Annotated in this window: 54 protein-coding genes, 2 tRNA genes and 1 riboswitch (2 of these 57 running past the window's edge); of the genes, 31 read left to right on the top strand and 25 right to left on the bottom strand. The window is 71.4% G+C overall.

Translation table 11 applies throughout. From position 1 onward, the window contains the following. The 3 genes in view from B6R96_RS12600 to B6R96_RS12590 are tightly spaced (at most 20 nt apart) and all read left to right on the top strand, a layout consistent with a single transcriptional unit that may run on beyond the window. Positions 1–951, top strand: partial view of a TerD family protein gene (locus tag B6R96_RS12600; protein WP_081522502.1) — the 3' portion only. 723 nt of this gene lie to the left of the window's left edge; the window shows 951 of its 1,674 coding nt (coding positions 724–1,674); the start codon falls outside the window, past its left edge; the stop codon is at positions 949–951. A 20-nt stretch (positions 952–971) separates the two neighbouring features. Then, positions 972–1,652 carry an AIM24 family protein gene (locus B6R96_RS12595; protein ID WP_030011152.1) on the top strand — a complete coding sequence of 227 codons (681 nt, stop codon included), beginning with the start codon at positions 972–974 and terminating at the stop codon, positions 1,650–1,652. Positions 1,653–1,669: 17 nt separating this feature from the next. After that, the gene (locus tag B6R96_RS12590; protein ID WP_081522501.1) at positions 1,670–2,425 is read left to right on the top strand and encodes an AIM24 family protein; all 756 of its coding nucleotides are present in this window, start codon (positions 1,670–1,672) and stop codon (positions 2,423–2,425) included. Positions 2,426–2,518: 93 nt separating this feature from the next. Here B6R96_RS12590 and B6R96_RS12585 read toward each other — a convergent pair whose 3' ends face one another. Beyond that, entirely contained in the window at positions 2,519–3,049 is a 531-nt protein-coding gene (locus tag B6R96_RS12585) for an NUDIX hydrolase (RefSeq protein ID WP_081522500.1), read from the bottom strand. Beyond that, positions 3,046–4,452, bottom strand: coding sequence for a zinc-dependent metalloprotease (locus B6R96_RS12580; RefSeq protein ID WP_030385934.1), 1,407 nt, complete (start codon positions 4,450–4,452; stop codon positions 3,046–3,048). Before B6R96_RS12580 ends, B6R96_RS12585 begins: the two co-directional genes overlap by 4 nt. 297 nt (positions 4,453–4,749) lie before the next feature. Here B6R96_RS12580 and B6R96_RS12575 point away from each other — a divergent pair, with 297 nt between their 5' ends. The 4 genes from B6R96_RS12575 (at position 4,750) to B6R96_RS12560 (ending at position 8,100) form a co-directional block, all read left to right on the top strand. Then, positions 4,750–5,811, top strand: coding sequence for an SDR family oxidoreductase (locus B6R96_RS12575; protein WP_051779201.1), 1,062 nt, complete (start codon positions 4,750–4,752; stop codon positions 5,809–5,811). Positions 5,812–5,996: 185 nt separating this feature from the next. Continuing rightward, entirely contained in the window at positions 5,997–6,458 is a 462-nt protein-coding gene (locus B6R96_RS12570) for a molybdenum cofactor biosynthesis protein MoaE (protein ID WP_030385936.1), read from the top strand. A 145-nt stretch (positions 6,459–6,603) separates the two neighbouring features. Continuing rightward, positions 6,604–6,819 carry a hypothetical protein gene (locus B6R96_RS12565; RefSeq protein ID WP_030385937.1) on the top strand — a complete coding sequence of 72 codons (216 nt, stop codon included), beginning with the start codon at positions 6,604–6,606 and terminating at the stop codon, positions 6,817–6,819. Positions 6,820–7,014: 195 nt separating this feature from the next. Beyond that, on the top strand, positions 7,015–8,100 hold the full coding sequence (locus B6R96_RS12560) for a YlbL family protein (protein WP_030385938.1): 1,086 nt from the start codon (positions 7,015–7,017) through the stop codon (positions 8,098–8,100). Positions 8,101–8,155: 55 nt separating this feature from the next. Here the strand turns inward: B6R96_RS12560 and B6R96_RS12555 are convergent, their stop codons facing one another. Beyond that, complete coding sequence (locus B6R96_RS12555; protein WP_030385939.1) at positions 8,156–8,725, bottom strand: PPA1309 family protein; 570 nt, start codon at positions 8,723–8,725, stop codon at positions 8,156–8,158. 130 nt (positions 8,726–8,855) lie between these two features. Between B6R96_RS12555 and B6R96_RS12550 the strand changes: the two genes are divergently transcribed. From B6R96_RS12550 to B6R96_RS12540, 3 genes are all read left to right on the top strand, one after another. Next, positions 8,856–11,735 carry a UPF0182 family membrane protein gene (locus B6R96_RS12550; RefSeq protein ID WP_053167857.1) on the top strand — a complete coding sequence of 960 codons (2,880 nt, stop codon included), beginning with the start codon at positions 8,856–8,858 and terminating at the stop codon, positions 11,733–11,735. Positions 11,736–11,784: 49 nt separating this feature from the next. Beyond that, positions 11,785–11,858, top strand: a tRNA-Met gene (locus B6R96_RS12545). A gap of 192 nt (positions 11,859–12,050) precedes the next feature. Continuing rightward, positions 12,051–13,907 (top strand): tetratricopeptide repeat protein, encoded by a 1,857-nt coding sequence (locus tag B6R96_RS12540; protein ID WP_063782717.1) that lies wholly within the window; start codon positions 12,051–12,053, stop codon positions 13,905–13,907. A 21-nt stretch (positions 13,908–13,928) separates the two neighbouring features. Here B6R96_RS12540 and B6R96_RS12535 read toward each other — a convergent pair whose 3' ends face one another. Then, the gene (locus B6R96_RS12535) at positions 13,929–15,005 is read right to left on the bottom strand and encodes an FAD-dependent oxidoreductase (RefSeq protein ID WP_081522499.1); all 1,077 of its coding nucleotides are present in this window, start codon (positions 15,003–15,005) and stop codon (positions 13,929–13,931) included. A 107-nt stretch (positions 15,006–15,112) separates the two neighbouring features. Here B6R96_RS12535 and B6R96_RS12530 point away from each other — a divergent pair, with 107 nt between their 5' ends. Continuing rightward, positions 15,113–15,775, top strand: a complete 663-nt coding sequence (locus B6R96_RS12530) for a TetR/AcrR family transcriptional regulator (protein ID WP_081525079.1) — start codon at positions 15,113–15,115, stop codon at positions 15,773–15,775. Positions 15,776–15,822: 47 nt separating this feature from the next. Beyond that, positions 15,823–15,896: transfer RNA gene (locus B6R96_RS12525), tRNA-Met, on the top strand. A gap of 129 nt (positions 15,897–16,025) precedes the next feature. Here the strand turns inward: B6R96_RS12525 and B6R96_RS12520 are convergent. Further along, positions 16,026–16,442 (bottom strand): Fur family transcriptional regulator, encoded by a 417-nt coding sequence (locus B6R96_RS12520; RefSeq protein ID WP_030385944.1) that lies wholly within the window; start codon positions 16,440–16,442, stop codon positions 16,026–16,028. A gap of 130 nt (positions 16,443–16,572) precedes the next feature. On the opposite strand from B6R96_RS12520, the gene B6R96_RS12515 reads away from it, so the two are divergent. After that, entirely contained in the window at positions 16,573–18,042 is a 1,470-nt protein-coding gene (locus B6R96_RS12515; RefSeq protein WP_030385945.1) for a catalase, read from the top strand. A gap of 70 nt (positions 18,043–18,112) precedes the next feature. Here B6R96_RS12515 and B6R96_RS12510 read toward each other — a convergent pair whose 3' ends face one another. After that, on the bottom strand, positions 18,113–18,505 hold the full coding sequence (locus B6R96_RS12510) for a CBS domain-containing protein (RefSeq protein WP_030385946.1): 393 nt from the start codon (positions 18,503–18,505) through the stop codon (positions 18,113–18,115). 182 nt (positions 18,506–18,687) lie between these two features. Then, positions 18,688–19,491: a histidinol-phosphatase gene (hisN, locus tag B6R96_RS12505; protein ID WP_030385947.1), complete on the bottom strand. Its 804-nt coding sequence runs from the start codon at positions 19,489–19,491 to the stop codon at positions 18,688–18,690. A 125-nt stretch (positions 19,492–19,616) separates the two neighbouring features. On the opposite strand from hisN, the gene B6R96_RS12500 reads away from it, so the two are divergent. Next, complete coding sequence (locus B6R96_RS12500) at positions 19,617–20,159, top strand: TetR/AcrR family transcriptional regulator (protein ID WP_053703073.1); 543 nt, start codon at positions 19,617–19,619, stop codon at positions 20,157–20,159. Here B6R96_RS12500 and B6R96_RS12495 read toward each other — a convergent pair. The 4 genes from B6R96_RS12495 to B6R96_RS12480 form a co-directional block, all read right to left on the bottom strand. After that, on the bottom strand, positions 20,125–20,448 hold the full coding sequence (locus B6R96_RS12495) for a DMT family transporter (protein WP_030011402.1): 324 nt from the start codon (positions 20,446–20,448) through the stop codon (positions 20,125–20,127). The genes B6R96_RS12500 and B6R96_RS12495 overlap by 35 nt on opposite strands. A gap of 103 nt (positions 20,449–20,551) precedes the next feature. Further along, positions 20,552–21,562, bottom strand: coding sequence for a ribosome small subunit-dependent GTPase A (rsgA, locus tag B6R96_RS12490; protein ID WP_053703074.1), 1,011 nt, complete (start codon positions 21,560–21,562; stop codon positions 20,552–20,554). An 8-nt stretch (positions 21,563–21,570) separates the two neighbouring features. Further along, the gene (gene aroA, locus B6R96_RS12485) at positions 21,571–22,944 is read right to left on the bottom strand and encodes a 3-phosphoshikimate 1-carboxyvinyltransferase (protein WP_030385950.1); all 1,374 of its coding nucleotides are present in this window, start codon (positions 22,942–22,944) and stop codon (positions 21,571–21,573) included. A gap of 64 nt (positions 22,945–23,008) precedes the next feature. Further along, positions 23,009–23,722, bottom strand: coding sequence for a M50 family metallopeptidase (locus B6R96_RS12480; protein WP_030385951.1), 714 nt, complete (start codon positions 23,720–23,722; stop codon positions 23,009–23,011). Between the two features lie 53 nt (positions 23,723–23,775). Here B6R96_RS12480 and B6R96_RS12475 point away from each other — a divergent pair, with 53 nt between their 5' ends. The 8 genes from B6R96_RS12475 to def all read left to right on the top strand — a co-directional run bounded on the left by B6R96_RS12475 (position 23,776) and on the right by def (position 31,289). Continuing rightward, positions 23,776–24,594, top strand: coding sequence for an SOS response-associated peptidase (locus B6R96_RS12475; protein ID WP_030385952.1), 819 nt, complete (start codon positions 23,776–23,778; stop codon positions 24,592–24,594). A gap of 38 nt (positions 24,595–24,632) precedes the next feature. Next, positions 24,633–25,283: an alpha/beta hydrolase family protein gene (locus B6R96_RS12470; RefSeq protein WP_107475505.1), complete on the top strand. Its 651-nt coding sequence runs from the start codon at positions 24,633–24,635 to the stop codon at positions 25,281–25,283. Positions 25,284–25,571: 288 nt separating this feature from the next. After that, a complete protein-coding gene (locus B6R96_RS12465; protein ID WP_030385954.1) occupies positions 25,572–26,216 on the top strand; it encodes a sigma-70 family RNA polymerase sigma factor in 645 nt (214 codons plus the stop codon). Next, positions 26,213–26,518: a mycothiol system anti-sigma-R factor gene (gene rsrA / locus B6R96_RS12460; RefSeq protein WP_030012982.1), complete on the top strand. Its 306-nt coding sequence runs from the start codon at positions 26,213–26,215 to the stop codon at positions 26,516–26,518. Before B6R96_RS12465 ends, rsrA begins: the two co-directional genes overlap by 4 nt. 226 nt (positions 26,519–26,744) lie before the next feature. Continuing rightward, positions 26,745–28,223, top strand: coding sequence for an HD-GYP domain-containing protein (locus B6R96_RS12455; protein WP_081522497.1), 1,479 nt, complete (start codon positions 26,745–26,747; stop codon positions 28,221–28,223). Beyond that, on the top strand, positions 28,220–29,479 hold the full coding sequence (locus tag B6R96_RS12450) for an HD-GYP domain-containing protein (RefSeq protein WP_081522496.1): 1,260 nt from the start codon (positions 28,220–28,222) through the stop codon (positions 29,477–29,479). Before B6R96_RS12455 ends, B6R96_RS12450 begins: the two co-directional genes overlap by 4 nt. Before the next feature lie 105 nt (positions 29,480–29,584). Then, a complete protein-coding gene (locus B6R96_RS12445) occupies positions 29,585–30,571 on the top strand; it encodes a tetratricopeptide repeat protein (protein ID WP_030385957.1) in 987 nt (328 codons plus the stop codon). Between the two features lie 82 nt (positions 30,572–30,653). After that, positions 30,654–31,289, top strand: a complete 636-nt coding sequence (gene def / locus B6R96_RS12440; protein ID WP_030385958.1) for a peptide deformylase — start codon at positions 30,654–30,656, stop codon at positions 31,287–31,289. 12 nt (positions 31,290–31,301) lie between these two features. Here def and B6R96_RS12435 read toward each other — a convergent pair whose 3' ends face one another. Beyond that, positions 31,302–32,267, bottom strand: coding sequence for a helix-turn-helix domain-containing protein (locus tag B6R96_RS12435; RefSeq protein WP_030385959.1), 966 nt, complete (start codon positions 32,265–32,267; stop codon positions 31,302–31,304). Positions 32,268–32,348: 81 nt separating this feature from the next. Here B6R96_RS12435 and B6R96_RS12430 point away from each other — a divergent pair, with 81 nt between their 5' ends. Continuing rightward, a complete protein-coding gene (locus tag B6R96_RS12430; RefSeq protein ID WP_051779187.1) occupies positions 32,349–32,561 on the top strand; it encodes a hypothetical protein in 213 nt (70 codons plus the stop codon). 87 nt (positions 32,562–32,648) lie between these two features. Here the strand turns inward: B6R96_RS12430 and B6R96_RS12425 are convergent, their stop codons facing one another. The 6 genes from B6R96_RS12425 to B6R96_RS12400 all read right to left on the bottom strand — a co-directional run bounded on the left by B6R96_RS12425 (position 32,649) and on the right by B6R96_RS12400 (position 40,299). Continuing rightward, positions 32,649–33,665, bottom strand: a complete 1,017-nt coding sequence (locus tag B6R96_RS12425; protein ID WP_030385960.1) for a ribonucleotide-diphosphate reductase subunit beta — start codon at positions 33,663–33,665, stop codon at positions 32,649–32,651. Then, complete coding sequence (locus tag B6R96_RS12420) at positions 33,665–36,043, bottom strand: ribonucleoside-diphosphate reductase subunit alpha (RefSeq protein ID WP_030385961.1); 2,379 nt, start codon at positions 36,041–36,043, stop codon at positions 33,665–33,667. Before B6R96_RS12420 ends, B6R96_RS12425 begins: the two co-directional genes overlap by 1 nt. 143 nt (positions 36,044–36,186) lie before the next feature. Next, a riboswitch (cobalamin riboswitch) is annotated at positions 36,187–36,308 on the bottom strand. 51 nt (positions 36,309–36,359) lie between these two features. Then, positions 36,360–36,857: a GNAT family N-acetyltransferase gene (locus B6R96_RS12415; protein ID WP_053703961.1), complete on the bottom strand. Its 498-nt coding sequence runs from the start codon at positions 36,855–36,857 to the stop codon at positions 36,360–36,362. Between the two features lie 100 nt (positions 36,858–36,957). After that, complete coding sequence (locus B6R96_RS12410; RefSeq protein ID WP_030385963.1) at positions 36,958–37,155, bottom strand: CstA-like transporter-associated (seleno)protein; 198 nt, start codon at positions 37,153–37,155, stop codon at positions 36,958–36,960. Next, positions 37,152–39,371 carry a carbon starvation CstA family protein gene (locus B6R96_RS12405; RefSeq protein ID WP_237291404.1) on the bottom strand — a complete coding sequence of 740 codons (2,220 nt, stop codon included), beginning with the start codon at positions 39,369–39,371 and terminating at the stop codon, positions 37,152–37,154. The genes B6R96_RS12410 and B6R96_RS12405 overlap by 4 nt, the downstream gene beginning before the upstream one ends. A 163-nt stretch (positions 39,372–39,534) precedes the next feature. Next, positions 39,535–40,299, bottom strand: coding sequence for a GntR family transcriptional regulator (locus B6R96_RS12400; RefSeq protein WP_030016685.1), 765 nt, complete (start codon positions 40,297–40,299; stop codon positions 39,535–39,537). Between the two features lie 289 nt (positions 40,300–40,588). On the opposite strand from B6R96_RS12400, the gene B6R96_RS12395 reads away from it, so the two are divergent. From B6R96_RS12395 to B6R96_RS12380, 4 genes are all read left to right on the top strand, one after another. Beyond that, positions 40,589–41,869: an extracellular solute-binding protein gene (locus tag B6R96_RS12395; RefSeq protein WP_052873822.1), complete on the top strand. Its 1,281-nt coding sequence runs from the start codon at positions 40,589–40,591 to the stop codon at positions 41,867–41,869. A 74-nt stretch (positions 41,870–41,943) separates the two neighbouring features. Next, positions 41,944–42,939: a carbohydrate ABC transporter permease gene (locus B6R96_RS12390; RefSeq protein ID WP_030385966.1), complete on the top strand. Its 996-nt coding sequence runs from the start codon at positions 41,944–41,946 to the stop codon at positions 42,937–42,939. Next, the gene (locus B6R96_RS12385) at positions 42,936–43,835 is read left to right on the top strand and encodes a carbohydrate ABC transporter permease (protein WP_237291403.1); all 900 of its coding nucleotides are present in this window, start codon (positions 42,936–42,938) and stop codon (positions 43,833–43,835) included. Before B6R96_RS12390 ends, B6R96_RS12385 begins: the two co-directional genes overlap by 4 nt. A gap of 7 nt (positions 43,836–43,842) precedes the next feature. Continuing rightward, a complete protein-coding gene (locus B6R96_RS12380; protein ID WP_030385968.1) occupies positions 43,843–45,324 on the top strand; it encodes a glycoside hydrolase family 3 protein in 1,482 nt (493 codons plus the stop codon). A gap of 94 nt (positions 45,325–45,418) precedes the next feature. Here B6R96_RS12380 and nagB read toward each other — a convergent pair whose 3' ends face one another. Continuing rightward, positions 45,419–46,204, bottom strand: a complete 786-nt coding sequence (nagB, locus tag B6R96_RS12375; protein ID WP_030385969.1) for a glucosamine-6-phosphate deaminase — start codon at positions 46,202–46,204, stop codon at positions 45,419–45,421. Between the two features lie 166 nt (positions 46,205–46,370). Next, the gene (locus tag B6R96_RS12370) at positions 46,371–47,132 is read right to left on the bottom strand and encodes an SDR family oxidoreductase (RefSeq protein ID WP_081522495.1); all 762 of its coding nucleotides are present in this window, start codon (positions 47,130–47,132) and stop codon (positions 46,371–46,373) included. An 84-nt stretch (positions 47,133–47,216) separates the two neighbouring features. On the opposite strand from B6R96_RS12370, the gene B6R96_RS12365 reads away from it, so the two are divergent. Together B6R96_RS12365 and B6R96_RS12360 are read left to right on the top strand one after the other, a co-directional pair. After that, the gene (locus B6R96_RS12365; protein WP_081522494.1) at positions 47,217–47,816 is read left to right on the top strand and encodes a TetR/AcrR family transcriptional regulator; all 600 of its coding nucleotides are present in this window, start codon (positions 47,217–47,219) and stop codon (positions 47,814–47,816) included. 418 nt (positions 47,817–48,234) lie between these two features. Beyond that, positions 48,235–49,704 (top strand): sensor histidine kinase, encoded by a 1,470-nt coding sequence (locus B6R96_RS12360; protein ID WP_030385972.1) that lies wholly within the window; start codon positions 48,235–48,237, stop codon positions 49,702–49,704. 148 nt (positions 49,705–49,852) lie between these two features. Here the strand turns inward: B6R96_RS12360 and B6R96_RS12355 are convergent, their stop codons facing one another. Further along, complete coding sequence (locus B6R96_RS12355) at positions 49,853–50,110, bottom strand: WhiB family transcriptional regulator (RefSeq protein ID WP_003953983.1); 258 nt, start codon at positions 50,108–50,110, stop codon at positions 49,853–49,855. Positions 50,111–50,434: 324 nt separating this feature from the next. Beyond that, positions 50,435–51,400 (bottom strand): diacylglycerol/lipid kinase family protein, encoded by a 966-nt coding sequence (locus B6R96_RS12350; protein WP_081522493.1) that lies wholly within the window; start codon positions 51,398–51,400, stop codon positions 50,435–50,437. 85 nt (positions 51,401–51,485) lie between these two features. On the opposite strand from B6R96_RS12350, the gene B6R96_RS12345 reads away from it, so the two are divergent. Beyond that, positions 51,486–51,947 carry a hypothetical protein gene (locus B6R96_RS12345; protein WP_053703965.1) on the top strand — a complete coding sequence of 154 codons (462 nt, stop codon included), beginning with the start codon at positions 51,486–51,488 and terminating at the stop codon, positions 51,945–51,947. A gap of 49 nt (positions 51,948–51,996) precedes the next feature. Here B6R96_RS12345 and B6R96_RS12340 read toward each other — a convergent pair whose 3' ends face one another. The 3 genes from B6R96_RS12340 to B6R96_RS12330 form a co-directional block, all read right to left on the bottom strand. Continuing rightward, a complete protein-coding gene (locus B6R96_RS12340; protein WP_203351619.1) occupies positions 51,997–53,037 on the bottom strand; it encodes an RNA polymerase sigma factor SigF in 1,041 nt (346 codons plus the stop codon). Beyond that, positions 53,034–53,447, bottom strand: a complete 414-nt coding sequence (locus B6R96_RS12335) for an anti-sigma regulatory factor (protein ID WP_030012703.1) — start codon at positions 53,445–53,447, stop codon at positions 53,034–53,036. The genes B6R96_RS12340 and B6R96_RS12335 overlap by 4 nt, the downstream gene beginning before the upstream one ends. Before the next feature lie 205 nt (positions 53,448–53,652). Next, on the bottom strand, positions 53,653–53,913 hold the full coding sequence (locus tag B6R96_RS12330) for a UBP-type zinc finger domain-containing protein (RefSeq protein ID WP_030385976.1): 261 nt from the start codon (positions 53,911–53,913) through the stop codon (positions 53,653–53,655). Positions 53,914–54,125: 212 nt separating this feature from the next. Here B6R96_RS12330 and B6R96_RS12325 point away from each other — a divergent pair, with 212 nt between their 5' ends. Beyond that, positions 54,126–55,155, top strand: partial view of a Na+/H+ antiporter gene (locus B6R96_RS12325; RefSeq protein WP_081522492.1) — the 5' portion only. It continues 551 nt past the right edge of the window; the window shows 1,030 of its 1,581 coding nt (coding positions 1–1,030); its start codon is at positions 54,126–54,128; its stop codon lies beyond the right edge, outside the window.

Genomic DNA, 55,155 nt, shown 5'->3' with positions numbered 1-55,155 from the left:
GCGGCACCGGCTCCCGCCCCCGCCCCGGTGCACGCCGCGCCCACCATGGCCGCGCCGCTCGCCCCGCCGGCCCCCGCCCCGTACGGCCAGCCGGCGCCGCCGCAGCAGCCCTCGTACGGCCAGGTCCCCGGACAGGTACCGGGCCAGGTCCCCGGTCAGTACCCCGGCCAGGTCCCGCCGCCCGCCGCGGCCCCCGCCCCCTACGGGCAGCAGCCGGGCTACGGCCAGGTCCCCGGCCAGCCCCCGGGCCAGCAGCCCGGGTACGCCCCGCAGGGCGTCCCCGCCGCCGGCGCCGGTCTCGCCGCCGCACTCCAGCCGTACAAGGAAGCGCCCACCGGCACCCGCTGGACCCCGCAGAACCAGCAGCTCATGCGCGTCGACCTCGCGATGGGCGGCCAGGCCGTCCTCGCCCGCCAGGGCAGCATGGTCCTCTACCAGGGCAAGGTCGACTTCAGCTACAAGGGCGCGGGCTTCGCCGGCCGCATCGTCGGCAACGCCACCGGCCAGGAGATGCAGCTCATGCGCTGCACCGGCCGCGGCCAGGTCTTCCTCGCGGAGAACGGCGCCCACCTGCACGCCATCGAGCTCCAGGGCGACGGGATCTGCGTCTCCGCCGAAGCCGTCCTCGCCTTCGACGAGTCGCTCCAGCACGAGGTCCGCCGCATCGAGGGCCACGGCATCCCCGGCGGCGCCCTGTTCACCATGCAGTTCCAGGGCACCGGCACGGTGATCGTCAAGACGCACGGCGTCCCGGTGGTCCTGCCCGTCACCCCGACCACCTTCGCGGACAGCAACGCCATCGTCGCGTGGTCCTCCGCCTCGCAGGTGATCATCTCCAGTCAGGTCCGGCTGCGGCGCAACGCCTACCCCGGCCACAGCGGGGAGACCGTGAACCTCCAGTTCCGCGGCGCTCCCGGCAACTTCATCGTCGTCCAGCCGTACGAGGTCTGAGGGAGCCCGACATGAACGCAATGAACCAGCAACTCGCGGGCTTCGCCCCGACCCCCGTCACGGCCCGCATGGAGAACCACGGCCGGGCCATGCTCAAGGTCGCCATGCAGAGCGGCCAGGACCTCTTCGCCCGCACCGGCTCGATGGTCGCCTACGAGGGCTTCGTCCAGTACGAGCCCAACCCGCCGGCCGTCCGCCAGATGGCCTCGCAGTGGATCACCGGCGAAGGCGCCCCGCTGATGAAGTGCACCGGCGACGGCCTGCTCTACCTCGCCGACTACGGCGCCGACGTGGTCGTGATCAACCTGAACAACGACTCCCTCTCGGTCAACGGCACCAACCTGCTCGCCTTCGACGCCCACCTCCAGTGGGGCGTCGAGCGGGTCAAGGGCCTCGCCAAGTTCGCCGGCCAGGGCCTGTTCAACGTGCAGATCGCGGGCACCGGGTGGGTCGCCCTGACCTCCCGCGGCACCCCGATCGTGGTCGACTGCGGCCGCGGCGAGGACGAGACGTACGTCGACCCCGACGCGCTCGTCGCCTGGTCGCCGAATCTCAAGGTCAAGGGCAAGCGCAGCTTCAAGGCCTCGTCGATGATCGGCCGGGGCAGCGGGGAGGCCTACCAGATGGCCTTCTCCGGCCAGGGCATCGTCGTCGTACAGCCCAGCGAGGACAGCACCGACCGGCTCCGGGCCCGGGGCTGAGGGGGAGCGGACACATCATGCAGAGCGCACTTTTCGCCCACACCGAGGCGCAGTCCCAGGACCGGTACGCCATCCAGAACCCTCAGCTGCTGCGGGTCTCGCTGACCGGCTCCGACGACGTACTCGCCCGCAAGGGCGCGATGGTCGCCTACCAGGGGATCATCGACTTCGACGGCGAGTACCAGAGCAGCAGCCAGCGGGGCGCCCGCCGCCGTACCGGCGAGGGCCTGGACCTCATGCGCTGCTCCGGCCAGGGCACGGTCTACCTGGCCAACCTGGCCCAGTACGTGCACGTCGTGGACGTGGACCAGGACGGCCTCACGGTCGACAGCAGCTACGTGCTGGCCCTGGACTCCACCCTGCACACCGAGGTCATCGCGGTGGACAGCCAGTACGGGATCTCCGGCTCGGGCAAGTACCAGCTCAACATCTCCGGCCGCGGCAAGGTCGCGCTGATGACCTCCGGTCAGCCGCTGATGATGCACGTCACGCCCGACAAGTACGTCAACGTCGACGCGGACGCGATCGTCGCCTGGTCCACCTCGCTGCGGGTGCAGATGCAGGCCCAGACGCACTCCAGCGGCGTGTGGCGGCGGCGCGGCAACACCGGCGAGGGCTGGGAGCTGAGCTTCCTCGGCACCGGCGTCGCGCTGGTGCAGCCCAGTGAGGTGCTGCCGCCGCAGAACGCCCAGCTCGGCCAGGGCGTCGCCGCGCAGTTCGGCATGGGCCAGCACGGCTCGCACGCGCAGAACCAGAACAACGCCTGGAACTGACACCGTTCCCGAACGCGGCGTAGGGGCGGTCCCGCCGGGACCGCCCCTACGCCGCGTTCACGCCCGCTCCGGCGGGCTCGGCCGTACGCCCGCTCAGCCGTCCAGCCGGGCCAAGGTCGCCTCCAGCAGCCGTACGACGGACGTGTCGGCCACCGCCGCCACCTCCTCGTACGGGAACCAGCGCAGGTCAAGGGACTCCTCGCTGATCTCCGCCACCGCGCCGGCCGGGGCCAGCGCCGCGTACTGCACGTCCAGGTGCCAGTGGCACGGAGCCGGAATCGCATGCCGGTCCAGGCGCACCGGCCCGCCGTCCAGCAGGGTCAGCCCGGACGCGATGCCCGACTCCTCGCGGGCCTCGCGCAGCGCCACCTCGGCGAGGGTGCGGTCACCGGGCTCGCAGTGCCCGCCCATCTGGAGCCACATGCCGAGCTTCTTGTGCAGGGTCAGCAGTACGCGGCCGCGCGCCGGGTCGATGACCAGCGCACTGCCCGTGACGTGCCCGGCCCCGCAGGGCTTGTAGACCCCGTTCGGGTGGGCCGCCAGGTGCTCCAGGTAGAGATCGCGCAGTTCCGGCTGGTCCTCGTACGCCTTCAGGACGAGGACCGCGTCTTCGTGCAGGCTCACTTCTTCTCGTCGCCGTCCTGCTCGCGCTTCTCGGCGGCCTCGCCGAGCATCTTGTCGATCTCGGAGAAGTCCAGCTGCTCACGGTGCACGAAGCCGTCCGGGTCGTCCAGGTCGGAGGCCGTCGGCAGCATGTCCGGGTGCTCCCACAGGCCGTCGCGGCCGTCCACGCCCCGCGCGTCGGTGAGCGAGGCCCACAGCCGCGAGGCGTCCCGCAGCCGGCGCGGGCGCAGCTCCAGGCCGATCAGCGTCGCGAAGGTCTGCTCGGCCGGGCCGCCCGAGGCGCGCCGCCGCCGCATGGTCTCGCGCATCGCGTCCGCCGAGGTCAGCCGGGGCTTGGCGGCCTCGTGCACCACCGCGTCGACCCAGCCCTCGACCAGCGCGAGCGCCGTCTCCAGGCGAGCCAGGGCGGCCTTCTGCTCAGGGGTGTCCTGCGGCTGGAACATGCCGCCCTGGAGCGCCTCCTGCAGCTGCTCCGGGTTCGACGGGTCCAGCTGGCCGACGACGTCCTCCAGCTTCGAGGTGTCGACCTTGATGCCGCGGGCGTAGCCCTCGACCGCGCCGAACAGGTGCGAGCGCAGCCACGGCACGTGGGCGAAGAGCCGGGCGTGGGCCGCCTCGCGCAGCGCCAGGTACAGCCGCACCTCGTCCGAGGGGACGCCCAGGTCCTTGCCGAAGCTCTCGATGTTCAGCGGCAGCAGTGCGGCCTTGCCGGCCGGGCCCAGCGGGAGGCCGATGTCCGTGGAGCCGACGACCTCGCCCGCGAGGGTGCCGACGGCCTGGCCGATCTGCTGGCCGAACATGGCGCCGCCCATGGAGCGCATCATGCCGAGCAGCGGGCCCGCCATGGCCTGCATCTCCTCGGGCAGGACGCCGCCCATAGCCGCGCCGACCCGCTCCGCCACCGGGTCCACGAGCTCCTTCCACACCGGCAGGGTCGCCTCGACCCACTCGGCGCGGCTCCAGGCCACGGCGGTGGTGGCGCCCGAGGGCAGCGAGGTGACCCCGTCCAGCCAGTGGTCGGCCAGGCGCACGGCCTCCTCGACGGCGGACTTCTCGGCGATGCCGACGCTCGTGTCCTTCACGCCGTCCGCGGTGCCCTGCGAGACGGTCTGGCGGGCGATGTCCTTGGCCATGTCCCAGTTCACGGGACCGCCCTCGTAGCTCAGCATCTGGCCGAGCTGCTGGAACGCGGCGCCCAGGTCGTTCGGGTTCATACCACCGAACATCGCGGCGAACGGGTTGTCCGCTCCGGGAGCGCCCGCGCCGCCCGGCAGGCCCATGCCGGGGAACCCGAAGGGATTCGCCGGGCCGCCCTGACCGCCCTGGTTGCCCTTCTTCTTGCCTTCGTCGCCGTTTTCCGGCTCCTCCGGCGGAAGGCCGAATCCGAATGGGGTGTCGCTCACGGGTTTCCTCGGCTCGTAGGGCCGTCGGCGGGAGCCGACGGGCAATGGTCCGACAACACCACCCAGCGTAGACACCGCGGCCGCATCCGGGCTCGGTGCTCCGCCGACTCCTGGGCTGCGGCAGGATGGACATCACCTGGTGGGTACGCGTCACGGCGCGTCCCTACTGAAGACAACCGCTGGAGACGCCCGGTGAGTTCCCCAGATCCGCAGTTTCGCGCGACGCCCGACGACGAAAACAGCTCCGAGCACGGTGACGGCGCCCCCGGCGTTCGCCAGCCGCGAAACCCGGGGGACATCCGCCGGCGCAGCCCCGTGATCGCCGTGACCGGCGCCGCGTCCGGAGTCGGCGCGGCCCTCGTGAGCCGCCTGGCCGCCTCCGACGAGGTCAAGCAGGTCGTCGCCATCGACGAGCGGCGGGGGGACTGTGCCGCCGCGCAGTGGCACATCCTCGACGTACGGGACCCCGCGATCGCCGAGAAGCTGCGCGGGGCGGACGTCGTGGTCCACCTCGCCCTCGACCTCGACCTGGAGACGGACCCGGCGGCCCGCACGGCGTACAACGTGCGCGGCACCCAGACCGTCCTGACGGCGGCCGCCGCGGCCGGCGTGCACCGCGTCGTGCTGTGCACCTCGGCGATGGTCTACGGGGCCCTGCCCGACAACGACATCCCGCTGTCCGAGGACTCCGAGCTGCGGGCCACCGCCGAGGCGACCGGCGTCGGCGACCTGCTGGAGATCGAGCGCCTGGGCCGCCGTGCCCCGCGCGCGCACCCGGGACTGAACGTCACCGTGATCCGCCCGGCCGTCCTGGTCGGCGGCACCGACACCGCCCTCACCCGGTACTTCGAGTCCCCGCGGCTGCTCGTGGTGGCGGGATCCCGCCCGACCTGGCAGTTCTGCCACGTGGACGACCTGGTCAGCGCCCTGGAGTACGCGGCCCTGGAGAAGGTCGAGGGCGAGCTGGCGGTGGGCTGCGAGGGCTGGCTGGAACAGGAGGAGGTCGAGGAGCTGAGCGGCATCCGCCGCATGGAGCTGCCCTCGGCGGTCGCGCTGGGCGCCGCGGCCCGGCTGCACCGGATCGGCCTGACCCCGTCCCCCGCCGGGGACCTCGCGTACACGATGCACCCCTGGGTGGTCAGCGTCAGCGGGCTGCACGCGGCGGGCTGGCGGCCGCGCTGGACCAACGAGGAGGTGCTCGCCGAGCTCCTCCAAGAGGTCTCGGGCCGCCACACGGTCGCGGGCCGCCGGCTGGGCCGCAGGGACGCCGCCACGGCCGCCGGTGCGGCGGGTGCGACGGTGGCGCTGCTTGGCGCGGCCGCGGCGGTGCGCCTGGCGCGCAAGCGGCGCGGCATCTGACCGGCCCGGCCCGGCCCGGCCCGGCCGGCCCGGACCCGGCCGGCGGACCGGCGCGGGCCCGCCCTCCGCGAGGCGGACCGCGGGCCCGCGGTCCGGCCCGTCCTGTAGAAGGCTCCCAAGGCGGCCGGCCCGCCCCGGGCGAATCTGCTATTTCGCCGCGTCAGCGCCTAGGGCACGATGAAGGCATGGCACCGCACTTCGACCACCCCGGTGAGCAGGCCGCCTCGGACCCGATCCGGCTGCTCCAGATCCGCGAGACCCCCCTCTCGATCGACGAGGTCTTCCAGGCCGTCGGCGACGACGCCTCGGGCGGTACGACGCTCTTCGTCGGCACGGTGCGCAACCACGACAGCGGGGCGGACGTCGACTCGCTCGGCTACTCCTGCCACCCGACGGCCGAGGCCGAGATGCGCCGCGTGGCCGAGCGCGTCGTGGCCAAGTACCCGGTCCGTGCCCTGGCGGCCGTGCACCGCATCGGCGACCTGGCCGTGGGCGACCTGGCCGTGGTCGTCGCGGTGTCCTGCCCGCATCGCGGCGAGGCCTTCGAGGCCGCCCGGATGCTGATCGACGACCTCAAGCACGAGGTCCCGATCTGGAAGCACCAGACCTTCAGCGACGGCAGCGAGGAGTGGGTCGGCGCCTGCTGAACCCCCGGGCGGGGAGCGCCACCCGTAAGGCGGTACCCTCGCACCCGTTCGGCCGCGCAACACGCCCTCGATTTGCGTAACCCCCCCACGGGCACGAGCGTTGAAGCCACCAACGAAACGTACTTCGGGGTAGGGAGGCAGGCCCATGGCATCTTTGGCGTGGTTGCTGATTCCGCTGTTCGCCGCGATCGGAGCGGCGATATGGGGCAGCTGGGCGGCACGCGACCGCACCCAGGGCGACATATCCGAGCTCGCGGGCTACGCGCGATTCCGCGAGGCCATGGCCAATGCCGATCAGCCGCGGGCCAAGGCGGACGCCCATTCCGCGCACCCCGCCCACTCCGCCTCCGATGCCGTCTGACTCCGTGCGACACCCGTCCGGCGCCCCGTCCCGCGCCCCGCGCCGACGCCCGGCCGACGCTCCGCGTCCGTCCCGCTGCGGACCGCTGCCGACCGCGCCGCCCCCGGTGAGATTCCGCTGAGAGTTTCGCGTACGGACCCCGTACGGACCGGCCCCGAGGGCCGCCCGCCAGGGCCGTCCCGTACTGTCGGATCCATGCCACGCCGCACCGCGACGATGCTCGCTTCCACCCTGGTGCTGTTCGCGCTGCTCTGCGCAGGGGTGTTCATCAAGGTCCCGTACTCCGAGATGAGCCCCGGCCCGACCGTGAACACCCTCGGGGACTCGCACGGCGCGCCCGTCCTGAACATCTCGGGGCGCAAGACGTACCCGACCAGCGGGCACCTCAACATGACGACCGTCCGCGTCACCGGCGCGGACTACGACATGAGCCTGGTGGAAGCGGTGTACGGCTGGCTGGCCGGCGACAACATCGTCGTCCCGCACGAGAACCTCTACCCGAACGGCAAGACGGACGCGGAATCCACCCAGGAGAACGCCGAGGAGTTCAGCCAGTCGCAGCAGAGCGCCAAGGTGGCCGCCCTCAAGCAGCTCGGCATCCCGGTCACCGCCCGGGTGATCGTCTCCACCGTGGTCAAGGACAGCCCCTCCGAGGGCCGGCTGCACGCCGGTGACGTGATCAAGGCCGTGGACGGCGCCGCCGTCACCGCCCCCGAGGACGTGGCCAAGCTCGTCACCAAGCACAAGCCGGGCGAGCCGGTGGAGTTCACCATCGTGCCCGCCAAGGAGGCGGCCGAGGCCGCGAAGGCCGGCAACAACGACCCCGCCACCTCGAAGGTGACGATCACCGCCGGCAAGGCGGAGGGCGACGGTCACGCCGTCGTCGGTATCCGGGCGGGCACCGACCACACCTTCCCGTTCACGATCGACATCAAGCTCGCCGACGTCGGCGGCCCGAGCGCCGGGCTGATGTTCGCCCTCGGCATCGTCGACAAGCTCACCCCGGAGGACCTGACCGGCGGGAAGTTCGTCGCGGGCACCGGCACGATCGACGACGCGGGCAAGGTCGGCCCCATCGGCGGTATCCAGATGAAGACCATCGGTGCCCGCCAGGCCGGAGCCGAGTACTTCCTGACGCCCGCCGAGAACTGCGCCTCGGCCGCCTCGAACGTGCCCGACGGGCTGACCCTGGTCAAGGTCGCCACCATCGACGACGCCACGAAGGCGCTGCAGAAGATCAGCAAGGGGGACACGGCCGGGCTGCCGCAGTGCAAGCCCTGACCGCTCCGCCCCTCCCGATCGCCCGGTCACGTGCAGCGGCCGGGCCCGGCACGCCCTACGAGAAGGTCGCCGCCAGGGCCTCCGCCAGGCCGGGCACCAGCCCCGCACCGGTGAGGACCTCCGTCGAGGAGTCCTTCTCACGCAGCCGTACGGCCGACTCGCGCGAGCCGTCGCGCAGCACGGCCACGGTCAGGCGGACCTCCTGCCGCTCCGGGTGACCCGCCACCCACTTCGACAGCTGCTTGTCGTTCAGGCCCTCCGGTACGGACGCCTCCGCGGACGGCGGCAGCATCAGCCGCTCCACCGTCAGCGCGCAGCCGACGACCGCGTCGGGCCAGGCGATGGTGCCGAGGAACTTGTCGAGCGGGGTCCCCTTCGGGACCTCGTCCTGCTCGATCGGGGTCAGCGAGGACTTTCCGGCGTCGTCCTGGTCGAGACCGAGCTGGCTCGCGAGCCGCGGCTCCTGCTTCTTGAGCCGGGCGGTGTCGACGAGCGCGAAGAGCCGTGCGGGCTTGTCCCAGCCGAGGCCGGCCGCGTACTCGTCGATCTCGAGGCAGGCACGGGTCAGCGGGCTGGCCGCCATGGGGGTGCCGGGGGAAGGCGAAAGGTTGGACATGGGCAACATCCTGCCTCCTTTCCACCGGATACCGGGAACTGACCAAAGCCTCAGTAAGTTGCATGAGTGGGCTCTACGATCGGGGGCCCGTTCATTACCAGACTCAGCGACTTTCGAGGTGCGCACCTTGGCTTTCCAGATGCCGGACCGCGGCGGAGGCCCTTCCGGGCCACGGATGAGAGTCGGCCGCCCCTCCCGGCGGGCTCGAACTCTCCTCATGACCTTGGGCGTGCTGGCCGTCCTGGCCATGCTCTTCATCATGTTCGCGGGCTTCTGGACTGACTGGCTCTGGTTCCGCTCCGTGAAGTACTCGACCGTCTTCACCACCACGCTGTGGACCAAGATCGGCCTCTTCGCCGTGTTCGGTCTGCTGATGGCGGGTGCGGTCGGGTTCAACATCTGGCTGGCCCACAGGCTGCGGCCGCCGCTCAGCGCGATGTCGATGGAACAGCAGAGCCTCGACCGCTACCGGATGAGCATCGCCCCGTACAAGAAGTGGCTGCTCCTGGGCATCGCCGTGCTGGTCGGCCTGATCGCCGGCGCCTCGGCGGCCGGCCAGTGGAAGACCTGGCTCATGTACGTGAACGGGGTGGCCTTCGGTACGAAGGACCCGCAGTTCCACATGGACGTGTCCTTCTACACCTTCGACCTGCCCTGGTACCGCTTCCTGCTGGGCTTCGGCTTCGCGGCCGTCGTGCTGTCGGTGATCGCCGCGGCCGTCGTGCACTACCTGTACGGCGGACTGCGCGTGACCAGCCCGGGCGCCCGGGCCACCGCCGCCGCGACCGGGCACCTGTCGGTGCTCCTCGGCCTCTTCGTCACGCTGAAGGCGGTCGCCTACTGGCTCGACCGCTACGGGCTCGCCGTGAAGTCCAGCGACTTCAAGGCCGCCGACAACTGGACGGGCCTGCGCTACGTCGACGCGAACGCCTACCTGCCGGCGAAGACGATCCTCGTCGCCATCGCCGCGATCTGCGCCGTGCTGTTCTTCGCGACGCTGTGGCGCCGCACCTGGCAGCTGCCGGTCATCGGCTTCGGCCTGATGGTGCTCTCGGCGATCCTGATCGGCGGGCTCTACCCGGCGATCGTGCAGAAGTTCCAGGTCCAGCCGAACGAGCAGGCCAAGGAATCCCCGTACGTCCAGAAGAACATCAAGGCCACGCGCGACGCCTACGACATCGCGGGCTCCGACGTCACGGACTATCCGGGCGTCCCGCAGACGGAGGACCGGGGCAAGCTGCGGCCGCAGGCCGACACCACGGCCAGCATCCGCATCCTCGACCCGAACATCGTCTCGCCGGCCTTCCAGCAGCTCCAGCAGGTCAAGGGCTACTACGCCTTCCCGTCCACGCTCGCCGTGGACCGGTACAGCGGCCAGGACACGGTCATCGGGCTGCGCGAGCTGAACATCGGCGGCATCCCGAAGAACAACTGGATCAACGACCACTTCAAGTACACGCACGGCTACGGCGTGGTCGCGGCCAAGGGCACCACCGTGAAGGACGGCGCTCCCGACTTCACGCAGTCCGACCTGCCCTCCAAGGGCATGTTCGGCACGGACTTCGAGCAGCGCATCTACTACGGCGAGCAGACGAAGCAGTACTCGATCGTCGGCGGTCCGCAGAAGGAGCTCGACTACTCGGACGACAAGGGCGAGAAGGAGACGAGCTACAAGGGCGACTCCGGCGTCAACCTCGACAACCCGGTCAACCGGGCCGCCTACGCGCTCACCTTCAACGAGCCGCAGATCCTCTACTCGGGCGCCATCGGTGACGGCTCGCGGATCCTCTACAACCGCACGCCGAAGGAGCGCGTCGAAGCGGTCGCCCCGTGGCTGACCATCGACGGCGCGCCCTACCCGGCCGTGATCGACGGCCGGATCAAGTGGATCGTCGACGCCTACACGACCACCAACGGCTACCCGTACGCCTCGCGCACCACCCTGGGCCAGAGCACCGCGGACTCGCTGACCAACAGCCAGCGTGCGGTGGTCGCCCAGGAGAACCAGGTCAACTACATCCGCAACTCGGTGAAGGCGACCGTCGACGCGTACGACGGCTCGGTCGACCTGTACCAGTGGGACACCCAGGACCCGGTCCTGAAGACCTGGATGAAGGCGTTCCCCGGCACGGTGAAGCCCAAGGCCGACATCTCCAAGCCGCTCATGGACCACCTGCGGTACCCGCAGGACCTCTTCAAGGTCCAGCGCGAGCTGCTGACCCGCTACCACGTCACCGACCCGCAGACCTTCCTCAGCGGCAGTGAGGCGTGGGCGGTCCCGGACGACCCGACGACCAAGGCCGGTACGGCCGTTCCGCCGTACTACCTGTCGATGAAGATGCCGGGCCAGAAGGAGAAGGACCAGGTCTTCTCGCTCACCACGACGTTCACGCCGAACGAGCGGCCCAACCTGAGTGCCTTCATGGCGGTCAACGCCGATCCGGGCACCCCGGACTACGGCAAGATCCGCATTCTCAAGATGCCGACGAGCAAGCCGCCGGACGGCCCCGGCCAGGTGCAGAGCAAGTTCCAGTCGGAACCGAAGATCGCCGAGTCCATCCGCCTGCTGCGCGGTGGTGACTCGGAGATCGAGTACGGCAACCTGCTCGCGGTGCCGCTCGACGGCGGGATGCTCTACGTCGAGCCGGTCTACGTGCGCAGCTCGGGCCTCAAGTACCCGCTGCTGCGCAAGGTGCTCGTGACCTACGGCAACCAGACCGCCTTCGAGGACACCCTGGAGAAGGCGCTGAACGTGGTCTTCGGGGCCGAGGCGCCGACGGTTCCGGTGCCGCCGGTCCAGCCTCCGGGCGACGGCACGGTCACGCCGCCGACCATCACGGACCCGACGGTCAAGGCGGCGCTCGGCGACGCGCAGAAGGCCGTCGAGGACGCCGAGAAGGCCCGCCAGGCCGGTGACTGGGCGGCCTTCGGCAAGGCCCAGGAGGAGATCAAGGCGGCGCTGAAGCGGGCGATCGACGCCGAGGCGAAGCTCACGACCCCCGCGCCGTCGGGCCAGTGATCAATGGGTAATGGCTCCACCCCGTGTCGTGATACTGTGGTTTCACCGACGCGGGGTGGAGCAGCTCGGTAGCTCGCTGGGCTCATAACCCAGAGGTCGCAGGTTCAAATCCTGTCCCCGCTACTGAAGATGAAGGCCCGGATCCATGGGATCCGGGCCTTCGTCATGCCCGGGGCCAACACGCGGTAGCCGGGGAGGGTGAGTTGTCGGTCGAGCGTGTTTGACTTACCCCACTGTGGGCATGTCGACAAAACGCTGTAGTGACCTCACGGGCTGCGACATACCAGGTGTACGCGGGTAGCAGGTGATGCGACGATGGGATTTATGGGGGAGAGGTCAACTCTGCTGGAGACAGGGCGGTTTGTGAGGGCGGAGTCCGGGACGGACGCAGAGGCCGAAGGAGCGGCTCCGGCCGTCGACAAGCAGACCGTACTGACCGATGCGGATTTCGCGGAGGAGATGTTCGCCGAGACCGACGCGGCGAGTGACGCCGAGCTCGAAGCACGGCACCGGGTGGCCGCCGACAAGGGCGACCCCGGCGCCATGAGCGTGCTCGGCGCCCTGCTGCTGCGCCGCGGCGACCTCGACGGCGCCGAGCCCTACCTGCGCGGCGCCACCGGCGAGGGCGACCGCGCCGCCGCCAACAACCTGGGCGTCCTGCTGCACCAGCGCGGCTACCCCGAGGAGGCCGCCGGCTGGTGGCGGGTCGCCGCCGTCGCCGGCTCCGCCCCCGCCGCGCACGCCCTGGGCCGCTACTTCCGCGAGCGCGGGGACGAGCCCGCCGCCGAGTACTGGATGCGGCAGGCGGCCGAATCCGGCCACGCGCTGGGCGCGTACGGGCTGGCCGACCTGCTGGAGCACCGCGGGGACAAGGGCGTCGAGCGCTGGTTCCGCGCCGCCGCCGAGCAGGGGCACCGCGAAGCCGCGTACCGGCTGGCGAGGCACCTGCGCAAGGGCGACCCCGCCGAGGCCGAGCAGTGGTACCGGCAGGCCGCCGCGCGCGGGCACCGGCGTGCCGCGCTGCACCTGGGCGCGCTGCTGGAGGCGCGCGGCGAGCTCAAGGAGGCCGGGCGCTGGTACCTGACCTCCGCCAAGCAGGGCGAGGCCCGGGCGGCGTGCGCGCTGGGCTTCCTGCTGCGCGACGCGGGCGACGAGGAGAGCGCGGCCGTGTGGTGGCACCGGGCGGCGCAGGACGGCGACGGCAACGCCGCCAACGCGCTGGGCGCGCTGCACGCCGCACGCGGCGAGACCCAGACCGCGGAGCGCTGGTACCGGACCGCCATGGACGCGGGCGACCAAAACGGGGCGTACAACCTTGCACTGCTGTGCGTCGCACAGGACCGGACCGCGCAGGCCGAGCAGTGGTACCGGCGCGCGGCCTACGCCGGGCACCGCGAGGCGGCCAACGCGCTGGCGATCCTGCTGCTCCAGGGCGGGGACGCGGCGGGCGCGGAGCCGTGGTTCTCGAAGGCGGCCGAGGCGGGCAGCGTCGATGCCGCGTTCAACCTCGGGATCCTGTTCGCCAGCCGCGACGAGGACCGGACCGCGCTGAAGTGGTACGAGCGGGCCGCCTCGGCCGGGCACACCGACGCGGCGCTCCAGGTCGGCATCGCCCTGGTCCGCGACGGCGAGGACCGGGCGGCCGAGCGCCACCTGCGCTGCGCGGCGGGCGGCGGCAGCGCGGAGGCGGCGTTCCGCCTGGCCGCGCTGCTGGAGTCGCTGGCCCCGCCGCCGGAGCCGGTCGCGCTGGGCGAGCCCGTGGGCGGCGCCCCGCGCACCGAGAGCGAGGAGTGGTACGAGCGGGCCGCCGAGCTGGGGCACCGCCGGGCCCAGGTGCGGGTCGGCATGCTCGCCGCCGCCCGCGGTGATCTGGCCGTCGCCGCACGCTGGTACCGGGAGGCGGCCGAGGCCGGCTCCCGCAATGGTGCCTTCAACCTGGGGCTGCTGCTGGCCCGCGAGGGCAGCGAGCCGGAGGCCGCCCTGTGGTGGACCCGCGCGGCGGTGGCCGGGCACGGCCGCGCCGCGCTGCGCCTGGGCCTGCTGGCGGCCCGCCACGGCGACCTCGCGGAGGGCCAGAAGTGGTGCGTGCGCGCCATGGAGCTGGGCCCGGCCGAGGTCTCGGAACGCGCGGCCCGGCTCCGCGAGGCCCTGGCCGAGGAACTCTCGGCCTAGGTCGGCGCCCCGGCGCGGCTCTCAGCGGTAGAGCCAGGCGGTGGAGCGGGCGTAGACGTGCCGGAAGGCGATCGGCATCAGCAGATCGTTGACGCGGCGCTGCACCGTGCCCGGGGTCTTCGAGTCGCGGTTCGTCGCCGCGGTCCGGGTCATCCGGGTCACCCGGGGGCGGCGCACACGGGTGTACTCGGCCAGGGCGCCCGCCACATCCGGTGCCCCGTCCATGCAGCGCCCCAGGGCCACCGCGTCCTCGATCGCCATCGACGCGCCCTGACCGGCTCCCACCGGATGGGCCGCGTCGCCGATCAGCACGGTGCGCCCGTCGTGCCAGACGGGCACGTCCGCCAGCCGGTGCATCGGCATCGGGCGGTCGACGCGCGTCGCCGCCCGGATCAGGGAGAGCGGCAGCTCCTCCTTGCCGTACAGCTCCGCCAGCAGGTCCCGGGTGACGTCCGCCGGGTCCGGGGGCTGCGGCGCGGGCACCTGGGCCGACCACCAGACCGTGCCGTCCGCCGCCGGGACGCACAGGAAGGCGCCGCGGCGCCCGAAGACGAAGTGGTAGGTGCCAGGAGTGAGCCGCACGCCCTCGGAGACTCCCGACACGCTGTAGAGGCCCGCGTACCGCACCTGCGGCGCCGCCGGGTCCAGCGCGGTACGGGTGGCGGACCAGATGCCGTCGGCCGCCACCACCAGGTCCGCGTCCAGGTCCGCCGGGTCCACCCGCCGCCCCGTCTCGATCCGGGCGCCGGCGCGTACCGCTTCGGCGCGCAGTGCTTCCACCAGCCGCCCGCGCAGCAGGGTCGTGCTGTGCAGGCTGTCCGAGGCCCGCCGGCCGCGCGGCACCTCGCCGAGGAGCTTGCCCGAGGCGGACCACATCCGCTGGAGGGCGACCGGGAAGCCCGCGGCCTGAACCGCCGGGAGGCAGCCCAGCGCGTCGAGCCCCCGCAGTCCGTTGACGGCGAGGCTGAGGAAGGAGCCCACCTGGCCGGCCGGGTCCTCGTACGCCTCGTGGACCGTGACCTCCGCGCCGGTCGCGCGCCGCAACGCGATCGCGCTCGCCGCTCCGGCCACTCCGCCCCCGATGACTGACACACGCATGCCCGACCCCTTTCGCCGAATGTTCATTCACTGAATCTTGATTCAGTGAAACTCGGTTCAGTATGATGAGGCCGGAAAGACGGCGTCAAGTGGGAGCGGGGATCGCGGTGGGAGTGCGCAAGGAGCGGGCGGCCGGTACGGAGGCGGCGCTCAAGGAGGCGGCGCGGGCGCTCTTCCTGGAGCGCGGCTACGCGCAGACGAAGATCACCGACATCACGAAGGCCGCCGGCCGGTCCACCGGCTCGTTCTACGAGCACTTCGCCGGCAAGGACGAGCTGCTGGACGCACTGCTCGCGGACATGGGGGCCCAGGTCGACGCGGCGGTCGGGGTCGGTGACCAGGTCCCCGAGGTCGGTGATCAGGCCCTCGAGGCCGGTGATCGGGCCCCCGGCCACCCCCACGCCCACCCCCGTGAGCACGACCTCGCCGACCGTGCGCAGCTGCGCACCCATGTAGCGGCCACGTGGGGCGTCTTCCGGGATCATCTGCCCGTCGTGGTCGCCCTCTTCCAGAAGTCCATGGCCGAGCCGCCCGGCTCGGGGCGGGCCTGGGGGCGGCTCCTCGCGGACACGGCGCCGCTGCGCGAGCACCTCGCGTACATGCGCGAACAGGGCCGTGAGTTGCCCGGGGACCCGGAGCTGGTCGCCGCGGCAATGGGGGCCATGATCTCGATGCTGGGGTACGCCGCCATGACCGGCGGGGCCCGACTGGACGACGACGAGGTGGTGGAGACGCTGACCGCTCTGCTGCACCGGGGCCTGGCCGGTTAACCGATTTGCATCTGCCGGGGGCCCTCACGTAACGTTGGGTTTACCGACGCGGGGTGGAGCAGCTCGGTAGCTCGCTGGGCTCATAACCCAGAGGTCGCAGGTTCAAATCCTGTCCCCGCTACTGAAGACTCAGGGCCCGGATCCAATGGATCCGGGCCCTGAGTCGTTTCCGGCTGCCAAGAGCGCGAACAGAAGTCGAACGCAGGAAGGCCCGGCCCCCAGGGGGTCCGGGCCTTCCTCGCCGAAGTGCTCAGGCGCCGGCGCAGTTCGGGCAGACGCCGCGGTACGTCACCTCGACCGCCGACACCGTGAAGCCGAAGCGCTCCGCGTCGGGCAGGTCGGCCAGCGGGTTGCCCGCCGGGTGCACGTCCCGGATCGCGCCGCACTGGGCGCAGACCAGGTGCTGGTGGGGCCGATGGGCGTTCGGGTCGTACCGCTTGGCGCGGCGGTCCGTGGAGACCTCCAGGACCTCGCCGAGGGTGACGAGCTCGCCCAGGGTGTTGTAGACGGTCGCGCGCGAGATCTCGGGCAGTTTGGCCACCGCGAGGGCGTGCACCTCGTCCGCCGTCAGGTGCACGTGGTCACCGTCGAGCACCTCGGCCACGACGCGCCGCTGCGCCGTCATGCGCCAGCCGCGTCCGCGAAGTCGATCCAGCAGGTCACTCATAGACATCAGCCTAACAGTGAGGGGATTCGGTGTAACTCCCGAATCAGTGCGGACTTGGATCCTTACTTGACTTAGACAAAGTCCATCGTAGGATCGAGTACGGCAAACGCCAAGGACAGGACATGCAGGGATGACGCAGGAGGCGCACGTGACGCAGGGACCGCTCACCACGGAGGCCGGAGCGCCGGTCGCCGACAACCAGAACAGCGAGACCGCCGGCATCGGCGGCCCCGTCCTGGTCCAGGACCAGCTGCTGCTGGAGAAGCTCGCGCACTTCAACCGCGAGCGCATCCCGGAGCGCGTGGTGCACGCCCGCGGCGCCGGTGCCTACGGCACCTTCACGCTGACCCGCGACGTCTCGCAGTGGACCCGTGCCGCGTTCCTGTCCGAGGTCGGCAAGGAGACCGAGACCTTCCTGCGCTTCTCCACCGTCGCGGGCAACCTCGGCAGCGCCGACGCGGTCCGCGACCCCCGCGGCTGGGCGCTGAAGTTCTACACCGAAGAGGGCAACTACGACCTCGTCGGCAACAACACCCCGGTGTTCTTCATCAAGGACGCCATCAAGTTCCCCGACTTCATCCACACCCAGAAGCGCGACCCGTACACGGGCTCGCAGGAGGCGGACAACGTCTGGGACTTCTGGGGTCTGTCGCCCGAGTCGACCCACCAGGTGACCTGGCTGTTCGGTGACCGCGGCATCCCGGCGTCCTACCGCCACATGAACGGCTACGGCTCGCACACGTTCCAGTGGAACAACGAGGCCGGCGAGGTCTTCTGGGTCAAGTACCACTTCAAGACCGACCAGGGCATCAAGAACCTCACCCAGGCCGAGGCCAACGCCCTCGCCGGTGAGGACCCCGACTCGCACCAGCGCGACCTGCGCGAGGCCATCGAGCGCGGCGACTTCCCGACCTGGACCGTGCAGGTCCAGATCATGCCCGCGGCCGAGGCGGCCGAGTACCGCTTCAACCCGTTCGACCTCACCAAGGTGTGGCCGCACGAGGACTACCCGCCGATCGAGATCGGCAAGCTGGAGCTCAACCGCAACCCGGAGAACGTCTTCGCCGAGGTCGAGCAGAGCATCTTCAGCCCGGCGCACTTCGTCCCCGGCATCGGTCCCTCCCCGGACAAGATGCTCCAGGGCCGCCTCTTCGGCTACGGCGACGCCCACCGCTACCGCGTCGGCATCAACGCCGACCACCTGCCGGTGAACCGCCCGCACGCCACCGAGGCGCGCACCAACTCCCGCGACGGCCACCTGTACGACGGCCGCCACAAGGGTGCCAAGAACTACGAGCCGAACTCCTTCGGCGGCCCGCACCAGACGGACCGCCCGCTGTGGCAGTCCGTCCCGCTCACCGGCGGCACGGGCAACCACCCGGCCGCCGTCCACCGCGAGGACAACGACTTCGTCCAGGCGGGCAACCTCTACCGCCTGTACTCGGAGGACGAGAAGGCCCGCCTGATCGAGAACCTGTCCGGCTTCATCGCCAAGGTCTCCCGCGACGACATCGTCGAGCGCGCGATCAACAACTTCCGCCAGGCGGACGGTGACTTCGGCAAGCGGCTCGAAGCCGCGGTCCAGGCCCTCCGCGGCTGATCCCGGATCGCTTGCCGTAGCAGGACGCCGGGCCGCAGCCCTCCTCGGAGGGCTGCGGCCCGGCGTCGTTTCACGCGGGGACCGTACGCCGCGCCGGCACCCAGCAGCGGATGACGTCCCGGACGGACACGATGCCGACCGGTCCGCCGTGCTCCAGCACGATCAGGTGCCGGAAACCGCCGTGGGCCATCGCCTCGGCGGCTTCCTGCACCGTGGCCTCCGGGGTGCAGAACACGACGTTGTTGGTGGTGTGCGCGCCCACGGACTCCCGGTCCGGATCGTGGCCCGCGCCGATGGAGTTGAGGATGTCGCGCTCGGTCAGAATGCCGATTCCGCTGTGGTCGGGGTCGAGGACGACGGCCGCGCCGACGCGCCGGCCGGACATCAGGCAGGCCGCCTGCCGGAGGGTGTGTGCGGGTCCGAGGGTGAGGATCACGGTGCTCATTGCGTCACGGACGAGCATGAAGAGAGCCACCTCCTGGGGTGAATCCCCCCCGCCTGGGTGGGTGCGCCGCGTAGCCCTGGAGCAGCAGCCTCCAGTGAATTGCTTCACAAGCGCACAAGCGGGGGGGAGTATCAGATTCCCACGGACCCGCAGGGCCGACAAGAAGGCGCGGGGCGGAGCGTGAGCGGCGCGCGGCGCTCTCAGGCGCGCGGGCGCAACAGGCCCAGCATCTCCTCGTGGAGCAGTCCGTTCGAGGCCGCGGCGTTCCCGCCGTGCACCCCCTCCACCCCGTCCAGGCTGGTGAAGCGGCCGCCCGCCTCCTGGACGACGACCGCGATGGCCGCCATGTCCCACAGGTTGAGCTCCGGCTCCGCGCACAGGTCCAGCGAGCCCTCGGCGACCATCATGTACGGCCAGAAGTCGCCGTAGCCGCGGGTGCGCCAGCACGCGCGCGTCAGGTCCAGGAACCCGGGGAGCCGGCCCTGCTCCTCCCAGCCGCTCAGCGAGGAGTACGCGAACGAGGCGTCTGCCAGTCCGGCGACCTTGGACACGCCGATGGCCGTGGTCGCGCCGAGCGCGCCCCCGGCGTACGCGCCCCCGCCCCTGGTCGCCCACCAGCGGCGGCCCAGCGCCGGCGCGGACACCACGCCGACCACCGGGCGGAACTCGCCGTCCTCGCCCTCGGCCATCAGGGAGATCAGCGTCGCCCAGACGGGCACCCCGCGCACGTAGTTCTTCGTACCGTCGATCGGGTCCACGACCCAGCGGCGCGGACCGCTGCCCTTGAGCCCGTACTCCTCGCCCAGGATGGCGTCGTCGGGCCGGGCGGCCCCGATGCCCGCCCTGATGATCTCCTCGGCGGCCTTGTCGGCCTCGCTCACCGGGGTCATGTCCGGCTTCGTCTCGACCTGGAGGTCGAGGGCGCGGAACCGCTCCATCGTGACGGCGTCCGCCGCGTCGGCGAGATCGAGGGCAAGGCGCAGGTCATCGTCATACTCGGGCATGCCCGAACAGTATCGAGACTCCCGGACCCCGACCAACGCAGTCCACAGTGCGGCCCGGATGCGCCCTTGACAGGATCTGGCGACCCGTCAACTCTGGCCCGAGAGAGCCGAACGGGGAGGCGTGGATGCCGGCAGCCCGGGAGTCCTTGCTGGAGGCGGCGGGAGCGGCGCTCTCGGCGCGCCCCTGGCCGGACGTGCGCATGGTCGACGTGGCCGCCGCGGCCGGGGTGTCCCGGCAGACCCTCTACAACGAGTTCGGCGGCAAGGCGGGCCTGGGCCGCGCCCTGGTCCGCCGCGAGGCCGACCGCTACCTCGACGGGGTGGACCGGGCCCTGGCCGGCCCGGCCCGGGCCACCGAACGGCTCGCCGCCGTCGCGGAGTGGACCGTACGAGCGGCCCGCGCGCAGCCCCTCGTACGGGCCCTGCTCACCGGCGCCTGGGATCCGGGGCTGCCCGCGGCGGGCGGCCGGGCACCGGGGCCGGGCGAACTGGCCCGGGCCGTCCGGGACCGGGCGGCGGCCGCACTGGCGCCGGGGGAGGACCCGCAGCGCTGCGAGCTCGCCGTGCGCCTGGCCCTCTCCTACGTGATCGCTCCGGGGGAGGAGCCGGGACCGGGCGAGCTGCGCGGGCTGCTCAGTGTGCCGAGCCGGACAGCTGCAGCCCGATGACGCCGAGGATGACCAGCGAGATCGAGACGAGTTTGAGGGTGGAGACCAGGTCCCCGAGGAAGACCATGCCGTAGATCGCCGTCCCGGCGGCGCCGATCCCCGTCCACACCGCGTACGCCGGCCCTACGTCCAGCTTCTTGAGCGCCAGCGTCAGCAGACCGAAGCTGCCGAGCGCGAAGCACGCGAAGGCGACGGTCGGCCACAGCCGGGTGAAACCGTGGGAGAGCTTGAGGCAGACCGCGAAACCGGTCTCCAGGAGTCCCGCGACCACGACCAGCAGCCACGCCATGTCGAATGCCTCCCCGCGTCACGTGACATTGCGTCACTTGGTGCGATTATGCATTTATCCAGACAGGGCCCTCGACAAACGCGGCCGGGGCCCGCCCGGACGGTCAGTCGCCCTCGCGGCGTTCGCGCGTCTCCAGCAGCCGCCGCAGCGAATACAGCCGCGCCGGGTCCGCGTGGCCGTCCTCCACCCACGCATCGAGCGCGCAGTCCGGCTCGTCGTGGCTGCACGCGCGCGGGCAGCCCTCGGTCCCCGGCACCAGGTCCGGGAAGGCCAGGATCACCCGGGACGGGTCCACGTGGTGCAGACCGAACGAGCGCACGCCCGGGGTGTCGATGACCCAGCCGTCACCGCTCGGCAGCGGCAGCGCCAGCGCCGAGGTGGTGGTGTGCCGGCCGCGGCCGGTCACCGCGTTGACGTGGCCGGTGGCGCGCTGGCGGCCCTCGGCGACGAGCGAGTTCACCAGGGTGGTCTTGCCGACGCCCGAGTGCCCGACGAAGGCGGTGATCCGGCCGTCGAGCCGCTCGCGCACCCGGTCGGCCGCGTCACCCGTGGCCAGTTCCTCGCGATTGGTCACCACGTAGTTCACGCCGAGCGTCGAGTAGATCTCCAGGATCTTGTCCGCGGAGGTCAGGTCCGACTTGGTGAGGACCAGCAGCGGCTCCAGCCCCGCGTCGTACGCCGCCACCAGGCAGCGGTCGATCATCCGGGGCCGCGGCTCCGGGTCGGCCAGGGCCGTGACGATGGCCAGCTGGTCGGCGTTGGCGACGACCACCCGCTCGTACGGGTCGTCGTCGTCGGCGGTGCGCCGCAGGACGGACCTGCGCTCCTCGATCCGCACGATGCGGGCGAGGGTGTCCTTCTTGCCGGACAGGTCACCGACGATCCAGACCCGGTCACCGACCACCGCCGCCTTGCGGCCCAGCTCACGGGCCTTCATGGCGTGCACCGTGCGGTCCTCGACCAGGCAGGTCAGCCGGCCCCGGTCCACGGTGAGGACGAACCCCTCGGCCGCGTCCTCGTGCTTGGGCCGGATGCTGGTCCGCGGCCGGTTGCCCTTGGGGTTCGGGCGCTGGCGGATGTCGTCCTCGTCGGTGTGCTTGCCGTACCTGCGCATGACGGGCCCTACGCTCCCGCACCCGCTCCGGGCGCCCCGGCCCCGCCGGCGTCCCCGGCGAGCATGTCCGTCCACATCCTCGGGAAGTCCGGCAGGGTCTTCGCGGTCGTCGCCACGTTCTCGATCTGCACGTCCTTCACCGCCAGGCCGATCACCGCGCCCGCGGTGGCCATGCGGTGGTCGTCGTACGTGTGGAACACCCCGCCGTGCATCCGGCGCGGCCGGATGTGCAGACCGTCGGCGGTCTCGGTGACATCGCCGCCGAGCGCGTTGATCTCCTTGGTCAGCGCGGCCAGCCGGTCCGTCTCGTGCAGCCGCAGGTGCGCGACACCGCGCAGCACCGACTCGGAGTCGGCCAGGGCCGCCACCGCCGCGATGCCCGGGGTGAGTTCGCCGACCTCGCTCAGGTCCACGTCGATGCCGTGGATCTTGCCGGTGCCGGTGAAGACCAGGCCCGCGTCGGTCAGCTCGCAGGAGCCGCCCATCTCGGTGAAGATCCGGCGCAGCGCGTCACCGGGCTGCGTGGTGCGGCGCGGCCAGTCCGGGACGGTGACCGTGCCGCCGGTGATCAGGGCCGCGGCCAGGAAGGGCTGTGCGTTGGAGAGGTCCGGCTCGACGACCATGTCGCGGCCCAGCAGGGCGCCGGGGGTGACCCGCCACACGTTCTTCTCGCCGCCGGCCTCGGGGGTGTCGACCTGGGCGCCCGCCGCGCGCAGCATCTCCACGGTCATCCGGATGTGCGGCATCGACGGCAGGTTGCCGCCCACGTGCCGGACCTCGACGCCCTGGTTGAAGCGCGGGGCGGAGAGCAGCAGCGCGGAGACGAACTGGGAGGAGTTGCTGGCGTCGATCTCGACCGTGCCGCCCTCCAGGGCCCCGCCGCCCAGGACGGTCATGGGCAGCGCGCCCCGGTTGTCGTCGTCGATGCGGGCGCCGAGGGTGCGCAGGGCGCTGATGACCTGGCCGAGCGGGCGCTCGTAGGAGCGCGGGTCGCCGTCGAAGCGGATGTCGCCGTCGGCGAGGGTGGCGACGGGCGGAAGGAAGCGCATGACCGTGCCCGCGTTGCCGACGTCCACGGTCGTCGGGCCGTGCAGGGCCGCCGGGATGACCCGCCAGGCCTCGCCGCCCGCACCGTCGCCGGCGGAGCTGGAGGAGACGGTCTCCTCGATGCCGACGCCCATCGCGCGCAGCGCGTCGGACATCAGCTGGGAGTCGCGCGAGCGCAGGGGGCGGCGCACCCAGCCGGGCTCGGAGGCGAGCGCGGCGAGCACCAGGGCCCGGTTGGTGACCGATTTGGAGCCCGGCACCGTGACGGTGGCGTGGACGGTCCCCTCGGCGAGCGGAGCGGGCCAGAGGGCAGGGAGCGCGGGGGTCTCGGTCATGGCCCCCACTTTAGTGGCTTCCCACGACCCCAGATCTTGATCCCGGTCCCGTCTCAGGGACCGGTCACAGGTCCAGCAGCCAACGGGCGCCGCCGATCAGCGAGCACAGGGCGACGACGTGGAAGAAGAGCAGCCACACCACCGGGTGCAGGTGGGTGAGCCGGCCGAGCTGGTCGGCGTCGGAGTCGGGCGCCGCGCCGCCCCGGCGCTTGGCGCCCAGCTCGAACACCGGCCGGACCCCGCCCAGCAGCAGGAACCACACCACCAGATAGACGAAGCCGGCCTGCACCTCGGCCGGGGTCAGCCAGGACACCAGCAGGAAGGTTCCGCCGGTCAGGACCACCGTCAGCGCCCCGTACGCGTTCCGGATCATCACCAGCATCGCCAGCAGCAGGGCGGTGGCCACCCACAGCAGCAGCGTGATCCGGTGCGCGGAGAGCAGCGCCGCGCCGCCCAGCCCGAGCAGCGAGGGCGCCGTGTACCCGCCCGCGGCGGTCAGGATCATCCCGAGCCCGGTCGGCCTGCCCCGGCTGACGGTGACCCCGCTGGTGTCGGAGTGCAGCCGTATGCCGCTCAGGCGCCGCCCGGTCATCAGCGCCAGCAGACCGTGCCCGCCCTCGTGCGCGATGGTGATGGCGTTGCGCGAGAGCCGCCACAGCGGGCGGGGACCGACGGCGGCGAGGGCGACCAGGCCGGTCACGATCACCAGCCACCGGTCGGGCGGGGTCTGTATGCCCGTGAGCCGGTCCCACAGGCCGGCCGTCGTGCTGCTGTCCATGAGGTGGCGGACTCCTTGCGGTGGTGTCGGGGTGACATGGCAGTGTGGCAGCCATGTGCGGACGGTATGCGGCGAGTCGTAAGCCCGAGGACCTGGTGGAGGCCTTCGGCATAGAGAAGTGGGAGCCGGAGGAGGCCCTGGCCCCCGACTTCAACGTGGCGCCGACGAAGGAGGTCCACGTCGTCCTCGACCGTCCCCTCAAAGACGCTTCGCACCCCCGTCCGGTTCGCCAGCTGCGCGTCCTGAAGTGGGGGCTGGTCCCCTCCTGGGCCCAGAACCCCGACGGCGCCGCCCGGATGATCAACGCCCGGTCCGAGACCCTCCACGAGAAGCCCTCCTTCCGCCGGGCCTTCGCGCAGCGCCGCTGCATCGTCCCCGCCGACGGCTACTACGAGTGGGTCACCGCCCACGACGAGCGGCAGCTGGAGGTGGAGGGGAAGAAGAAGCGGGCCCGCAAGCAGCCCTACTTCGTGCTCCCGTCCGACGGCTCGGTCTTCGCGATGGCCGGGATCTACGAGTTCTGGCGCGACCGGACCCTGCCCGACGAGCACCCGCTCGCCTGGTGGGTCACCTGCTCGGTGATCACCACCGAGGCCGAGACCACCCCGCTGGGCGTGGCCCCCGCCGAAGGACCGCGCTCGCTCTCCGAGATCCACCCGCGGATGCCGCTGATGCTGACCCCGGACCGCTGGGACGCCTGGCTGGACCCCGCGAACACCGACACCGAGGGCTCCCTGCGGGACCTCTTGGCGCCGCCGCCCGGCGGGCTGATGCGGGCCTACCCGGTGTCCACGGCCGTGAGCAGCGTGCGCAACAACGGCCCCGAGCTGCTGACGGAACTCGCCGCGCCGGAGGAGGCCACCCTCTTCTAGCCCGCCCCGCCCGGATCCCGCCCGGCAGGATGGGGCGCATGACCACGCGTACCGAGAGTGTCGACACCACGGCGGGCGAGGCCCGCATCACCTGGCACCGGGCGGCGAGGCCGAAGCTCGTGCTCGCCGTCAGCCACGGCGCCGGCGGCGGCATCGAGGCCCGGGACCTCCAGGCGCTCGCCGCCGCCCTGCCCGCCCGCGGGATCACCGTGGCCCTGGTCGAACAGCCCTGGCGGGTCGCCGGGAAGAAGGTCGCCGCCGCGCCCAAGGTGCTGGACGAGGGGTGGCGCGGGCTGTGGCCGGCCCTCGCGGAGCCCGGGCTGCCGGTGGTCGCGGGCGGCCGCAGCGCCGGGGCCCGGGTGGCCTGCCGGACCGCGGCCGGGCTGGGCGCGGCCGGGGTGCTCGCGCTGGCGTTCCCGCTGCACCCGCCCGGCCGGCCGGAGAAGTCCCGCGCCGGGGAGCTCACCGGGGCCGGGCGGCCGACCCTGGTGGTCCAGGGCGGCCGGGACCCCTTCGGGCGGCCCGAGGAGTTCCCGGAGCCGGGCGCGCAGGACCCGTACGAGCTCGTGGAGGTGGCGTACGGGGACCACGGCTTCGCGGTGCCGAAGAAGGCGGACACCACCCAGGAGGAGGCCCTCCTGACGATCACCGAAGCGGTGGCGGAGTGGCTCGCGAGGCTCCCCGTGTGAAGGCGGCCGGCCGGCGCCCGCCGCGCGCGGGAAACGCGCCCGGTGCCCGGGAATGGACGGCCCGCCCCCTCTGTTGTCTCGGATGTCGGAACGTAGGGGAACTCGTCGGAGGAGAGGGAACGCATGACCCAGGTCATCAGCCAGAACCGTCGGCAGGCCGCTGACCTGGACTGGACCGTGCTGCCCGCACCCAAGCGCAGCCCGCTTCGGGCGGCGGAGGGCCGGGAAGGTCGACTATTCTCCGATTCGAGCGGATCCGCTTTCGGAGCCGCCACGCTGTCGGAGGAGGTGGGTCCTGTCGCTGGGACCGACGAAGGCCACGCGGAGGAGACGACCCTGGAGCGCAATGCGCGCTTCGAACGGGACGCCCTCGGCTACCTCGACCAGATGTACTCGGCCGCGCTGCGCATGACGCGCAATCCGGCCGACGCCGAGGACCTGGTCCAGGAGACGTATGCGAAGGCATACGCGTCCTTCCACCAGTTCCGCGAGGGCACCAACCTGAAGGCGTGGCTCTACCGCATTCTGACCAACACCTTCATCAACTCCTACCGCAAGAAGCAGCGCGAACCCCAGCGCAGCGCCGCGGAGGAGATCGAGGACTGGCAGCTGGCGCGCGCCGAGTCGCACATGTCGACCGGACTGCGTTCCGCCGAGTCGCAGGCGCTCGACCACCTGCCCGATTCCGATGTGAAGGAAGCGCTGCAGGCCATTCCGGAGGAGTTCCGCATCGCGGTCTACCTTGCCGACGTAGAGGGCTTTGCGTACAAGGAGATCGCGGACATCATGGGTACACCCATCGGTACGGTCATGTCGCGACTGCACCGTGGCCGCCGTCAACTCCGCGGAATGCTGGAGGACTATGCCCGTGAGCGCGGGCTGGTTCCCGCGGGCGCGGGAGAGTCGAACGACCGGAAAGGCTCGGGCTCATGAGCTGCGGAGAGCCGCACGAGACAGAGTGCTCTGAGGTCCTGGATCACCTGTACGAGTTTCTCGATCAGGAGATGCCGGACAGTGACTGCACGAAGTTCGAGACGCACTTCGGCGAGTGCAATCCCTGCCTGGAGAAGTACGGCCTGGAACAGGCCGTGAAGAAGCTGGTGAAGCGCTGCTGCGGGTCGGACGACGTGCCGACCGACCTGCGGTCGAAGGTGATGGGCCGGATCGAGCTGATCAGGTCCGGTCAGGCGGTGCCCGACCACGACGTCACCGCCGACAATCCCGCTCCCGGCTGACCGCGTCGGTATCCGGTATCGGCGACCGTTGACCGGTAGCCGGTCCGGCCATTGAACAACCGCCCCCGGAAGAGCACTTCATTCACCCGAATGTGCTAATCCGGGGGCGTCCGCATGGCCCAATGCGGAAATGTGGCCCGCCGCGCTCCGGGCCCCACCTATTCTCCCCAATCGGTGCCGTTTCGTTTCGGCACCCGGTGTGCACGGCACAGGGGAGGAGAGCGCCATGCGGGCACTTCCGCCGGGGGCGCGCGCCTACATCCTGTGCGCCGTCCTCGTGGCCGCCGCCTGCGTCGCCCCCGCCGTCACCGATTCCGGTACGCCCCGGGCGACCGCGGCCGTGCTCGCCGTGCTCTACCTCGGCTGCGAACTCGTCAGGCTCTGCCCGCTGCTGGGCAGCCGGGTGCCCGAGGGCATCGGCTCCTTCTTCCCCGTGGTGCTCGCCGCCGTCTTCCTGCTGCCGCCCGCGGCCGCCGCGCTCGTCGCCCTGCCCGGCGCCTTCGCGGGCACCGTGGTCCAGCGGCCCGCCGGGGTGCGCCGGGTGTGGCACGCCGCGCAGCAGGCGATCGCCGCCTGGGTCGCGGGGCGGGCGTACGGGCTGCTGGGCGGCCCGTACGCGCTTGGCGGCGGGACCGCCACGGAGTCCGGACCCCCCGCGGCGCTCGCCGACTTCCCCTACGTCCTGCTTCCCGCGGCCGTCGCCGCCGTCGCCTTCAGCCTCGTGCTCACCGCCCTCGACGGCGGCATCCTGGCCGTCGCCGAACGCCGGCCCGCCGCCTCCGCCTGGCGCGGACTCGCGACCCGCTCCCTCACCCCGCACTGCGTCCACGGCCTCGCCGGACTGATGATGGCCGTGATGTGGCGCAGCCCCTACGGGCTCCCGGCCGCGCTGCTCGTCCTGCTGCCGATGTACATCTCCTGCTGGCTCTTCGCCCAGTACCACCGCGAGCGCGGCGCCCACCGGGCCACCATCCGCGCACTCGTCCACGCCGTCGACATCAAGGACCGCTACACGCGCGGCCACAGCGAACGCGTCGGCCAGGCCTCCGCCATGATCGCCCGCGAGCTCGGCATGACCGAGGACCGGCTGGAGACCGTGCGCATCGCCGGGATCCTGCACGACGTCGGCAAACTCGGCGTCCCCACCCGGCTGCTGCGCAAGGACGGGCCGCTCACCCCGCAGGAGCGCCGCATCATCGAGCTGCACCCCGAGTACGGGCACGAGATGGTGCGCGGCATCGGCTTCCTGGGGGAGGCCCGGTCGGCGATCCTGCACCACCACGAGCGGGTCGACGGCTCCGGCTATCCCTACGGGCTGACCGGCGAGCAGATCCCGGTCCTGGCCCGCGTGGTGGCGGTGGCCGATGCCTTCGACGCGATGACCTCGACCCGCTCGTACAGCCGGGCCCGACCGGTGCCGGTCGCCCTGGCCGAGCTGGAACGGTGCGCGGGGGCGCACTTCGACCCGGCGATGGTACGGGCGCTGGTCGACGCGATCGGCCGGACCGGCTGGCACCCGGTGGTGACCTCGGACGCCGACCTCCAGGTGATTCCGGCACGGCCCGCACCCGCACCCGCGGGCGACGGGGCGCAGCCGGGGCCGGGGGACGGGCCCGCGCCGGGACCGGAGCGGCCCGCAGTGCCCGTGGGCCGGACACGGCAGGGGGCGGCCCGTGACGCCGGCGGCGCCGGGGCGGACGGATGAGGACCCCGGCCGTGTGGACGGTGCGGGGGGCCGCAGCCGTGCTCACCGTCGCCGCACTCGCCCACACCCTGTGGAACGGCGTCGCCGACCCCGGCACGGCCCTGGCCTTCGGCGCACTGATCGCCGTCGGCGAGCTGGCCCGCCGCGACCCCCAGGACGCGCCGGGCCGCCACCCCGCACCGCTCGCCTCCGCCGGAGCCCTCGCCTACGCCCTGCTCGGCCGGAGCGCCGGGCAGCCCACCCACCACGGCGTGCTCCAGATCGTCGCGGTCGTCGTCGCGGCCGCCCTCGCCGGGATCGTCCCGCACATCGCCCGGGGCCGCGGGCCCGCCCTCGACCGCCTGTCCCGCCGGGTGCTCACCGTCGCCTTCGCCGCCGTCTGTTTCCAGCCGCTCTACAACTCGGGCCGATTGGAGCAACGGGTCGGCCAGGGCCCGTACCTCGTCCTCTTCCTGCTCCTCCTGCTGGGCCTCACCGCCCTGTGCGACGCCGTGCTCGCCGCCGCCCTGGCCCGGGCGCGGACGGGCTGGCCGTACGGGCCCCTGCTGCGCGACGAGCTGCGCGCCCAGCTCGGCATCGGCTCGGCGATCTGCGCCACCGGGGTCGTGATGGCCCTCGGTGCGGCCGTCGCGGGGCTGTGGGCCATACCCGTCTTCAGCGTGCCCCTGCTGCTGACCCAGCTGTCCTTCCACCGGATCACCGCGATCCGCACCACCTACCGCCAGACCATCACCTCCCTGGCCCGTGCCACCGAGATCGCCGGCTGCACCCCGCCGGGCCACTCCCGCCGGGTGGCCGCCCTGAGCTGCGCCGTCGGCCGGGAGCTGGGCCTGTCGGAGCGGGAGCTGACGGTGCTGGAGTACGCCGCCCTCATGCACGACATCGGGCAGCTCTCCCTCGTCGACCCGGTCCCGGACGGGGCCACGGCCGAGCTGCCCGGGGCCGAGGCCCGCCGCATCGCCGAGCTGGGCGGGGAGGTGGCCCGGCAGACCGGGGTGCCGGCCGAGGTCGCCGTGATCGTGGAGCGGCAGGCGGATCCGTACCGGGAGCAGCCCCCATCGGCCCGGATCGTGCGTACGGTGAATGCGTACGACGATCTGGTCGGCGGGAGCCGTCACCCGGGTGGCTCACTGGCCGCTCTGGAGCGGCTCCGCCTGGGCACCGGGCACGATTACCAGCCGGAGGTCGTGGAGTGCCTGGCAAGGGTTCTGGCCAGGGGCGGACGTGACAGAGTGGTGCCCGTCCCACCTGGGTAACCCATGGGTAATGAGCGGCCGTCCGAGTGGGCATGGTTGGATGCCAGTAAGAGGGACCGTAGGAGTGTCCGCAAGGCTGCACCGTTGGACCGGCAGGCGGGAATCGTGAGGATCTTCGGGAAGGTACGGCATCGACCCTCCGCCTCGTGGCGGCAGGCGACCGACCGCGCGTTCACGCTGATCGGCGACGGGCGGTACGAGGACGCGGGCGCGCTCCTGACCAGAGCGGCGGACCTGGAGCCCTGGCTGTCCGAGTCCTGGTTCAATCTGGCGCTGCTGCACAAGTTTCGGCACGACTGGGAGCAGGCGCGGGCCGCCGGGCTGCGCGCCGTGGCCCTGCTGGACCGGGAGACCGGCGCCCCGGACTGGTGGAACGTGGGGATCGCCGCCACCGCGCTGCAGGACTGGCCGCTGGCCCGGCGGGCCTGGCAGGCGTACGGGCTGAAGGTGCCCGGGGACGCCGCCGGTGCGGGCGAACCGGTCGGCATGGAACTGGGCAGCGCCGCCGTGCGGCTCTCGCCCGAGGGCGAGGCCGAGGTGGTCTGGGGCCGCCGGCTGGACCCGGCCCGGCTGGAGGTCCTGTCGATCCCGCTGCCGTCCTCGGGGCGGCGCTGGGGCGAGGTGGTGCTCCACGACGGCGTCCCGCACGGCGAGCGGGTGACCGCGGCCGGGCCCTCGTACCCCGTGTTCGACGAGATCGAGCTGTGGGCGCCGTCGCCCGTGCCCACCTGGGTGGTGCTGCTGGAGGCGGCCACCGAGGCGGACCGCGACGCGCTGGAGCAGCTGGCCTCGGACGCCGGGTTCGCCGCGGAGGACTGGTCCTCGTCGGTGCGGCTGCTGTGCCGGACCTGCTCGGAGAGCGAGATGCCGAGCGACGAGGGCGACGGCGAGCACCTCGATCCGCACGACCACAGCGAGCCGGGCCACCCCGGACCGCTCGGGCACCGTACGGCGGGCTCCGGGTCCCTGTGGGTCCCCGAGCGCGAATGCGGGATCGCGGCACCGGCCGGCCTGGTGCGCGGACTGCTCGACGGCTGGGTCGCGGACAGCCCCGGCACCCGCGAGTGGCGGGATCTCGAAGAAGTCTGCTGACCCGGGGCCGTAGGCTGTACGGGCACATCGGTGGCCACGACGACCATCGGTGACCGGGACTTACGGAAGGCGTACGGCGGACATGTCGCAGCAGGAGAACGAGGTTGTCGAGAGCGTGAACGACGGGTACGTCGTGGACACCGAGGACTGTGAGGCGCGCGAGCTCGCCCACCGTCAGCGCGGCACGGCCCGTCCGATCACCGTGGTCGGCAACCCGGTCCTGCACCGGGAGTGCAAGGACGTCACCGAGTTCGGCGACGAGCTGGCGCAGCTGATCGACGACATGTTCGCGAGCCAGAAGGCGGCCGAGGGCGTGGGCCTGGCCGCGAACCAGATCGGCGTGGACGCCAAGGTCTTCGTCTACGACTGCCCGGACGACGACGGCAACCGCCACACCGGTGTCGTGGTCAACCCCAAGCTGATCGAGCTGCCGGCCGCCGCACGCGTGCTGGACGACTCGAACGAGGGCTGCCTGTCGGTCCCGACGGCGTACGCCTCGCTGGCCCGCCCGGACTACGCCGAGGTCGAGGGCCAGGACGCGCAGGGCAACCCGATCAAGGTGCGCGGCACCGGCTACTTCGCCCGCTGCCTCCAGCACGAGACCGACCACCTGTACGGCTACCTGTACATCGACCGCCTCTCGAAGCGGGACCGCAAGGACGCCCTGCGGCAGATGGAAGAGGGCACCCCGCGCTACGAGACCGTCCCGAACGCCTGATCGACAACACACTTAGGCGGCCTGCGGGCCCCGGAAGGCGCGCCGGAACGAGTTCGGCGTGGTGCCCAGGGTCCGCAGGAAGTGGTGGCGCAGGGCGGCCGCGTTGCCGAAGCCGCAGCGGCCGGCGATCGCGTCCACCGTGTCGCCGGTCGACTCCAGCAGTTCCTGCGCCAGCAGGACCCGCTGGCGCAGCACCCACTTGTACGGGGTGGTGCCGGTCTCCTGGAGGAAGCGGCGGGCGAAGGTCCGCGGGGACATGTGCGCGCGCTCCGCGAGCTGCTCGACGGTGATCTCCTCGTCCAGGTGGCGGGCCATCCACTCGATCACCTCACCCACCGTGTCGCAGGCCGTGCGCGCCAGCGGCCGCTGGATGAACTGGGCCTGCCCGCCGTCCCGGTGCGGCGGTACGACCATCCGGCGCGCGATGACGTTGGCCACCTCGGCCCCGTGCTCCTGGCGGACCAGGTGCAGGCACGCGTCGATGCCCGAGGCGGTGCCGGCGGCGGTGATCACCGAGCCCTCGTCCACGTAGAGCACGTCCGGGTCGACGACCGCCCGCGGGAAGCGGCGGGCCAGGGTCGCGGAGTGCATCCAGTGCGTGGTGCAGCGGCGGCCGTCCAGCAGCCCGGCCGCGCCCAGTACGTACGCCCCGCTGCACACGCTCAGCACCCGCGCACCGCGGGCCACGGCCCGGCGCAGGGCCGCGAGCAGGGGCTCGGGGTAGATGCGCCGGTCGGCGTCACCGGCGGCGGGCAGGCAGATCAGGTCGGCCTCCTCCAGCCGGTCCGGCCCGTGCGCGGGGGTGATCGCGAAGGCGCCCCCGCCCACGGTCAGCGGCCCCTCCTCCACCGCGCAGACGGCGAAGTCGTACACCGGTAGGCCCATGTCACTGCGATCGATTCCGAACACCTCGCAGAAGATCCCCAGCTCGAAGGGGGCGACTCCGTCGACGAGGGCCACGGCCACGTTTTTCAGCATGGGAGCAGTGTGGCAGTAATTCGGTCTTCTATGACAGTACTGCCACTGTCGATCATGGGCGATCGGGCGGACAGTAGAGGTATGACCACCTTCGTGAGTTACCTCGTCGTCCTCGCCTTCGCCGCCCTGCTGATCGGGCCCGGCCTGTACGGGATCCTGCGCGACCGGCGCATCGACCGGCAGCTGCGGGCCGTCGCCACCCGACTGGTGTGGCTGCCCCGCCAGCGCTCGGGCGGCCTGCCGCCCACCCCGCGCCGCCCCGGCGGGTGGCACCTGGGCCCCGTCATCCACTGAACCCGGGAACGCGAGAAGCCGGGACACGGATCCCTCCGCATCCCGGCTCCCCGGTGAGTCCTGGAACCCCTGGAACCCCTGGAACCCCTAGAAGTCCTCGTCCAGGTCGACCGTGCCCTCGACCGCGACCTGGTAGGCCGACGGGCGGCGCTCGAAGAAGTTCGTCAGCTCCTGCACACCCTGGAGCTCCATGAAGGAGAACGGGTTCTGCGAGCCGTACACCGGCGGGAACCCGAGACGCACCAGGCGCTGGTCCGCGACGCACTCCAGGTACTCGCGCATCGACTCGGTGTTCATGCCCGGCAGGCCGTCACCGCACAGGTCGCGGCCGAACTGCAGCTCCGCCTCCACGGCCTCCTTCAGCATGTCGGTGACCTGCTGCTGGAGAGCGTCGTCGAAGAGCTCCGGCTCCTCCTTGCGGACCGTGTCCACGACCTCGAACGCGAAGTTCATGTGCATGGTCTCGTCACGGAACACCCAGTTGGTGCCGGTGGCCAGGCCGTGCAGCAGACCGCGCGAGCGGAACCAGTACACGTACGCGAAGGCGCCGTAGAAGAACAGGCCCTCGATGCACGCGGCGAAGCAGATCAGGTTCAGCAGGAAGCGGCGGCGGTCCGCGGCCGTCTCCAGCCGGTCGATCTTCTCGACCGAGTCCATCCACTTGAAGCAGAACTGCGCCTTCTCGCGGATGGACGGGATCTCCTCGACCGCGTCGAAGGCGGCCGCACGGTCGTCCGGGTCGGGCAGGTAGGTGTCGAGCAGCGTCAGATAGAACTGGACGTGCACGGCCTCCTCGAACAGCTGGCGCGACAGGTACAGGCGCGCCTCCGGGGAGTTGATGTGCTTGTAGAGCGTCAGCACCAGGTTGTTGGAGACGATCGAGTCGCCCGTCGCGAAGAACGCGACCAGCCGGCCGATCATGTGCTGCTCGGAGGGCGTCAGCTTCGCCAGGTCGGCGACGTCCGAGTGGAGGTCGACCTCCTCGACGGTCCAGGTGTTCTTGATCGCGTCCCGGTAGCGCTCGTAGAAGTCCGGGTAGCGCATCGGGCGGAGCGTGAGCTCGAAGCCCGGGTCCAGGAGGTTCTTGTTGTCGTTGGAGCTCATTACTGGCAGGCCTCGCAGGACTCGGGGTTCTCAAGGGAGCAGGCCAGCGCCTCGGCGTCGGCGACCGCCTGCGGCAGCTCGACGGGGGTGGCCGCCTGCGCGGCCCGGGCGATCTTCGTCGCCGGGCGCGAGCGCAGGTAGTACGTGGTCTTCAGCCCCTGCTTCCAGGCGTACGCGTACATCGAGCTGAGCTTGCCGATGGTGGGCGTCTCCAGGAACAGGTTCAGCGACTGCGACTGGTCCAGGAACGGCGTACGGGCCGCCGCCATGTCGATCAGGCCGCGCTGCGGGATCTCCCACGCCGTGCGGTACAGCTCGCGCACCTCGGCCGGGATCCAGCTGAAGCCCTGGACCGAGCCGGAGGACTCGCGCAGCGCCTCGCGGGTCTGGGCGTCCCACACGCCGAGCTGCTTCAGCTCCTCCACCAGGTAGCCGTTCACCTGGAGGAACTCACCGCTGAGCGTCTCGCGCTTGAAGAGGTTGGAGACCTGCGGCTCGATGCACTCGTACACGCCGGCGATCGAGGCGATCGTCGCCGTCGGGGCGATGGCGAGGAGCAGGGAGTTGCGCATGCCGGTCTCGGCGACGCGGGCGCGCAGCGCCTCCCAGCGCTCCGGCCAGTTCAGCTCGACGTCGTAGTGGTCCGGGTGCAGGACACCGCGGGCGGTGCGGGTCTGCTCCCAGGCCGGCAGCGGGCCGCTGCGCTCGGCCAGGTCGCACGAGGCCTCGTAGGCGGCCAGCATGATGCGCTCGGAGAGCTTGGTGGACAGGGCCTTCGCCTCGGGGGAGTCGAAGGGCAGCTTCAGCTTGAAGAAGACGTCCTGGAGGCCCATCGCGCCCAGGCCCACCGGGCGCCAGCGGGCGTTGGAACGGCCGGCCTGCTCGGTCGGGTAGAAGTTGATGTCCACCACGCGGTCGAGGAAGGTGACGGCGGTGCGGACGGTCTCGTCGATCCGCTCCCAGTCGATCTCGCCGTCCACGACGAAGGCGCCCAGGTTGACCGAGCCGAGGTTGCAGACGGCCGTCTCGCCGTCGTTGGTGACCTCGATGATCTCGGTGCACAGGTTCGAGGAGTGCACGACGGTGCCCGGCTCGGCGGTCTGGTTCGCCGTGCGGTTGGAGGCGTCCTTGAAGGTCATCCAGCCCTGGCCGGTCTGCGCGAGGGTGCGCATCATCCGGCCGTACAGGTCGCGGGCGGGCATCGTCTTGCGGGCCAGGCCGTCCGCCTCGGCCTTGCGGTAGGCGGCGTCGAACGCGTCGCCCCACAGGTCGACCAGCTCGGGCACGTCGGCCGGGGAGAACAGCGACCACTCGGCGTCGGCGTTCACGCGGCGCATGAACTCGTCCGGCACCCAGTGGGCGAGGTTCAGGTTGTGCGTACGGCGCTGGTCCTCACCGGTGTTGTCGCGGAGCTCCAGGAACTCCTCGATGTCCGCGTGCCAGGTCTCCAGGTAGACGGCGGCGGCACCCTTGCGGCGGCCGCCCTGGTTCACGGCGGCGACGGAGGCGTCGAGGGTCTTCAGGAACGGCACGATGCCGTTGGAGTGGCCGTTGGTGCCGCGGATCAGCGAACCGCGGGCGCGGATGCGGGAGTACGAGAGGCCGATGCCGCCGGCGTGCTTGGAGAGCCGGGCCACCTGGTGGTAGCGGTCGTAGATCGAGTCGAGCTCGTCCAGCGGGGAGTCCAGCAGGTAGCAGGAGGACATCTGCGGGTGCCGGGTGCCGGAGTTGAAGAGCGTCGGGGAGGACGGCAGGTAGTCCAGACGGCTCATCAGCCGGTACAGCGAGGCCACTTCCTCCACGGCCTGCACGCTGTCGTCCGCCGCGAGGCCGCAGGCCACGCGCAGCATGAAGTACTGCGGGGTCTCGATGACCTGACGGGTGATCGGGTGGCGCAGCAGGTAGCGGCTGTGCAGGGTGCGCAGGCCGAAGAAGCCGAAGCGGTCGTCGGCGCCCTCGGCGAGGGTGAGCTCGACGAGCGAGTCCAGGCGGCTCGCGTGGGTGCGCACGAACTCGGCCGTGCGGTCGGCGATGAGGCCCTCGCGGTGGCCGACCTCGACGGAGGCCGAGAAGGAGGTGGAGCCCTGGCTCGCGGCCTCGTCGCGCACGGCCAGCGTCAGCAGGCGGGCGGCGAGCCGGGAGTAGGCCGGGTCCTCGGAGATCAGACCGGCGGCGGCCTCCGTGGCCAGCCCGCGCAGTTCGGCGTCGTCGGCGGCGGAGCTGCGGCCGCGCAGCGCGGAGGCCGCGACCCGGCCGGGGTCGGTGTCGGGGAGGTCCGCCGTCAGTTCGGTGAGGGTACGCAGCAGCGTGGCCCCCGGGCCCTCGGTGTTGTCGCCAGAAGTGGACTCGGCGCGCGGTGCGGAAGGCGCGATGGTCACGGCGGGAGCTCTCCCTCGCTCGGCCCGGTCATCGGCGGAGCGGGGCGCGAGCGGGCGCATGCGGGCGCGACAGGAACGCTTGCCCCGCATGGCGTCCACCGGCCCAACCGCGAGGCCCGGACGTGTCGGCACCCGGTTCGGTCGAGCCGGGCGCGCTGTCGGCAGGTCATCGGACTTGGCGTCCGGATGTCGGACACTTCATACCGTTGCGGGACAGTTCCGGATTCCCACCGGATTCCCCTGCGGCGACAGCAGGCATGAGCATACATGTGGGGGCGGCCCGATGCGGCAACCCCCACATGTAGTGTCGGCGTGGCTACAGCTTGAGTCGATACGTCAGGAGTGTCAGGCCTTCGATCGGCGCCCAGTCCCGCTCCGGCGTGCGTACGAAGCCCAGTCGGGAGTAGATCCGGTGGGCGCCGGCCATGCTGCGCTGGGTGGAGAGCACGATGCCCGTGACCCCCTCGACGGCCCGCGCCCGTTCGATGCAGGCCCGCACCAGAGCCTCGCCGGCGCCCTGCCCGCGCGCCGCGTGGGCCACCGCGAGCATCCGGAACTCCGCCTCGTCGGGGGCGGCGATGTCGGCGAGCGGGCTGCCGGGGGCGGCGAAGGTCACCCCGCCCAGCACCCGCCCGTCCCGCTCGGCGACGAGCACCTCGGCCAGGGCGGCCCGGCCGGCCACGTCGCGCAGCACGTTCAGGTAGGCGTCGTCCTCGTTGAAGTCCAGATGCCCGTCGGCGAGGTAGGCCTGCGCCGTGATCCCGCCCAGCTCCGCATAGTCGGCGGGCACCGCCGTTCTGATCACCATGTCCATGCGCTCGAGTGTGCAGGACGGGTCGGCGCCGGCGGCGGGCGCGGACCCGGCGAAGGCCCCGCCGGAGGTGTCCGGCGGGGCCTTCGGTGTGCGGGGCGGCTCAGCAGCAGCGGAAGCCCTCGCGGGGGTCCGCCTCGCGGGCGTCCGTACGGGCGCGTTCGAAGGCGCGGCGGGTGAGGACCTCCGCGTCCGGGTCGTGGGAGCGGGCGTGGGCCACGTACCGGTCGTAGGCGGCCTCCCCCGAGAACTCCCGTACGTAGAACCGCGCCTTCGCCAGCGCGCTCCGTACGGCGCTCACGCCACCGGCTCCTTGACGTGTCCGCCGCCCGCCTCGGGGCCGGCCGTGGCGAGCTCCGCCCGCTCCTCGGCGGTCGCGATCAGCCCGGCCGGGGCGACGATCTTCGACTCGGTCCACGGGACCTCGGAGAGGGTCGCCGATCCCGGGTCGCGGACGGCCTTCAGGCAGGTCCGGGCGGCGTCCGCGAGGACCACGATGATCAGGACGGCGAAGAAGGCGCAGAGCACGCCGTCGACCGTGGCGTTGGTGACCACGGTGTGCATGTCGTCCATGTTCTTGGCCGGCGCCAGCACCTTGTCGGCGTCGATGCCCGCCTGGTACTTGTCGCGCTGGGCGAAGAAGCCGACCTTCACGTCCTCGGAGAAGATCTTCTGATAGCTCGCGGTGAGGGTCACCGTGGCGTCCCAGACCAGCGGGACGCCCGTCACCCAGGCCCACTTGAGCCGCCCGGACTTGACCAGCAGCGTGGTGCAGACGGCCAGCGCGACCGCGGCGAGCAGCTGGTTGGCGATGCCGAAGAGCGGGAAGAGCTGGTTGATGCCGCCCAGCGGGTCCTTGATGCCGACCCACAGGAAGTAGCCCCAGCCGCCGACGACGATCGCGCTCGCGAACCATACGCCGGGCTTCCAGCTGACGTCCTTGAAGGACTTGTGCACATTGCCGAGGGTGTCCTGGAGCATGAACCGGCCCACGCGGGTGCCCGCGTCGAGCGTGGTCAGGATGAAGAGCGCCTCGAACATGATCGCGAAGTGGTACCAGAACGCCTTCATGCCCGCGCCGCCGATCACGGCGGAGAAGATCTCCGACATTCCGAGTGCGAAGGTCGGGGCGCCGCCCGTGCGGGAGAGCAGGCTGGCTTCCTCGACGTCCTTGGCGGCCTGGGTGAGCGCCTCGGGGGAGATGGCGAAGCCGAAGTTCGTCACCGCCTGGGAGGCGGACTCGATGGTGGTGCCGATGACGCCGCCGGGGGAGTTGACGGCGAAGAAGAGGCCGGGCTCGATGATGCAGGCCGCGATGATCGCCATGACGGCGACGAAGGACTCGGTCAGCATCGCGCCGTAGCCGATCATGCGGACCTGGGTCTCCTTCTGGATCATCTTCGGGGTGGTTCCCGAGGAGACCAGGGCGTGGAAGCCGGAGAGCGCGCCGCAGGCGATGGTGATGAAGACGAAGGGGAACATCGACCCGGCGAAGACCGGGCCGTCGCCGCTCGCCGCGAAGTCGGTGACCGAGGGCATCTTCAGGGTGGGCATCGCGATGACCACGCCGAGCGCGAGGAGCGCGATGGTGCCCACCTTCATGAAGGTGGAGAGGTAGTCGCGGGGCGCGAGCAGCATCCACACCGGCAGGACCGACGCCAGGAAGCCGTACACGACCATCCAGATGACCAGCGTCTCCTTCTCCAGCGTGAAGGTGCCGGCGAAGGAGGACTCGGCGACCCAGCCGCCCGCGACGATGGCGAGCAGCAGCAGCGCGACGCCGATGACGGAGACCTCGGTGACCCGGCCCGGCCGCAGCACGCGCAGGTAGAAGCCCATGAAGACGGCGATCGGGATGGTCATGCCGATGGAGAAGACGCCCCAGGGCGAGTGCGCCAGGGCGTTGACGATGACCAGGGCCAGCACCGCGAGCAGGATGATCATGATGGCGAACACGGCGACCAGGGCGGCGGCCCCGCCGACGGGGCCGATCTCGTCCCGGGCCATCTGGCCGAGCGAACGCCCGTCGCGGCGGGTGGAGAAGAAGAGGGTGACCATGTCCTGGACGGCCCCGGCGAAGATCACGCCCGCGACGATCCAGATGGTGCCCGGCAGGTAGCCCATCTGCGCGGCGAGCACGGGTCCGACGAGCGGGCCGGCGCCGGCGACGGCGGCGAAGTGGTGGCCGAAGAGCACCCGGCGGTCGGTGGGGTGGAAGTCGACACCGTTGTCAAGGCGTTCGGCGGGGGTGGCCCGGGTGGCGTCCACCTTCAGTACGCGGTCCGCGATGAAGCGCGCGTAGAAGCGGTAGGCGATCGCGTACGAGCCCAGTGCGGCGGCGAGCAGCCAGGCGGCGGAGATCTCCTCGCCGCGGGAGAGCGCGAGCACGCCCCAGCCGATGGCGCCGACGAGTCCGACGAGCACCCACACGGCGATGGACTTGGGAGAGGGCGAGCCGGGCGTGGTGCCCGGACTCGCCGCGTCCCGTTCTGTCCCTGTTGCTTCCGGTTCAGGCATGACCTCGTCCCCTCGTCGATCATCTGCGTAAGGGCAGGGAATCTACGGGGGATTGCCCGGTGAGCGTAAGGGTCCGTCCGCATTCCGGTATGTGAAGGAATTCGGTAGGGCGGGGTCCGGCGGGCGGGGCCGGACGGGGTCGGGCGGGGCGGAACGTGCGAGGTCAGACGGCGGGACGCTTGAGCCTGGCGACGAACTTGTACCGGTCGCCGCGGTACACCGACCGCACCCACTCCACCGGTTCGCCGTCGGCGTCCAGGGAGTGCCGGGAGAGCATCAGCATCGGCAGGCCGACGTCCGTGCCGAGCAGGCCGGCCTCGCGCGGGGTGGCCAGCGAGGTCTCGATGGTCTCCTCGGCCTCGGCCAGGTGCACGTCGTACACCTCGGCGAGAGCGGTGTAGAGGGAGGTGTACTTGGCGAGCGACCGGCGCAGTGCGGGGAAGCGCTTCGCCGACAGGTGGGTGGTCTCGATGGCCATCGGTTCGCCGCTCGCCAGCCGCAGCCGCTCGATGCGCAGCACCCGTCCACCGGTGGTGATCTTGAGCAGTCCGGCGAGGGTGTCGTCGGCCGTCACGTACCCGATGTCGAGGAGCTGGGAGGTGGGTTCCAGACCCTGGGCCCGCATGTCCTCGGTGTACGAGGTCAGTTGCAGGGCCTGGGAGACCTTGGGCTTGGCGACGAAGGTGCCTTTGCCCTGGATCCGCTCCAGTCGCCCCTCTACGACCAGTTCCTGGAGGGCCTGCCGGACGGTGGTCCGCGAGGTGTCGAACTCGGCCGCGAGCGTGCGCTCCGGCGGCACCGGGGTGCCGGGCGGCAAGGTCTCGGTCATGTCGAGCAAGTGCCGCTTGAGTCGGTAGTACTTGGGCACGCGCGCCGTGCGAGTGGCCGCCCCGCCCTCCGGCTCCGTGGTCGCCCCTTCGGTGGCCATCGCCGCCCGCCTTCCCGACTCCAGTTTCGCTGCCGTCACCGGCTCCTCCGATATGTGCGGTCACATCGTGACACGTAAGGGGGGACAGGCCTTCTCTCTCCCCAGGTGTCGGTCCGATAACGGACCGGACACCCGCTCATTAGACCCTTGACACCCCTAAAGGTCTAGGCCAAGCTCCAGCTACTGGTCTAAACCAATATGGATCAGATCCCGGCCCCACGGCAGTACTTCGCGTATGTCACCGCGGCGGGCAAGGGAAGTGCAGGCAGGCATCCCTGAGGAGGGTGGCGTGAAGCGCAAGCTCATCGCGGCGGTTGGAGTCGCGGGCATGGTTATCGGCCTCGCGGCGTGCGGTGATTCCGACAGCAAGGGCGGCGACAAGGCCTCCGATGCCAAGGAGCTCACCGTCTGGCTGACGGTCGACGCGCAGAAGAACTGGCCGGAGCTCGTGAAGGCTGCCGACGACGCGATCGTCGCCAAGCACCCGGGTCTCACCATCAAGCACGAGTACTACGGCTGGCCGGACAAGAACGCCAAGCTGGACGCCGTGCTCGCCACGGACAAGGCCCCGGACGTTGTCGAGATGGGCAACTCCGAGATGATCGGCTACATGTCGACCGGTGCCTTCGCCGAGGTCGACCCGTCGAAGTTCGAGAACTCGGCCGCCTGGCTGGACGCCCTCAAGGAGTCCGTGACCTACGACGGCAAGACCTACGGTGTCCCCTACTACGCCGGTGGCCGCGTCGGCACCTGGCGCAAGGACATCGCCGCCGAGGCCGGCGTCACCGCCGCGCCGAAGACCTGGGCCGAGTACACCGCCGCCCTCGACAAGATCCAGGCCGCGAAGGGCGACAAGTTCAGCGCCCTCTACCAGCCCTCCCCGGACTGGTACGCCGCGATGTCCTTCGTCTACGAGGCGGGCGGCAGCATCGCCAAGAAGGACGGCGACAAGTGGAAGGGCAACCTGTCCTCCCCCGAGTCGCTGAAGGGGCTGAAGCAGTACAAGGAGCTCCTCGACAAGTACATGCACGCCGACAAGACCAAGGACGAGTCCGACCGTCCGGTCGTCTTCGGCCAGGGCAACTCCGCGGCGATCTTCGCCGCCGCCTGGGAGGGCGCCACCGCCGCCACCCCGGAGAACGACAAGGTCGGCGGCCTGAAGGACAAGCTGGAGAACTTCGTCCAGCCCGGTCCGAGCGGCAAGAACCTCCCGGTCTTCCTGGGCGGTTCGGACCTGGCCATCCCGGCCAAGTCCAAGGCCAAGGACATCGCCGCCGAGTGGATCAACGTCTTCACCGGCGCCCAGGGCCAGAAGGGCCTGGTCGAGAAGGGCAACCTGCCGAACAACAAGACGGACCTCGGCCCGCTGAAGGCCGACCCGAAGACGCAGGTCGCGGCCACCGCCGCCGAGTCCTCCTGGTTCGTCCCGACGGCGTCCGGCTGGGGCCAGATCGAGAAGGCCAAGCTCCTCCAGACCACGCTGCGCGACATCGGCACCGGCAACAAGTCGGTCGAGGAAGCGGCCAAGGCCGCCGACGCCGAGATCGACAAGGTCATCAACACCAAGTGACCTGAGTGGGCAGGGCCCCGCCGGACGGCGGGGCCCTGCTGCCCGTCAAGAGAGGGACCCCCGAGGAGCGCGCGATGAGTGCCGCACAGACAACCACCGCCGACCTGCCGCCGGCGAAGCAGAAGACTTCCCCCGGAGCGAAGTCGGGAAGCCCGGCCGCACCGGGCCGCACCGGCCGCAAGGGCCCCGGCGCCACGCCCTGGCTGCTGCTGGCCCCGTGCCTGCTGGTCATCGCCCTCGTCATGGGGTACCCGCTCTACCGGCTGGTGGCCCTGTCCTTCCAGAGCTTCGGCAAGTCCGAGCTCTGGGGCTTCAAGGATCCCGAGTTCGTCGGCTTCGACAACTTCGCCAAGATCCTCGGCGACGGCGAGTTCTGGGCCGTCGTCCTGCGTACGGTGATCTTCGCGGTCGGCGCGGTCGCCGCGACGATGGTGATCGGCATGCTCATCGCGCTGCTGCTCCAGAAGGTCTCCGGCTGGGTCAAGGCACTCATCAGCATCGCCCTCGTGGCCAGCTGGGGCATGCCCATCATCGTCGCCACCGCCGTCTTCAAGTGGCTCTTCGACGCCGACTACGGCGTCCTCAACTACCTGATGAGCAAGCTCCCCGGCGTCGACATGATCGGCCACAACTGGTTCACCAGCGGCCCCCAGGGCCTCGCCGTGATCATGCTGCTGGTGGTCTGGGGCGCGGTCCCCTTCGTCGTCATCACCCTCAGCGCGGGCCTCACGCAGGTTCCCAAGGAGCTGGAGGAGGCCGCCCGGCTCGACGGCGCGGGCGCGTGGGGCGTGTTCCGGCACGTCACCCTCCCCATCCTGAAGCCGATCCTCGTCATGCTGACGACCCTCTCCGTCATCTGGGACATGGGCGTCTTCCCGCAGGTCTTCGTGATGCGCAACGGGAACCCGGAAGCCGAGTTCCAGCTGCTGACCACCTACTCGTACCAGCAGGCCTTCGTGGTCAACGACTATTCGGGCGGCTCCGCGATCGCCCTGGTGACCGTCCTGCTGCTGCTCGGCGTGGTCGCCGTCTACATGCGCCAGATGCTCAAGATCGGAGAGGTGGAATGAGCGTGACCACCACGTCCACCGCGTCCACTGCGCCCGCCGCCCGCCCCGCGACCGCGCGCGGCGCAGGCCTGAAGCAGCGGCGGAAGTCCAAGCTCGGCTGGAACCTCCTCGGCCTGCTGGTCTTCGCCACCGCGGGCTTCCCCGTCTACTGGATGCTCAACACGGCCTTCAAGCCGTCCAAGGAAGCGATCAACCCCGATCCGCAGTTCTTCCCGCACACCTTCACGCTGGCCAACTTCTCCCGCGCGCTGGACATCGCCGACTTCTGGGGCCCGGTCGGCCGCAGCCTGATCGTCTCGCTCGTCGTGGTCGTCATCGGCATCGCCGTCGGGATGCTGGCCGCCCTGGCCATCTCCCGCTTCGCCTTCCGCGGCCGCAAGGTCGTGATCGTCGGGATCCTCGCCGTCCAGATGGTCCCGCTCGTCGCGATGATCATCCCGGTCTTCCTGCTCCTGAACGACCTCGGCCAGTACGACAAGCTCACCGGCCTGATCATCACGTACCTGACCTTCGTCCTGCCCTTCACCGTGTGGACGCTGCGCGGCTTCATCGTCAACATCCCCAAGGAGCTGGAAGAAGCGGCCATGGTCGACGGCTGCACGCCGACCGGCGCCTTCCTGCGGGTCGTCTTCCCCCTGCTCGCCCCGGGCATGGTCGCCACGTCCGTCTACGCCTTCATCCAGGCGTGGAACGAGTACCTGTACGCGCTGATGCTGATGAGCCAGCAGAACCAGACCGCCACCGTCTGGCTCGGCAACTTCACCACCAAGCACGGCACCGAGTTCGCCCCGATGATGGCCGGCTCCACCATGATGGCCGTCCCGATCGTGGTCCTCTTCCTCATCGTCCAGCGCAAGATGGCCGCGGGCCTCACCGCCGGCGCCGTGAAGGGATAACGGCCCCATGACTGTTCTTGCGCACCGCACCGACACGGTCACCCGCGACGCCCTCGCCGTCCTCCAGCCCGGCTTCGAGGGCACCACCGCGCCCGCCTGGCTGCTCCGCCGGGTCGGCGAGGGCCTCACCGCCGTCGGTCTGTTCGGCCGCAACATCGCCTCGCCCGAGCAGCTCGCCGCGCTGACCGCGCAGCTGCGTACCGAGCGCGACGACGTCCTGGTCGCCATCGACGAGGAGGGCGGCGACGTCACCCGCCTAGAGGTCCGCGGCGGTTCGTCCTTCCCCGGCAACCTGGCCCTCGGCGCCGTCGACGACACCGCGCTGACCCGCGAGGTCGCCCGCGAGCTGGGCCGCCGCCTCGCCGAGTGCGGGGTCAACCTCAACTGGGCCCCGTCCGCGGACGTCAACTCCAACCCGGACAACCCGGTGATCGGCGTACGGTCCTTCGGCGCCGACACCCACCTCGCCGCCCGGCACACCGCCGCCTACGTCGAGGGCCTCCAGGCCGCCGGCGTCGCCGCGTGCACCAAACACTTCCCCGGCCACGGCGACACCAACGTCGACTCGCACCACGCCCTGCCACGCATCGACGTGGACCTGGACACCCTCCAGGCCCGCGAGCTCGTACCCTTCAAGGCGGCCATCGAGGCCGGCACCAGGGCCGTGATGAGCGCGCACATCCTGGTGCCCGCCCTCGACCCGACCCGCCCGGCCACGCTCAGCCCGCAGATCCTGACCGGTCTGCTGCGCAGGGAGCTCGGCTACGAGGGCCTCATCGTCACCGACGGCATGGAGATGCACGCCATCGCCGGCACGTACGGGATCGAGCGCGGCTCGGTGCTGGCCATCGCGGCCGGCGCCGACGCCATCTGCGTCGGCGGCGGACTCGCCGACGAAGCCACCGTCCTGCGGCTGCGCGACGCGCTGGTTGCGGCCGTCCGCGAGGGGGCACTGCCCGAGGAGCGCCTCGCCGACGCCGCCGCCCGCGTCCGCGCGCTCGCCGCATGGACCCGCGGGGCCCGGCCGGACGCGCAGCCGGAGGGGAGCCGCGCGTCCGGCATCGGGCTGACCGCCGCCCGCCGCGCCCTGCTCGTCACGGGCTCGATCAAGCCGCTCACCGGCCCCTACGTCGCCACGCTCGCCCCCGTCGCGAACATCGCGGTGGGGGACGAGACCCCGTGGGGCGTGGCGGCCGAACTCGCCGGGCTGCTCCCGGGCACCGCCTCGGGCGTCTACCCGCAGGGCGCCTCGGCCGGGGACATCCTGGCGGCCGCGGGGGACCGTACCGTCGTCGCGGTGGTCCGTGACGCGCACCGGCACCCCTGGATGGCCGAGGCCGTCGACGCGCTGGTCGCGGCCCGGCCGGACACGGTCGTGGTCGAGATGGGCCTGCCGCGGACGGAGCCCCGCGGAGCCCTCTACATCGCGACGCACGGCGCGTCCCGGGTCTGCGGCCGAGCCGCGGCGGAAGTCATCGCGGGGGCGTAGCCCTGCGGTAACGCCGGACGGCCGGACGAGCCCGCACATGCCGAAGGGCCTGGCCCCGCAGGGGGGGACCAGGCCCTTCGGTGTGCCGGTGCGGCTACAGCCCCTGCCAGGACGGCTTGTTGGCGTAGGTGTGGCGGAAGTAGTCGGCCAGCTTCAGCTTCGAGGCGGCCGCCTCGTCCACGACCACCGTGGCGTGCCGGTGCAGTTGCAGCGCGGAGGCCGGCACCAGCGCGGACAGCGGGCCCTCGACGGTCTGCGCGACCGCCTCGGCCTTGCCCTCGCCGGTGGCCAGCAGGACCAGGTGGCGGGCGTCGAGGATGGTGCCGATGCCCTGGGTGATGACGTGGTGCGGCACCTGGTCCAGGTCGTTGTCGAAGAAGCGCGCGTTGTCCACGCGGGTCTGCTCGGTCAGCGTCTTGATCCGGGTGCGGGAGGCGAGCGAGGAGCACGGCTCGTTGAAGCCGATGTGGCCGTCGGTGCCGATGCCCAGGAGCTGGAGGTCGACGCCGCCGGCCTCGGCCAGGGCACGGTCGTAGGCCTCGCACGCGCCGACGATGTCCTCCGCGGAGCCGTCGGGGCCCATGAAGGAGGCCTCGGACAGGCCCAGGGGCTCGACGACCTCGCGCAGCACCACCGCGCGGTAGGACTCGGGGTGCCCGGCCGGCAGGCCGACGTACTCGTCGAGCTGGCAGATCCGCGCCCCGGAGGCGTCGACCTGTCCGGCCCGGACCTTGGCGGCGAGGGCTTCGTAGATGGGCAGCGGGGTAGAGCCGGTCGCCACGCCGAGCAGGGCGTCGGGCTTGCGGCGCACCAGGGCGGCCATGGCCTCCGCGATGAGCTCGCCGCCTGCCTTGGCGTCCGGGACGATGACAACTTCCACGCGGGGCCTGCCGATCTGGAGTGAGTGGTGTGGTATAGACCAATCTAGCAGAGGCCGGCGCGTACGGCGGGGGTCTCGCCGATATCCATGGTGGTCCGGATCCGGGCGTCCGGCCCGCCGGTGCTCCGGGCTGCGGAGCGCGGCGGGCCGGGCCCGGGAGCCGGGCTCAGAGCAGGGCCAGCTGGAGGCCTCCCGTCGCGTCCAGGTGCTGTCCGGTGACCCAGCGGGAGTCGGGCGAGGCGAGGAAGGCCACCACGTCGGCGACCTCCGGCGCCGTGCCCACGCGGTGGAAGACGGAGCGGGCGGCCAGGTGCGCCCGGGTCGCCTCGTCCGCGAGGAGGTCCGCGTTGAGGTCGGTCTCGGTGATGCCCGGGCCCACCGAGTTCACCGTGATCCCGCGCGGGGCCAGTTCGGCGGCCAGCGACCGGGTCAGCGCGTTCACCGCGCCCTTCGCCGTGATCGTGGCCAGGATGGCCGGCAGGGCGATGTCCGGGGTGCCGGTCACGTTCACGATCCGGCCCCCGTCCCGCAGCCGCTCCAGCCCGTACCTGATCACGAAGAACGGCGCCCTGGCGTTGAGCGCGTGGGCCCGGTCGTACGTCTCCTCGTCGGTCTCCGCGATCCCCGCGAAGGCCGCGCCCCCGGCGTTGTTGACCAGGACGTCCACCCCCTCGGTGTGCGCGGGATGGGCCGCGTACGCCGCCCACAGGGCCCGTGCGTCACCGGGGACGCCGAGCTCCGCCCCGATGGCGAAGGCCCGTCCGCCGGCCGCCCCGATCGCCTCGACGGTCTCCTGTGCCGCCGCCGCGTCCCGGCCGTAGTGCACCGCGACCAGGGCCCCGTCCCGCGCCAGCCGCTCGGCCACCGCCCGTCCGATGCCCCGGCTGCCGCCGGTGACCAGTGCCGTCTTCCCCTCGAGCACGCCCATGACGCGCCCCCCTCCAGTAATTGCTAGTGGTCGCTACAGAAAGGAACGTACCAGATTCCCTAGCGAGCGCTATAGAATGCGGGCATGGTGACAGGACAGCGCGGCAGGCCCCGTTCCTTCGACCGCGACGCCGCCCTCGACAAGGCGATGCTCGCCTTCTGGGAGCACGGCTACGAGGCGACCTCCATCGCCGACCTGACCGCCTCGCTCGGCATCAGCGCCCCCAGCCTCTACGCGGCCTTCGGCGACAAGCGCACGCTCTTCGATGAGGTCGTGGGGGTCTACGGGGGCCGGTACGCGGACTTCGCGGGGGTGGCGCTCGCCGAGGAGCCCACCGCAGGGGCGGCCGTCGCCCGCATCCTGCGCGAGGCCGCCGAGATCTACACCGACCCGGCCCACCCGCGGGGCTGCATGGTGATCAGCGCCGCGACCAACACCACCTCGCAGGAGGTGGCACAGGCGCTGCGCGAGCGGCGCAACGCCGGCCTGGAGATGTTCGAGAGCCGGATCCGGGCCGACATGGCCACGGGGGAGCTGCCGGCCGACACCGACGCGCGGGCGCTGGCCCGGTACGCGGGGGCGGTGCTCCAGGGGATGTCGCAGCAGTCGCGCGACGGGGCGACCCGGGAAGAGCTGGAAGCGGTGGCGGAGCGGGCCCTGCTGGCCTGGCCCGAGGCCCGATAGGCCGGTGCGGTGCGGCCGAGTGCGGCCGGGGGGGCTTTCCGCCCCGCATTCCCTCCGCGGTCCCGCGGGGGGAGTTCCTCTGGGCCACGGTGCAGAACGGGACCCTCGACCCGCCCGGCACCGTAGCCCGGAGTACTTACGGCCGACAGGTGTGCGGTTCCCGACGGCCGGTGGAGGTGCCTGCGCGGTCAGGGCAGAGCGCGCGGCTTACCTCGATCCGTCCTCCTGTGCGGGGAGGGCGGAGGTTCTTCCATCAATTGTGGACTAGACCATTCTGTTCTGTCCATCCAATGACAGGGCCCGGAAACCCGTCACTTCCTCCAACAGTACGCGGCTCGCGCCCCGCTTGGATACTCCTGAGTACTGTCGTGGGCAAAGTCATGGCGCGTACCCGGGGTACGCTCGCCACGTGCCCTCCATGAACGACCTCGTACGCCAGCACACCGCTCTCGGTGAAACCGACCTGGAGTGGCTCCACCTGCTGGTCTCGGAGTGGCAACTGCTCTCCGACCTGTCCTTCGCCGACCTCGTGCTGTGGGTGCCCACCCTCGACGGCACGCGGTACGTCTCGGTCGCCCAGATGCGCCCGAACACCGGTCCCACCTCGTACCAGGACGACATGGTCGGCCACCTGGTGCCGCGCGGCCGCCGGCCGCTGCTGGACGCCGCGCTCGACGAGGGCCGGATCGTGCGCGAGGGCGACCCGGAGTGGCGCGAGGAGGTGCCGGTCCGCGTCGAGTCGATCCCCGTCCGCCGCGAGGGCCGGGTCCTGGGCGTGATCGCGCGCAACACCAATCTGCTCACTGTGCGTACACCGAGCCGGCTGGAGCTGACCTACCTCCAGTCCGCCTCCGACCTGGCCCAGATGATCGCGGCGGGCTCCTTCCCGTTCCCCGGCCAGCAGGTCGACATGGACGCCTCCCCGCGCGTCGGGGACGGCCTCATCCGCCTCGACGCCGAGGGCGTGGTCACCTACGCCTCGCCGAACGCGCTCTCCGCCTACCACCGGCTCGGCCTCGCCTCCGACCTCGTCGGCCAGCACCTGGGCAACACCACCGCCGAACTCGCGCCCTCCCGCGGGCCGGTGGACGAGGCCCTGGTCAAACTCGCCAGCGGCTGGGCCCCCCGGGAGACCGAGGTCGAGGGCAACAGCGGGGTCATCCAGCTGCGCACCATCCCGCTCAAGCCGAAGGGCACCCGGATCGGCTCCCTGGTGCTGTGCCGCGACGTCACGGAACTGCGACGTCGCGAACGTGAATTGATCACCAAGGACGCGACCATCCGGGAGATCCACCACCGGGTGAAGAACAACCTCCAGACCGTGGCCGCACTGTTGCGGCTCCAGTCCCGCCGGATGGATTCCGCACAGGGGCGTGAGGCGCTCAACGAGGCCGTGCGCCGTGTCGGATCGATCGCGATCGTGCACGAGACGCTCTCTCAGAACCTCGACGAGCGGGTCGAGTTCGACGAGATCGCCGACCGCGTCATCGCGATGGTCTCGGAGATCTCGCCGGGCAGGGTCGACTGCCGGCGTACCGGCAGGTTCGGGATCCTGGACGCGGAGGTCGCCACTCCGCTGTCGATGGTGCTGACCGAGATCCTCCAGAACGCCCTGGAGCACGCCTTCGCCCAGGGGGAGCGGGGGACCGTGGAGGTGGCCGCGATCCGCTCCGGAACCGGTCGCACCGACGGCCGGCTGCTGATCACCGTGCTCGACGACGGCAGCGGTCTGCCCGAGGGATTCGATCCTCAGCGGGCCGGCAACCTCGGGCTGCAGATCGTACGGACCCTCGTGGAGGGGGAGCTCGGCGGCACCTTCGACATGGTCCGGGCCGAGCCGCGCGGCACCAAGGTCGTCCTGGACATCCCGTCCACCCCGCAGAAGTAGCAGCCGGTCCGTAACTCAGCGTGACGCTCTGCGTGGCGCCCGCACAGCACTGAGCCCCGGACCGAATGCTTCGGTCCGGGGCTCAAGAGCACGTTGCTGAGCGCTTGTTCGGTACTACGCGCTGCGCGTCGAGGCTCGAAAGTCGTTGTCAGGCGCTGGCGTTGCGCGCCCGGTTGCGAGCGGCGCGGCGCTTCATGGCGCGGCGCTCGTCCTCGCTGAGACCGCCCCAGACGCCGGAGTCCTGACCGGACTCGAGCGCCCACTGCAGGCACTGCTCCATGACGGGGCAACGGCGGCAGACGGCCTTGGCTTCCTCGATCTGCAGCAGCGCAGGACCGGTGTTGCCGATGGGGAAGAAGAGTTCCGGGTCTTCCTCACGACAAACGGCGTTGTGACGCCAGTCCATGGCTGCTCCATCTCCTTGTATTGCGAACAGGTTGCTTGTGAATGTGAACGCTTTCACGAATCCCCCCGTGAGGGAAGGGTGACCGCCCGGTTTCACGCGGGTGATCCATCAGAGATTCGTGGAGGGGTTCTGGCGGTCTGTGTGGGTGCCGGGTGTTGCGGGCTGTCCCGATCGCCATGAAGAGATTCGCAAACCTCGGACGGGGATACAACCCCTTCCGGAAAGTTTTTTTTGATTCGTCGGTGTCGACTAGGTCACAGCCCTACATCGTGAGGGTGGACCGGCGTGTAAACGTTCGACTGAAAGGCCCCTGGGCCCTTCTACTCACACAATCACACGCAGTGCACGGCGTACGCCTGTGAACCGAACGCTGGTCCGCAGTCCGAGGTGATCGCCGTCCATCTGGAAGGGAAGCGGAACCTTCGAATGCAAGGTGAAGTCGGTCAGATCGTGCAGAGACACCGCGTGCTTGCCGTGCGGACCCCGCTCAGGAGTGGAGGTCAGGAGCTGTGTCGCGTACCGGGCGACGGCCGGAGTTGACAAACGGTTCAGTGCCAATACGTCAAGCGCAGTATCGAACGAGGCTTCGGGGGAGGCGTAAAGCGGACGATTCCCCAGATACGTCCACGGTGACGTATTGCACACTATCGACAGCACCAGATCGGTCACCGGTTCCGCGCCGGGGCGCTCCAGCGTGACCGTGCCGTGCCGCCGGTTGGGCTCCTCCCAGAACTGGCGCATCAGCTGTCGCACATACAGGGCGTGGGTCGAACGCTTGCCGCGCTCGCGCTGCTGCTCCACCCGGCCCACCACGCCGGCGTCGAAGCCGAAGCCCGCGCAGAAGGTGAACCAGCGGGCCGGGACCGACTCGTCCTCGGTGCCCGGGGTGCCGGCCGCCAGGCCCAGACCCACCGTCCGCTCGCGCTGCTCCCGCAGCGCGTCCAGGAGGGCTCCGGTCGCCTCGACCGCATCGTTGGGCAGCCCCAGCGCGCGGGCGAACACATTGGTGGACCCGCCGGGAACCACCGCCAGCCGGGGGAGGCGCTCCGGATCGGGCCCGTTGTGCAGGAGCCCGTTCACCACCTCGTTGACCGTGCCGTCGCCGCCCAGGGCGACGACGAGGTCGAGCCCCTCGTGCGCCGCCTTCCGTCCCAGGTCCCGGGCGTGCCCGCGGTACTCGGTGGTGACCGCCTCCAGCTTCATCTCGCTGGCCAGGGCGTGGGTCAGGACGTCGCGCGTGCGCGCACTGGTGGTCGTCGCTGCTGGGTTGGCCACGAGAAGTGCACGCATGAGCGCCAGACTACCCACCCCCTCCGATGCCGACCGTACTGCCCGTCCCCTCCGGGCCCGGGGGCCGCGCCGCTACCCTGCTGGGGTGAGTAAGAAGCAGCCCGCGAACGCCCCCGCCCCCGCCGCCGACCCGTCCGCGGCCCCGCCCGCCGCGCTGCCCGGCCGGCTGACCGCGGCCGCCGCGCTCACCGCCCTGGAGGGCCTGGCGCTGGCCGGCCTCGGGCTCTACATGCTGTTCGTGGGGATCGCCGGCGACCCCGACTCCCCGCAGCAGGCCGAGACGGGCGGGATCACCCTGCTCGCACTCGCCGCACTGCCGCTGATCGCTGCCCGGGGGCTGCGCCTGGGCCGGCGCTGGAGCCGCGGCCCGGCGCTGATCACCCAGCTGATGGCGCTGCCGGTGGCCTGGACCCTGTACAGCACCGGCGGCGCGATGATCGCCGCCGCCGTGGCGCTGGCCCTGGCCGCGGTGGCCGTCGTGGCGCTCCTGGTGAACCCGACGGCGACCGAGGCTCTCGGTATCGGGCCCGGGGAACAGGCCCGATAGCCGGTCGTCCGGTTCTTCCCCGCCGCCGAGCCCCGCTGCCCGCTGCCCGTTACTCCTCGACGAGGAGCTTGTCGCGGAGCTGGGCCAGGGTGCGGGCCAGCAGCCGGGAGACGTGCATCTGGGAGATGCCGACCTCCTGGGCGATCTGCGACTGGGTCATGTTGCCGAAGAAGCGAAGCAGCAGGATCCGCTTCTCCCGCGGGGGCAGGCCCTCCAGCAGCGGCTTGAGGGACTCGCGGTACTCGACGCCCTCCAGGGCCTCGTCCTCCGCGCCCAGGGTGTCCGCGACCGCCGGCGACTCGTCGTCGGTGTCCGGGACGTCGAGCGAGAGCGTGCTGTAGGCATTGGCCGATTCCAGCCCCTCCAGCACCTCCTCCTCGGAGATCCCCAGCCGCTCGGCCAGTTCGTGCACCGTCGGGGAGCGGCCGTGCTGCTGGGACAGTTCGGCCGTGGCCGTCGTCAGCGAGAGCCGCAGCTCCTGCAGGCGACGCGGCACCCGGACCGCCCAGCCCTTGTCGCGGAAGTGGCGCTTGATCTCGCCGACCACCGTGGGCGTGGCGTACGTGGAGAACTCGACCCCGCGGTCCGGGTCGAACCGGTCCACCGACTTGATGAGGCCGATGGTCGCGACCTGCGTCAGGTCGTCCAGCGGCTCACCGCGGTTGCGGAAGCGCCGCGCCAGGTGTTCCACCAGCGGCAGGTGCATCCGTACCAGCCGGTTGCGCAGCTCCGCCTTCTCCACCGAACCGTCGGGCAGTGCCCGCAGTTCGATGAACAGCGCCCGCGCGCCACTGCGGTCGCGCGGATCCGGCAGGGCCGGGGTCACCGGGAACACCGGCGCCGCCGGCACTGCCGGAACCACCGGCGCCGCCGGGGCCGTGGCCTCGGTCGGCCGGGATGGTTGTGGCTGTTCCTGCTGGTTCTCGCTCATAGGGCCCGCCCGTCGCTCCGCCGAGTCCAAAAAGCCGTCTTCCGCATCCGCGTCAGCCGGGTGCGGTCGGGCGTGCTGTTGCTCCGGGATGCCGCCGTCGACCTCGTGTCGTACCCGGGGCCGATCCCCGCCCCGTACCGGGATCTCCCCGCCGCTCACGCCGGGCCTGGTCCCGCGCCGCGCTGTTTGTAGAGGCTGATGCTCACCGTCCGGTTCTCCTCGACCGTGGCCTCGACCTTGCCGGCCAGTGCCGACAGCACGGTCCACGCGAACGTGTCACGCTCGGGCGCCCGTCCGTCGGTGGTGGGCGCCGAGACCGTCACTTCCAGCGAATCGTCGATCAGCCGGAACACGCAACTGAGGACGGAGCCCGGCACGGCCTGCTGGAGCAGGATCGCGCAGGCCTCGTCCACCGCGATGCGGAGGTCCTCGATCTCGTCGAGGGTGAAGTCCAAACGTGCCGCGAGACCGGCCGTGGCCGTCCGCAGCACCGACAGGTAGGCACCCGCAGCGGGCAGCCGGACTTCCACGAAGTCCTGAGTCCCGGGCTCGCCTGCGATCTGGGACACCCTCACCTCCAAGGTGGTACGAGCTCTGTTCGCCGGTGACGCTATCGCGATCCGGGCGATCGTGTCGCGGCACCCCTCTTGGTACCCGCTCCGAGCACCCCGCCTGCGAGCCAGTGACTGATGGTAAGCCCATGGGTACGCACAGTGGCTAGGGGTCTGCGGGGCCCAAATCAGGGGAACCGGCGGAGGGTTGAACTACCCCGCCTCAGACGATCGAACCGTCGACAAAACACCAGCGCCAGGTCTCGCCCGGTTCGAAGCTCCGCATCACCGGATGGCCGGTCTCCCGGTGGTGCGCGGTGGCGTGCCGGTGGGGCGAGGAATCACAGCAGGCCACGTGCCCGCACCCCAGGCACATCCGCAGCTGCACGGGGTGGCTGCCGAGCGCCAGGCACTCGGAGCAGGTGTCGTGGGAGGGCACCGGTTCGGGACGCGGCAGTTCGGCAACGTGGGTGCACTCGCTCATCGCATTCTCCTTGTACCGGAACCCCGGCCTTCAGTCTCGGGGCGAACCGCGCGCACGGGCCGGAGCTGCGATGCAGCGGAGTGTCGATGCGTCACGCTTTGACCGGAGCTTGATCTCGTACAGAATACGTTCCCGCCGTGCGAGTCATGAGGATCTCCTCGGTCAAGCCCGCGCGTTCGGGGCGAGCGGCCGACGATTGAGGTGGATCTTCGATGGAGGTATTGCCGCTGGTGGCGCTGATCGCCGGCAGCGCGGCCGTCGCCGGACTGGCCCGTCGGACCCCGGTGCCCGCGCCGCTGCTGCTGGTCGTCTTCGGCCTGCTGGCCGGGTACGTGCCCGGGGTGCCGGCGTACACGCTCGACCCGCACATCGTGCTGCCGCTGCTGCTCCCGCCGCTGCTGTACACGGCCGCCGTGGACAGCTCGTACCTGGACCTGCGCGCGAACATCCGGCCCATTGCGATGCTCTCGGTGGGCTACGTGCTCTTCGCGACGCTCGCCGTCGGATACGCGGCGTACCTGCTGGTGCCGGGGCTGACCATGCCGGTGGCGCTGGTGCTGGGCGCGGTGATCGCCCCGCCGGACGCCGTCGCGGCCACCGCGATCGCCCGCAAGCTGCGGCTGCCGAACCGCATCACGACCATCCTGCAGGGCGAGTCCCTGGTCAACGACGCCACCGCGATCACCGCGTACAAGGTGGCGCTGGCCGCGGCCGTCGGGGTGAGCGCCGGCTGGGCGGGCGGCATCGCGGAGTTCCTGCTGGCCTCGGTCGGCGGTATCGGCGTCGGCCTGCTGCTGATGGTCCCCATCCACCAGCTGCGCACGCGGCTGAAGGAGCCGCTGCTCCAGAACACCCTCTCGCTGCTGATCCCCTTCGTGGCGTACGCGGCCGCGGAGCGGGTGCACGCCTCCGGGGTGCTGGCCGTGGTCGTCGTCGCGCTGTACCTCGGCCACCGCAACTGGCAGGTCGACTTCGCCACCCGCCTCCAGGAGGAGGCGGTGTGGAGGGTGGTCGCCTTCGTGCTGGAGTCGGTGGTCTTCGCGCTGATCGGGCTCCAGCTGCCGGTGGTCCTGGGCGGGCTCGGGGAGTACGACGGCATGCACGCGGCCACGTACGCGGTCGCCGTGTTCCTCGCGGTGGTGGTGGCCCGGTTCCTGTGGGTGTTCCCGGCGACCTTCGTGCCGCGCTGGCTGTCGGAGCGGATCCGGGCGCGGGAGAGCGACACCGACTGGAAGGCTCCGG

Origin of the sequence: Streptomyces sp. Sge12, from assembly GCF_002080455.1 — a bacterium.
Classification (GTDB): domain Bacteria; phylum Actinomycetota; class Actinomycetes; order Streptomycetales; family Streptomycetaceae; genus Streptomyces.
This window is presented reverse-complemented; position numbering and strand designations above follow the sequence as displayed.

What these genes read in the sequence shown, in the direction of transcription:
- B6R96_RS12455 (WP_081522497.1), top strand. Translation starts at nt 26,745, where the DNA reads ATGCGGGCACTTCCGCCGGGGGCGCGCGCCTACATCCTGTGCGCCGTC.
- B6R96_RS12515 (WP_030385945.1), top strand. Translation starts at nt 16,573, where the DNA reads ATGACGCAGGAGGCGCACGTGACGCAGGGACCGCTCACCACGGAGGCC.
- B6R96_RS12555 (WP_030385939.1), bottom strand. Translation starts at nt 8,725, where the DNA reads ATGTTGCCCATGTCCAACCTTTCGCCTTCCCCCGGCACCCCCATGGCG.
- B6R96_RS12450 (WP_081522496.1), top strand. Translation starts at nt 28,220, where the DNA reads ATGAGGACCCCGGCCGTGTGGACGGTGCGGGGGGCCGCAGCCGTGCTC.
- rsgA (WP_053703074.1), bottom strand. Translation starts at nt 21,562, where the DNA reads ATGCGCAGGTACGGCAAGCACACCGACGAGGACGACATCCGCCAGCGC.
- B6R96_RS12470 (WP_107475505.1), top strand. Translation starts at nt 24,633, where the DNA reads ATGACCACGCGTACCGAGAGTGTCGACACCACGGCGGGCGAGGCCCGC.
- hisN (WP_030385947.1), bottom strand. Translation starts at nt 19,491, where the DNA reads ATGCCCGAGTATGACGATGACCTGCGCCTTGCCCTCGATCTCGCCGAC.
- B6R96_RS12510 (WP_030385946.1), bottom strand. Translation starts at nt 18,505, where the DNA reads ATGCTCGTCCGTGACGCAATGAGCACCGTGATCCTCACCCTCGGACCC.
- B6R96_RS12480 (WP_030385951.1), bottom strand. Translation starts at nt 23,722, where the DNA reads ATGGACAGCAGCACGACGGCCGGCCTGTGGGACCGGCTCACGGGCATA.
- B6R96_RS12355 (WP_003953983.1), bottom strand. Translation starts at nt 50,110, where the DNA reads ATGGACTGGCGTCACAACGCCGTTTGTCGTGAGGAAGACCCGGAACTC.
- B6R96_RS12435 (WP_030385959.1), bottom strand. Translation starts at nt 32,267, where the DNA reads ATGCTGAAAAACGTGGCCGTGGCCCTCGTCGACGGAGTCGCCCCCTTC.
- B6R96_RS12360 (WP_030385972.1), top strand. Translation starts at nt 48,235, where the DNA reads ATGAACGACCTCGTACGCCAGCACACCGCTCTCGGTGAAACCGACCTG.
- B6R96_RS12430 (WP_051779187.1), top strand. Translation starts at nt 32,349, where the DNA reads ATGACCACCTTCGTGAGTTACCTCGTCGTCCTCGCCTTCGCCGCCCTG.
- B6R96_RS12380 (WP_030385968.1), top strand. Translation starts at nt 43,843, where the DNA reads ATGACTGTTCTTGCGCACCGCACCGACACGGTCACCCGCGACGCCCTC.
- B6R96_RS12590 (WP_081522501.1), top strand. Translation starts at nt 1,670, where the DNA reads ATGCAGAGCGCACTTTTCGCCCACACCGAGGCGCAGTCCCAGGACCGG.
- B6R96_RS12540 (WP_063782717.1), top strand. Translation starts at nt 12,051, where the DNA reads ATGGGATTTATGGGGGAGAGGTCAACTCTGCTGGAGACAGGGCGGTTT.
- B6R96_RS12595 (WP_030011152.1), top strand. Translation starts at nt 972, where the DNA reads ATGAACCAGCAACTCGCGGGCTTCGCCCCGACCCCCGTCACGGCCCGC.
- B6R96_RS12550 (WP_053167857.1), top strand. Translation starts at nt 8,856, where the DNA reads ATGCCGGACCGCGGCGGAGGCCCTTCCGGGCCACGGATGAGAGTCGGC.
- B6R96_RS12425 (WP_030385960.1), bottom strand. Translation starts at nt 33,665, where the DNA reads ATGAGCTCCAACGACAACAAGAACCTCCTGGACCCGGGCTTCGAGCTC.
- B6R96_RS12330 (WP_030385976.1), bottom strand. Translation starts at nt 53,913, where the DNA reads ATGAGCGAGTGCACCCACGTTGCCGAACTGCCGCGTCCCGAACCGGTG.
- B6R96_RS12560 (WP_030385938.1), top strand. Translation starts at nt 7,015, where the DNA reads ATGCCACGCCGCACCGCGACGATGCTCGCTTCCACCCTGGTGCTGTTC.
- B6R96_RS12390 (WP_030385966.1), top strand. Translation starts at nt 41,944, where the DNA reads ATGAGTGCCGCACAGACAACCACCGCCGACCTGCCGCCGGCGAAGCAG.
- def (WP_030385958.1), top strand. Translation starts at nt 30,654, where the DNA reads ATGTCGCAGCAGGAGAACGAGGTTGTCGAGAGCGTGAACGACGGGTAC.
- B6R96_RS12520 (WP_030385944.1), bottom strand. Translation starts at nt 16,442, where the DNA reads ATGAGTGACCTGCTGGATCGACTTCGCGGACGCGGCTGGCGCATGACG.
- B6R96_RS12405 (WP_237291404.1), bottom strand. Translation starts at nt 39,371, where the DNA reads ATGCCTGAACCGGAAGCAACAGGGACAGAACGGGACGCGGCGAGTCCG.
- B6R96_RS12350 (WP_081522493.1), bottom strand. Translation starts at nt 51,400, where the DNA reads ATGCGTGCACTTCTCGTGGCCAACCCAGCAGCGACGACCACCAGTGCG.
- aroA (WP_030385950.1), bottom strand. Translation starts at nt 22,944, where the DNA reads ATGACCGAGACCCCCGCGCTCCCTGCCCTCTGGCCCGCTCCGCTCGCC.
- rsrA (WP_030012982.1), top strand. Translation starts at nt 26,213, where the DNA reads ATGAGCTGCGGAGAGCCGCACGAGACAGAGTGCTCTGAGGTCCTGGAT.
- B6R96_RS12570 (WP_030385936.1), top strand. Translation starts at nt 5,997, where the DNA reads ATGGCACCGCACTTCGACCACCCCGGTGAGCAGGCCGCCTCGGACCCG.
- B6R96_RS12385 (WP_237291403.1), top strand. Translation starts at nt 42,936, where the DNA reads ATGAGCGTGACCACCACGTCCACCGCGTCCACTGCGCCCGCCGCCCGC.
- B6R96_RS12565 (WP_030385937.1), top strand. Translation starts at nt 6,604, where the DNA reads ATGGCATCTTTGGCGTGGTTGCTGATTCCGCTGTTCGCCGCGATCGGA.
- B6R96_RS12475 (WP_030385952.1), top strand. Translation starts at nt 23,776, where the DNA reads ATGTGCGGACGGTATGCGGCGAGTCGTAAGCCCGAGGACCTGGTGGAG.
- B6R96_RS12500 (WP_053703073.1), top strand. Translation starts at nt 19,617, where the DNA reads ATGCCGGCAGCCCGGGAGTCCTTGCTGGAGGCGGCGGGAGCGGCGCTC.
- B6R96_RS12495 (WP_030011402.1), bottom strand. Translation starts at nt 20,448, where the DNA reads ATGGCGTGGCTGCTGGTCGTGGTCGCGGGACTCCTGGAGACCGGTTTC.
- B6R96_RS12415 (WP_053703961.1), bottom strand. Translation starts at nt 36,857, where the DNA reads ATGGACATGGTGATCAGAACGGCGGTGCCCGCCGACTATGCGGAGCTG.
- B6R96_RS12365 (WP_081522494.1), top strand. Translation starts at nt 47,217, where the DNA reads ATGGTGACAGGACAGCGCGGCAGGCCCCGTTCCTTCGACCGCGACGCC.
- B6R96_RS12400 (WP_030016685.1), bottom strand. Translation starts at nt 40,299, where the DNA reads ATGGCCACCGAAGGGGCGACCACGGAGCCGGAGGGCGGGGCGGCCACT.
- B6R96_RS12535 (WP_081522499.1), bottom strand. Translation starts at nt 15,005, where the DNA reads ATGCGTGTGTCAGTCATCGGGGGCGGAGTGGCCGGAGCGGCGAGCGCG.
- B6R96_RS12370 (WP_081522495.1), bottom strand. Translation starts at nt 47,132, where the DNA reads ATGGGCGTGCTCGAGGGGAAGACGGCACTGGTCACCGGCGGCAGCCGG.